Genomic DNA, 53,610 nt, shown 5'->3' with positions numbered 1-53,610 from the left:
GGCCTCCTGCAGACCGAGGACTACGTACGGGCCATCAACGTGGCCGCGGAGCCCACAGCGGACACGAAGGCGATCGATCATTTCGTGTCCTTCCGCATGGCCCGACAGATCATTCTCCAGCGTCCATACCCGACGTACCTTCACGTCGCGGTTGATGAAGCGGCCTTCAGGCGTGTGCTCGGCAGCCGGAGGGTCATGCGGGCGCAGTTGGTCAAGATCCTCAACGAGTGCGAGCGAGAGAACGTCACCGTCAACGTGCTCCCGTTGGATCGCGTGCCCAACCCGTTCTACGGCAGCGCTTTCCAGAACATCCAGGTCGGCAGGCCGCCGCTCTTCACGCTGACCATGATCGATCGTTTCTCGGATCGCTGGGTACTAGATGATGAAGTGCAGGTCACTCAGCATCAAGCACGCGTGGAGGGCGTCCAGAGGGCGGCTCTCTCCAAAACCGGCTCATGCGAACTGATCCGCAGAATACTCTCAGACCTATGAAGCGATCAGGTTCTCCGCCCAACGCTTGGCGCAAGAGCAGCCATAGCACGAGCGGCGCGCAGGATTGTGTCGAGGTGACCAACGATCGCGGCCTAGCGCGCATCCGCGACTCCAAGGACCCCCACGGCCCCACGCTCCCCCTCCCTCACCCCACCTGGGCCGCGTTCCTCGACAACCTGAAGGCCCAGTAGGCCGCGCCCGCCGTCTGGTATAAGAGCAGCCGTTCCGGCAACAGCGATGGGGAGTGCGTCGAAGTAGCGGAAGCCCGAGGGTCCGTGTCCGTGCGCGACTCCAAAGACCCCTACGGCCCCGCCCTCCCCCCGCCGCTCCACACCTGGGCCGCCCTTCTCCGCCACCTCAAAGCGAGCGGCCGGACCAACCCCAGCGAGTGACCACCTGGTCGCCACTCGTTGACTTGCGGCGTGTTGCGTCTTTGAAACGTTTCATTACGTCAACACGCCGCAAGTCAACGTCCAGCGACCAGGTGGTCATCAGTGACGGCGGGACGGACCGCCCCCGACGGGAGGGCCGCCGGGCAGAGCCGCTGCCACCGGGCGGCCTTGGGCAGAGCAGAGGTCGACAGAGACGGTCGCGGCAGGTGCCGTGGAGCGCCAGCGGTAGCGACCATCCGGTCATCGCTCGTTGACTTGCGGCGTGTTGCGTCTTTGAAACGTTTCATATCGTCAACCCGCCGCAAGTCAACATGTAGCGGCCGGGCGGTCATAGCCCGCCATGGGACGGACCGCCGAGGAGAGGACGGCCAGGTGGGGGCGGCTAGACGGCACGATCGCCGAGCGACCTTGAATGGAGGCCGACCGGGGCGTCCCATGACAAGGATCACGGAGCACCAGCGACAATGACCGCCTGGTCATCACTCGTTGACTTGCGGCGTGTTGGGCTCTTTGAAGATCGAAAGAGCCCAACACGCCGCATCTCAACCGTTGGCGACCAGGTGGTCATGGCGGACGGCGGGAGCCGTGGGCGAGATCCGCAGCCGGGAGGTCCGCCTGCCGGGGCGCGCCCGCCGTCGTGGCCGATCTTGACCGGGGGCGTTCCCTGAACCCTGCGGGGTGGTGCCGCGCCCCGTGACCAGCCGGTCGTCGCCGGTTGAGATGCGGCGTGTTGGGCTGTGCGGAGATCGAAAAAGCCCAACACGCCGCAAGTCGACGTGGGGCGACCGGGTGGTCATGGGTGGGGGTGTCGGCCGGTTTTGGGCGGGGCGGGGGGTGGCCGGGGGGCGGTCGTGGTGCTGTGGGTCTCGGGCGGCGGGTGGCCGCCCGGGACCCACAGCGGGGGTGGGGCGGGGCTAGCGGTTCATCAGGGCGAAGACGCCCCAGCCCAGGTACTCGCGCTGGTACCTGGCGTGGCGGGCGGGTTCGGTGGTGAGTTCCGCGCGCAATTCGTCGTGCAGCTCGTCGTCGGGGTTGGCGTCGAGCCAGCGGCGGATGTTGAGCCACTGGGCGGCCGCGTAGCGGTCCCAGCTGTCCTGGTCGGCCAGGACCATCTCCACCACGTCGCAGCCGAGCTCGCCGAAGTGCTCGATGAGCTCGGGCAGCGCCCGGAAGTCGTCCCGGGTGGCGGCCTGGCAGTTCTCCACGGTGGCCTGGTCCGGGGGTTCGCGGCGCCAGTACACCTCGCCGACCAGCATGATGCCGCCGGGCGCGAGGCTGCGCCGGAGGAGGTCGACCGTGCCGGCCGTGCCGCCGCCGATCCAGGTGGCGCCGACGCACGCGGCGACGCCGACCGGGCGGTCGGCGGTCCAGCCCGCCGCGTCGTCGTGCACGAAGGCGACGCGGTCCGCGACGCCCAGCTCTTCGGCGCGGGCGCGGGCCTGGTCGAGGAACACCGTGCTGATGTCCACGCCGGTGCCGCGCACGCCGTGGTCGCGCGCCCAGGTGCACAGCATCTCGCCGCTGCCGCAGGCGAGGTCGAGCACCTCGGTGCCCGGCGGCAGGTGCAGCGCCTCCCCAAGGACGGCCAGCTTCCCGGCGGTCAGCGGGTTGTGGATGCGGTGGCTGCTCTCGCGGATGGTGAAACTACGTGGAAGATCCACTTCTGGGAGTCCTTCGGTCCAGAGAAGTCATGAATGTCCGGGAACGCGACCGCCGGTCGCCGGTCGCGCGCGCCTGCACACTCATCCATGCACCTTCTCTGACCTGGGAACTCGTGGACGCGCCGAGGCTACGCGACCTGCCCCGGCGGCGTCGAACCCTTTTCGGGCGATCCGGGGCGTCCCGGTTCCGCCCGGCCGCGCCTATCGCGGGCGTATCGGGAAACGCATACGTTCCGGCAACGTGCCCGCGGCTTGAATGGGCGGCATGGATCAGAGCGCACCTCCCCCGGCCCGCCGGACGTACAAGATCGTGGTCGCCGTCCTGGCGGTCGCCGCCGTGGCGGCGGCGGTGCTCGGGCCGGGCCGCACGGCGCTGCGGATGGTGGCCATGCCGCTGCACCGGCCCGGCGACCCCTACGTCTGGTTCAACACCTTCAACGGCATCGCGCTCCTGACCTTGCTCGCGCTCCCCCTCGCGCTGCTGGCGGCGTGGGTGCTGGCGCGCCGCCGCCGGGCCGCCGGGGCCGCGTCGGCGTGGCGGGTGTCGCTGGCCGAGGTCGGCATCGTCTACGGCACGGTCCCCTGGGTGTGGATGATCATGCTGCCGGGGGACGAGGACCGCGCCGTGGTGAACCTGGTGCCGCTGCGGGACCTGGCGACGATGGACGCGGGCCAGGTCATCGGCAACCTGCTGGTGTTCGCGGCGCTGGGGTTCTTCACGCCGCTGCGGTTCGCGGCGCCGGCGTCGCTGCCGCGCGTCCTGGCGCTCGGCGCGGCCTGCTCGGCCCTGCTGGAGGTCGCGCAGTACGTCCTGCGGCTGGACCGGGTGTCGTCGGTGGACGACGTGCTGGTCAACGCCGCCGGCGCGGGGCTCGCGGCGCTGGTCTCGCGCCCCTGGTGGCGCACCGCGGACGGCTCCCCGCGCCCCGCTCCGGAACGGGAGTCGGAGGCGAAGGCGGCCCGCTGAGCCTCGGTTCAGTCCGCGGCCGGGACGTACGCCGCCGTCACCGGGCCGACCTCCCGCCAGCCGAGGTGCCGGTACAGGGCGCGGCCGTCGGCCGTGGCGACCAGGACGCCGGTGCGGGCGCCGCGGGCGGCGGCCGCGGCGGCGAGGGCCGACATGATCACGCCGCCGAGGCCCCGGCGCCGGTGCGACGGCTCGGTCGCGATCTGGTCGAAGACCGCGTGCCCGTCCGCGAGGCCCGCGCGCCCGGACGCGGCGGGCGCCCCCTCCGCCGTCCGGACGGCGGCCGCGAGGGCCGGGCCCGTCGCGTCCAGGTCCAGGGTGTAGCCGGCGGGGAGGGTACGGGGTGCGATCCTCCGCAGCTCGACGGCCATCAGGTACTCGGGCGCGTCCTGCACGGTCCAGCCGTCCCCCAGCAGGGACGCCGTCCGCTCGGCGTCCGCGCAGATCTTCAGCCAGGTCCCCGCCGCCCTCGCCCGCTCGGCCAGGTCGCGCACGGTCCGCCCGTCCGGGCGCGGGACGACGTAGCGCACGAGGTGGCCGGGCAGGCCCACGTCCACGCGGTGCACGCCGTCCCCGACCGCCACCGGCGGCGGCGTCCCCCGGCTGACGGTCCAGCCGCGGATCCAGGCGCGGGCGAGTTCCTCCACCATGATCGCCAGCTTATTGCAAGCAACCTGCAATAAGCCCCCGGCGGGAACGGCGTCAGCGCCGCACGGTGTAGTGCAGGTGCAGGACGCGGTCGCCCTGGACGACCTGGTCGGGGTCGCCGAGCAGGACGGTGCCGGTGTGGTCGCCGAAGAACCGCACGCCCTCCCCCAGCACGACCGGCGCGACGTCCATCGCGACCTCGTCGACGAGGCCCGCCGAGAACGCCTGCCCGCCGACGTCGCCCGCGCACACGCAGACCAGGCCGTCCCCGGCGCGCTCCTTGGCGAGCGCGATCGCGTCCTCGACGGAGCCGGCGGTGTGGAAGGGCGCGGCGGGGAACCGGGCACGCCACTCCTCCGGCAGCGGCCGGTGGGTGACGACGACGAGCTCGTCCCCGGCGGCGGGCACGCCCGACCAGCCGTCGGTGGTGTCGAACAGGTGGCGGCCGATCACCGTGACCTTGACCGCGTCCCAGAAGGGCCGGACGTAGTCCGCCGAGGCGCGTCCGACGTTGAACGCCCACGTGTCGTTGGCGCGGATCGTCACGTCGCCGTTGTCGTACCAGTCGAACAACGGCCCGACCGTGTCGTCGGGAAGGGCGATGTACCCGTCCACCGACACCACGGCCTGCATCACGACTCTCGCCATCTCACCGGCTCCTCTCCCGTCGGGCGTCTCCGGTGGTACCGACCCGGGGCGCGGCCGATTCTCATCGCGCCCCGCGTAGAGTGGCGGCGATGATCACCGAACGTCCCCCGATCCCGCTGGTCGCGGGCGAGCGCGAGCTGCTCCGCGCGCACCTGGAGTACCACCGCGCCACCCTGGCCTGGAAGTGCGACGGGCTGGACGACGCGCGGCTGCGCGCGCGGGCGTCCGCTCCCTCGGCGCTGTCGCTGCTCGGCCTCGTCCGGCACATGGCCGAGGTCGAGCGCACCTGGTTCCGCAAGTGCGTGAACGGCGAGCGCGACCTGCCCAACGTCTGGTCGCACGCGGGCGACTACCAGACCGCCTACGACGCGTCCGCCTCCACGCGGGCGGAGGGCTTCGCCGCCTGGCGGGCCGAGGTGGAGCACGCGCGCCGCATCGAGCGCGCGGCGCCGTCCCTCGACCTCGTCGTCCACCAGCCCCGGTGGGGCGAGGACGTGTCGCTCCGCTTCGTCATGCTGCACATGGTCCACGAGTACGCGCGCCACAACGGCCACGCCGACCTGATCCGCGAGGCCGTCGACGGCACCGTCGGCGCCTGACGCCGCCGCGCTCAGCCGGGGAGGGCAGCGGTGAGGTCGACCTCGACGAGCTGCCCCCGGAAGCCGAGCTGCGCCACGCCGAGCAGCGTGCTCGCGGTGCCGAAGGCCGCGCCGATGACCGAGGCGTTCAGCCTGTCCCAGGCGGCCGTCAGGTCGGCGTTGTCGTCGCTCCGCACGTAGATCACCGAGCGGACGACGTCGGCGGGCGCGGCGCCGGCGGCGGCCAGGGCCGCGAGCGCGTTGGCGGCGACCTGGTCGACCTGCGCGTCCAGCCCGCCCGCGGCGACGGCGCCGGAGGCGTCGAGCGGGCACTGTCCGGCCAGGTGGGCGGTGCGGCCGGCCTCGACGACGGTGACGTGGTGGTATCCGGGCGTCGGGTGCAGGGTCTCGGGGTTGATGCGGGTGATCCTGGGGTTCATGCGCACGAGTGTCGCCCATCGCCGATGAGTTCGCGGCGCCCCGGCGGTCGGTACAAGCGAGACGGGCCCGCCGTCGACCGAGCGAGAGGACCGACCAGCCGTGCACGCAGCGTTCGTGACCATCCGCATCGATCCGGAGCGGGCGCCGCAGGCCGCCGCCGCGCTGATGGACGACGTCCTGCCGCGCCTGAAGGCGGCGCCCGGCTTCGTCGGCGGGCACTGGATGGAGCCCCGCGACGGGGACGGGCTCGCCGTCCTGCTCTTCGCGACCGAGGACGACGCCGAGCGCGGCGCCCTCGCGGGCCTCGACGGGCCGGTCCCCGGCGTGACCGTGCGGGGCGTGGAGATCCGGCGCGTCGCGGTGTCGGTGCCGTGACCGGTGGAGGCTGTGGTGTGATGGCGCGGTGAGCCGCGCCGCCGAGGACACCAACCGCCGGATGCTGCGCGCCCGGGACGCCATGGACCGCGACTACGCGCGCCCGCTGGACGTCCCGGCCCTGGCGCGCATCGCGCACGTGTCGGAGACGCACTTCGCGCGCACCTTCCGGGCCACGTTCGGCGAGACGCCGCACCGCTACCTGCAGCGCCGCCGCGTCGAGCGGGCGATGGCGCTGCTGCGCGAGAGCGACCGCAGCGTCACCGACGTCTGCTTCGAGGTCGGCTTCTCCAGCCTCGGCACCTTCAGCCGCACGTTCCGCGGCATCGTCGGGACGTCGCCGCGCGAGTACCGGCGGCGGGCGGCGGCCGCGGACGTCCCGACGTGCTTCACCAAGGCGTGGACGCGCCCGGCGTCCTGACCCGCCGGCATGGTGGTTTCGGAGAAGTATCGCGGCGTCCCGGCTCAGTAGCGTGAGGGCCATGTTCAACGCCATCACGCACTCGCACATCTACGTCCTCGACCAGGACGAGGCCCTGGACTTCTACGTCGGCAAGCTCGGCTTGGAGGTGAACTCCGACGTCGACATGGGCTTCATGCGCTGGCTCACCGTCAACGTGCCCGGGCAGCCGGACCGGGAGATCCTGCTGGAGCGCCCCGGCGCCCCGGCGCTGTCGGACGAGACCGCCGCCCAGGTCCGCGACCTGGTCACCAAGGGCGCGATGGGCGTCGCCGCGATCTTCACCACCGACGACTGCCGCAAGACCTACGACGAGCTGCGGGCGCGCGGCGTGGAGTTCACCGAGGAGCCGACCGAGCGCCCCTACGGCATCGACTGCGCGCTGCGCGACCCGTTCGGCAACCACGTCCGCATCACCCAGCGCGCGGACTGACCGGCGGCCGCGTCCCGTCGGCGGCGGCCGGTTCAGCGACCCCGGCGATGAACCGCTCCTCGACCGTCCGGACGGTCGCCGACCAGCCGAGGGCTTCGAGGGCGGCGGTGAGGTCGCGCGGGTCGTGGAAGACCTTCACGACGCGGTAGCGGCTGCCGTCGCCCAGCCCGCGGCGCACCGCCGGGACGTCCTCGCCGGCGAGGACGTCCTCCGCGCCCGCCGCGGCGGGGCCGTCGTCCACGAACACCACCCGGCCGCCGGGCGCCAGCACGGCGGCGAGGAAGGCCCAGAAGGCGGGCAGCCGCGCGGGCGGCACGTGGGAGAGCCAGAAGCCGAAGAAAACGGTGTCGTAACGGCGCTCGGGCCGCCAGGCGAACACGTCGGCCTGCACGTACCGCACGTCGAGGGACGCGGTGCGCGCGCGGGCGATCGCGAGCGTCTCGGCGGAGGCGTCCACGGCCGTCAGCGTCCGGGCGCGCGCCGCGAGCAGCGGCGTCCACTGCCCGGTTCCGCAAGCCAGTTCCAGCACGTCGCCGCGAACGGGCAGGTCGTCCACCAGGGCGAGCAGGCGCCGCAGGTCGGCGCGCTCCCCGTAAGCCCGGTCGTACTCGTTGGCGCGGGCCCGGTAGTAGGCCCGCTGCTCCGCCAAGATGTCCGCGTCGTCGACGTCCATCCCCCGAAGGTAGCCACGCCCCGGCCGGGCGGGCAGGCCCACGTCCAGAGAACTGCACGCCTCGGCCAAAACCGTGCCGGGACCGCGTGTCCGGGGCCGCCCGGGCCGGGCCGGTCACGATCATGCGGTCATGAGGACCCGGGTCACGCCTGCGGCGGGCGCCGCCGTCATGGCCACCGGCATCGTGTCGGTCGGCCTGCACCTGGCCGGCGCGGACCGCCTGTCGGCGGCGCTGCTGCTGGTCGCGATCGTGCTGTGGGCGCTGCTCGGCGCGGTGTTCCTGGCGCGGCTCGCGGGCGACCGCCCCGAGTGGACGCGCGAGGCGGTGACGCCGCCCGCCCTCACCGGCGTCGCGGCGACCGGCGTCCTCGGCACCCGGATCGCGCTGGGGGGCGGGCACGCGCTCGCCGGGGCCGCGCTCGCCGTCGCGGCGGCGCTGTGGGCGGCGCTGATCGTCGGGGTGGTGCGGGGCCTGCGCGGGCGGCTGCCGGGCGCGGCCGAGCTCGTCACCGTCTCGACGCAGGCGCTGGCAGTGCTCGGCGGGACGCTGGCGGCCGTCGCGGGCGCCCGCTGGCTGCTCTGGCCGGCGTCGGTGCTGCTGGCCGTCGGGCTGGTGCTGTACGTGCGGGTGCTCGTCCGGTTCGACTACGGGCAGCTGCGCACCGGGCGCGGCGACCACTGGGTCATCGGCGGCGCCGTCGCGATCTCCGCGCTGGCCGCTTCCAAGCTTGCGGCCGCGACGGCCCCGGCCGGCGCCGTTCGCTGGGAGACGGGCGCGGACGGCCTCGCGCGGGGCGTGACGGCCGTGCTGCTGGCCGTCGCGCTCGGCTGGTACGCGGTGCTGGTGGTCTGCGAGATCCGCTGGCCGCGGCTGTCCTACGACGTGCGCCGCTGGTCCACCGTCTTCCCGCTCGGCATGACCGCCGCCGCGACGATCTCGGCGGGCACCGTCCTGAAGGCCGGCCGGCTCACCTCGCTCGGCGAGGTGCTGCTCTGGCCCGCCGTGGCCGTCTGGGCGGTCGTCGCCGTCGGCGCCCTCCGCCACCTGCCCGCCCTGCTGAAGCCCGGCGCCCCCTGACCCCGCCCCTTTACAGCCCGCCGCACTTCCTGATAGCAATTGTGTGATCTTCCCGCGTGTCGCGGGACCGTCTTCGCGAACAGGGCCCACATGACCTTCGACTTCGCGGCCCTGGCCGAGAGCGCGCAACGGCTGGCCGGCCGGTCGGACGAACTGCGCAGGCGGATCGACGAGCTCCACACGTCCGCCGCGACGGACGACGAACGTGTGACGGTGCGCTGGAACGGCTCGGGTCTTGCCGGTGTCGACCTCGATCCGCGGGCGATGCGCATGCCCGCGGCCGAGCTCGGGGCACTGATCACCGCGACGGCGGGACGTGCCCGGGAGGAGTTCGAGCGCGCCGTCAGGACCCTGCGGGAGGAGTTCGCGGACGCGGCGGGCGGTGGAGCGTCCGAGCCTCCCGGCGCCGAGGAGACCGCCGATTTCATCAACGACATGGGCTCGATCATGCAGAGCGCCGTCCAGGAGAGCACGGCCATCATCGATGGGATGCGGCGCGCCTTGCAGCAGCGCTGACCCGGGCGGAGCGGGCGCCGTACCTCAGCCGGCGAGCGTCCGCTCCGACCAGGAGCCCATACCGGTCCGCCGGACGAAGTCACGCAGCCTGGCCACTTCCCTTGGAGCCATCGACGCCGTCTCGCCGTACCCGGTGTCGACGGTCGTCAGGTTCAGACGTCCCGGCGTCGTCTCCAGGGGTCGCAGCATCGGTGGCAGCTCCGGGAGCTTCTCTCTCCGATAGCGCAGCGAGAGTTCGGCGGCCATGTCCTGACCGGGATCGAAAAGTTCAAAGCACTCGATCACTTCACCCGGGAGCACCTCCTCGTGGCCGCCGCGCGCCACCACCAGGCCGCGTCGGTCCACGTACAGCCGGCGAGCGGTTCCACGCGCGACCTGGACCGCGATCACCGTTCCCAGAGCCGCCGGCAGGACGGCGAACAGAACGAGCGGATACCGCCAGAACCCGTCGAGTGTGAGCGCCCCCCAGGTGCAGATCCCGGCGACGGCGGCGCAGAAGACGAGCGTCCCCGTCACGTTTCTGCCCAGATCGGAAAGGACGATCTCGCTGTCGTCCGGCGCGGCGTTCATTCGGAGTCCGCGACCGGGATCGGATTGGTGCGCTTGACGTAGTCGTCGCCGTAGTCCTCTTGACCGGTGGCCTTGGTGATCCCCTTGTTGCCCCAGGGCGCTCCGGGGTTGAGGATCCCGTCCGGCGCGTAGGGGACGCCCGTGTCCGCCGCCCCCTTCAGCCCCGCGATGGGCCGGACGCTGTTCCGGAACTGCTGCGGAATTCGGATCATGGGCGCCCGGAAACGGCCGTAGCCGGTACCGCCGAAGGCATGGCCGCGCATCAACTGCCCGGTGAGCTTCTGTTCGATGAGGGCGAGCCGGCCGAGCGCCACATCATCGGCGCTGCGCACGCTGGCCTCGAGGAAATCGGGCATCGCCCCGGTCTCACCGGTGATCATCTGGCCGAGGACGTCGGCTCCGGTGGCGGCGCCGATGACCGCCGCGCACGCCTTTCCCGCCGCCTCCAACCCCTTCTCGCCCATCCGCAGGATCTGCCGGACCGCCGATGCGGCGGCGGCTGCGGCACTGCGCGCCGCCGCGAGATCCAGCTCGCCGACGACGGGGACCGCGACGGTGGCCTGGGCCACCAGCACCCAGGCGGCGAAGAAGGCCAGGACCGTCGCGCAGATGACCATCGTCAGGATGAACAAGGCGATGAGCAGCGCCATCATCGTGAGCACCACGAACATGATCATGGCGTAGGCGAACGACACCATGAGCTGGTTCGCGTAGTCGTTCAGCTTCTTCTCGAAGGCATCGCGGTCCTTGCCGGCCCAGGTCGTCTCGGGCAGGCTCCGCAGTTCGTCGCCGATGCGGTCACGGGCGCTCTTGATCTTGTCTGCCGTCTTCTTCCAGTCCTCGGCGGCGTCCCAGAGCTGGGCCGGATCGGACTGCGCCATGTACATGACCGAGACCGACGGCCAGGCGTTCGGGATCACGCAGGCCGCGACGGTCGACACGTCCAGAGCGATCTTGGCCATCTCGGCGAGGTCGTCCATACCGCTCGGTGCCATGCGACGCCTCCACTCTGCGGGGGATGGGAAGGGCTACTGCTTCTTGACCGTGCTCGCCTCGGCGGCCGCCGCCATGACCGCGGCGGTGGTGGCGATCCCGTCGCCCGCCTCTTTCAACCGGCGCAGCTTGGTGACGAGGTCGACGTCGGCGTACTCGACGCCCTGCGTGTAGGCGTGGGCGAGAGCGGCGCAGAAGGTGGTGAACGACCCCGCCTCGACCTCGCGCGGTGCCGCATTCAGCGCCAGGCGCGCATGGCTGAGATCGTTGCCGAGCGTCGTGACGAGCTTGTCGCCGAACGCCTTGAGCGCCTCGTGGTCGAACTGCACCTCGCCGGTCCCGGTGGAGATCGGCATGTTCCCGAACGGCGACGTCGGTTGCGATGGCCGGATGTTCGGCGGGCGTCCTCCGGGAGGCGCCGCACCGCCCCCGTCCGTCCGCCCGGGTCCCGGGTCGTGCTGGATCCGGGTGCCGAGGGCCTGGTCGATCCTGTTCGGAGGGGTCACCGTGGTCTCCACTCGATGGGCGTCGGGGGGCCGGCATCGCTTCTCCTCCGGACAGGGTAGATCAACGGAACGCGCTGCCGCCCGGCGACCGGTCGTCAGCGCGGTGACGGAGCATCGGGCCACTCCCCCATTCCGTTCTCCTTGACGAAGGCGCGCAGCCGGTGCAGGTCCCCGTCCTCCATCGAAGCGCCTGATTCTCCGCCGTCGAGGATCGCCAGAGACAGGCGTCCGGGACTCATCTCCCGCTGCCGCAGCAGCTTCGGCAGCTCAGGCAGCGAGCCGCGGCGGTAGCGCAGGACGAGTCGGGCGAAGGAGGTGGGGCCGCCGTACACGAGCTCGAAGCGCTCGAACAGTTCACCCGGCAGCACGTCCTCACGACCGTTCTTGGCCGCGACCAAGCCGCGCGAGTCCACGTACAGCGTGTATCCGGCGTCCCGCCTCATCTGTACAAGGATCAGGACGACGACGGCCGCCAGGAGGACCGTGCATCCTCCGAGGGCGTACCTCCATGCGTTGCCGAGCACGACGGCGCTCCAGGCGCACAGGCCGGCGAGCACGGCGAGCACGAAGACTAAGCGACTGACGTTCTTGCGCGGATCACTGAGCACGACCCGCGATCCCGGCGCGCTCATGCGGCGCCTTCGGCCCGAAAGCGCCCGGTACGGCCGGGAGAAGTCAAGACGGTCTCCGCTCGGGGTGACACAGGGACTGATGTTGATGGGCTACGCGAGACAGATTAGGGCATAGTGGAACGGAGGTGCCGTCATGAGCGGACTGAAGGCGCGTGGCGCCGTCTACTGGGTCGCGACCCTGCTCGTGTGCGCGGAGCTGGTGGTGGGCGGGGCGTGGGACGTGGCGCGCGTCGATCGGGTGCGGGACGTCACCGAGCGGCTCGGGTACCCCTCGTACGCCCTGGTCGTCCTCGGGACGTGGAAGCTGCTCGGGGCGGCGGCGCTGCTGGCGCCGCGCCTGCCGCGGTTGAAGGAGTGGGCCTACGCGGGCGTGGTCCTCGCCGACACCACCGCCATCGCCTCGCACGTGTGGAAGGGCTTCGGGTGGGGCGAGGTCGCGGTGCTGGGCGCGCTGCTCGTGCTGACGGGGGCGTCGTGGGCGCTGCGGCCGGTCGCGCGGGGCGGGTTTCAGGGGCGGGCGGCGGCATAGAGGAGGGCGCGGACGCCGGGGTCGGCGTCGTCGCCCTCGCGCCAGACGAGGCGCAGGCTGAGGTCGGGCAGCGGGAGGGCGAGGCGGGCGAGGGCGCCGGACGCCAGGGCGTCGGCGACGGCGAACTCCGGGAGCAGCGCGATGCCGAGGCCGTGCTCGGCCCAGGACCGCATCACCGGGACGCCGCCCGCGCGCACCCGTTCGAGGCCGGGGCCGAGGACGCGGTCGGCGGCCATCCAGAACGAGCAGGCCGGGACGTTGGCGAGCAGCCGCTCGCCGCGCAGGTCGGCCGGGGTCAGGGCGGGGCGGCCGGCGAGCGGGTGGCCGGGGGCGGCGACCAGCGCGAGCGGGACCGGGTCCAGGTCGCAGAAGGCGAGCGGCCCGGCGGGCACCGGGAAGCCGAGGCCGCCGACGCCGTCGCCGGAGTCCAGCAGCAGGGCGGCGTCGAGGCGGCCGGCGAGGACGTCGGCGAACAGCCCGTCGCGGGCGCGGTCGGTGCCGACCTCGACGGCGACGCCGGGGCGGCGCTCGGCGAGGCGGGCGAGGACGCGCGGCACGTGCGAGCCCGCGATCGTCTCCAGCGCGCCGAGCCGCAGCCGCCGCGGCTCGTCCCGCACGTCGCGGGCGGCCTGCTCGGCCTGTTCCAGCAGGGTGCGCGCCCAGCCCTGCAGGCGCGTCCCCGCCGGGGTGAGCGCCATGCCCTTCGGGCCGCGCGCGAACAGGGGGACGCCGAGCGCGTCCTCCAGGGCGCGGATCTGCTGGGACACCGACGACGGCGCGAGGCCGAGGGCGACGGCGGCGTCGGTGACGGTCCGGTGGCGGACGACGGCCTCGAAGGTGCGCAACTGGCGTAGCTCCACGGCGGCACCAACCGCGGCGGGCGTTCGGGAATTCCGAACGCTCCCTGCGGCGGCGGCGGTGGAGGCCGCGACCTGCGCGAACGCAGACTCGGCCGCATGACCGTACTGACCCCTTCCGCGTCCGAGGTGGCGCCCGCCGGGCGCGCGCGCTATCTGGCGGGCATCTCGCTCGGCTATTTCATGGTGCTGCTGGACATGACCGTGCTGTCGGTCGCCGAACCGGATCTGGCGGCGTCGCTGCACGCCTCGATGGCCGGGCTGCAGTGGGCGACGACCGGCTACACCGTGACGTTCGCGGCGCTGCTCCTGTCGGCGGGCGCGGTCGCCGACCGGCACGGCGCCGAGCGGGTGTTCCGCGCCGGGATCGCGGTGTTCGCGCTGGCGTCGCTGCTGAGCGCGCTCGCGCCCGTGCTGTGGGTGCTGGTGGCGCTGCGCGCGGTGCTCGGGATCGCGGCGGCGGCGTGCGTCCCGGCGTCCATGGCGATGATCGCCCGGCTGTACCCGGCGCCGGCCGCGCGGGCCCGCGCGATCGCGGCGTGGGCGGCGATCAGCGGCGCGGCGGTCGCGGCGGGGCCCCTGGCGGGCGGCGCGCTGGTCGAGGCCTCCGGGTGGCGGGCGGTGTTCGTGGTGAACGTGCCGCTCGGCGTTCTCGTGCTCGCGCTGACTCTCGGACGCGCCGTCGCGTGCCCGCGCGGCGAGCGCCGCATCGACTGGTCCGCGCAGCTCGCCGCCGCCGCAGCGCTCGCGCTGTTCACTGACACCCTGATCGCGGCCGGTGCGTACGCCTGGGTCCACGCCGCGTGCGCGGCCGTGGGGACGGCGGCGGCGGGCGCGGGGTTCGTCCTGCTGGAGCGCCGCAGTGACGCGCCGGTGCTGAATCGGGCGCTGCTGGCGTCCGCGCGGGTGCGGGCGGGGCTGTTGGCGGGCGCGGCGGTGAACTTCGCGCTGACCGGCGCCCTGTTCGTGCTGCCGCTGCTGCTGCAGCGCGAGCGCGGATTCAGCCCGCTGGAGACGGGCCTGGCGTTCCTGCCGCTGACGGTGCCGTTCGTCGCCAATCCGCCCGTCACCGGCCGGATCGTGGCGCGGTACGGGCCGCGCGGGCCGATCCTGGCGGGCCTCGCGCTGCTGGCCGCCGGGGGCGCCGCGCTCGCCGCGGCGGCCTTCGCGGGGGCGGGCTACCCGTGGCTGGCGGCGGGCCTGCTGGCGTGCGGCTTCGGCGTCTCGTCGGCGCTGCCCGCGCTGGTGGCGGCGATCGTCGGCGCCGCTCCGGACGGGACGGCGGGCGCGGTCGGCGGGCTGCTGAACGCCGTCCGCCAGACCGGCGCGACCGTCGGCGTCGCGCTCATGGGCGCCGCCGCGACGGCCGGCGCCGGCTGGGCGATGCTGGTGTCGGCCGCGGCCTGCGCCGCCGCCGGCGCCGCGTTCGCGGCGGCCCGCTGACGCCCGCTCCCGGCGGCGGCCGCGACGTCCGTGGATGAGGTGCTCCAAGGAGGGGATGGGTCCGGGGGGACCGGTCCCGCGGAAGGGGACCGGACGGGCGCAGGACCGGAGGAGGACCGCGGATGCCGACCTGGAGCGAGCTCTGGAGGGACCTGACGTCCGCGCCGTGCCCGCCGCTGGCGGGGGCCTACACGGTGCGCTGCCCGCGCCGCGACGACGGCCGCGGGTGGCCGCCGCCCGACACGGTGACGACCGTCGAGCGGTTCGAGTTCGCGCCGCCGGGCCACTGGCGGCGCGAGCTCGACGGCCGCGTCATCGTCCGCGAGGAGGGCGAGCGCGTCAGCCTGATGTACGCCGAGGACGGGTTCCCGTGGGCGTTCGAACCCTCCCCCGAGCGCCTGGTCGCCCCCGGCTCGGGCGGCGCGCTCGCCGCCGCCCACCCCCTCGCCGACCCCGCCCCCGCCGGGCACGGCGGCCGCGCCGGGTGGGCGGTGCCGCTGGACGCCCCGTTCGCCGGGACGCTGCGGCTGGTCGTGGACGCCGAGCTGCCGCTCGTCCTGCTCGCCGAGACGCCCGGCGGCGCCTACCGCGAGGAGCTGACGGACCTGCGCGTGCTGGACGGCGTGCCCGCCCGCCGCTTCGACCCCGCCGACGCCTACGCCGCCGAGCACGCCTGGGAGCGGCGCTGGCAGGCGATGCGCAGCGCCTACCACGACCGCCCGCTCCCGTCCCCGGCGTACTGGCCGGCGCCGCTCGGCGAGCCGACTCTGATCGACGGCGACCCGGCGACCGGGCTGCTGGTGGTCATGCTGGACGTCCTGGACGCCCCGGGCCCCGCCGACGCGCGCCTCGCCCGCACCCCGGCGGGCGCCCCGCCCTACACCGGCGGGTCCTTCGGCGACCCGGAGGTCTACGTGCACCGCTGGCGCGCCGGCCGCTGGGACTGGTCGCTGGCGGTGGACGAGCCGCTGGCCCCCGGCGAGCTGGAGAAGGTCATCGCCTCGATGCCCGCCTCCTGACCCGCCGGCCGGTGAGGGCGGCGGCGCGGGCGCCGTCGAAGCGGTGGACGGTGCGGTCGCGGGTGTACAGCAGGTCGCCGCCGGCGCGGCCGCCCGGCACCGCCGGCTCGACGATCTCGGTGCGGTCGCTCTCGTCGTTGGGGTCGGACACCGCCGCGACCAGGGAGGCGCCGTCCGGGCGGAGGACGGCGCCGTCCACGGTGCGGGCGCCGGGCTCGGCGATCAGCGCCGCCGACAGCCAGGAGGCGTCGGTCCAGGTGCGCCGCTCGGCGGTCGCCGTGCCCGTCGCCGCCGACCGGACCGACGCCCGGCCGTAGGAGACCCCGATCAGGAAGCCGGCCGGGCGCCCGCGCCCCCGAGGACGGGCGTGCGGCCGCCGTCGCGCAGGTGGGCGAGCGGGACGAGCGCGTCCAGCACCGCCAGCACCGCGGCCACCGTCGCCATCTCGTGCTCGGCCGCGTCCCGCAGCCGCTCCATCGCGTTCATTCCCCTCCTCCGCGAGCAGCCTGCCGAGGACCGTGCGCCCCCGGGAGGCGTTGGACTTGACGGTGCCGGCGCTGACGCGCATGACCCGCGCGGCGTCGCGCTCGGACAGGCCGAGGAACGCCTCCTGGACCACGTCCTCGGCGGTCTCCGCGGGGGCGGCCCCCGGCAGCCTCATGGGTATCGTCACGGGAAGGAGACGCTCCCCCCGGGGGAAAGGGTGCACGGCCGCCCCGCCCGTTCAGTCGGTGAGCAGCCCGGCCTTCAGGGTGGCGACGGTGTCGTCGGACAGGCCGAGGCCGGTCCGCACGTAGGCGTCGAAGGACCCGTACTTGCGGTTCACCTCGTCGAACGCCGCGTCCAGCCAGTTCTGCCGGACGCTGTCGGCGCCGTAGTAGGTGTTGCTGGCCAGGAAGTCGGCGGTGACGGTCGCGCGGTCCACGCCGAGGAGCGTCAGCAGGACGGCCGCGCCCCAGCCGGTGCGGTCCTTGCCGGCGGTGCAGTGGAACACCGACGCCGGGCCGTTCTGCTTCAGCGTCGCGGCGACGCCGGTCAGCATGTCGCGGTAGGCGGCGCGGGCGCTCGGGGCGTTCACCATGAGGCGGTAGCCGAGCTGCTGCTGCGCGTCCTTGGAGGAGTCCAGCAGGGACGGCAGCGCGAGCAGCAGCGCGAGGCCGAGGTCGCCGCCGCTCGGCAGGCCCTTGGTGACGTCCAGCAGGTCGGCGACCTGGTAGGTGGCGCCGGCCGGGACCTTGTCGGGGTCCTCGGTGCGCTCCATGACGTTGCGCAGGTCGACCACGCGCGTCAGGCGGACCGCCGCGAGGGCGTCCAGGTCGCTCTGCACGAGCGAGTGCAGGTTGTTGGACCGGTAGACCAGGCCCATCCGCACCCAGTGCCCGTCGGCGGTGCGGTAGCCGCCGGCGTCGCGGAAGTTGCGGGCGTTCGCCAGGTGCAGGGAGCGGTCGGCGACGACGAGCGGCGTCCCCGACGCGGGCGTCAGCCGGAAGTACCAGCGGGCGGCCGCCGGCAGGCCCGACGCCGTCAGGGTGCCCGACGTCCCGCCGGCGCCGACGGCGGTCCCGGCGGCGGCCGGGTCGGTGGCGGCGGTCACCGCGACGGTGCCGGCGCCGGCCGCCTCCCAGTGCACGGTGTAGGAGCCGTCGGCGGCGCGGACGACGGTGGCGGCGGTGAACACCGACGGGGCGGCGGCGCGGGCGGGCGCCGCGACCAGCAGCGGCGCGGCGAGGGTGAGCGTCAGCAGCAGGGCGGGGCGGCGGGGCGCGGCGATCGTCATGGGCTCCGGCTTTCGTGACGGGGGCGGGTGCACGGGACAGCCTGCGGGATCGGAACGACCGTGAAGTGAACGCGAATCCAATTCACCTCGGCAGGATCCCCCCGATCGGGCGCGCGCGGAAGGCCCTATCCCGCCGGGCCTCCCGCGCCCCGGCGCGTCAACCCGCGCGCTCCGGGCAGGGGTCCGCGCATGGACCATTCCGTCGCACCCGTCCTGGACGCCCTGAACGCCTACCACCAACGCGGCTACGTGCCGTTCACCCCGCCCGGCCACAAGCAGGGCCGCGGAACCGACCCGCGCGTCCGCGACGCGCTCGGCGCGGACGTGTTCCGCTCCGACGTCCTCGCGATCGCCGGGCTGGACGACCGCACGTCCTCGGGCCGCGTGCTGGAGCGCGCCCAGGAGCTCATGGCCGACGCCGTGCACGCCGACCGCACGTTCTTCTCCACCTGCGGCAGCTCCCTGTCGGTCAAGAGCGCCATGCTGGCCGTCGCCGGGCCGCACGAGAAGCTCCTCGTCGGCCGCGACGCGCACAAGTCCGTCGTCGCCGGGCTCATCATCGCCGGGATCCGGCCCGTCTGGGTCGACCCGGACTTCGACGCCGACCTGCACCTGGCCCACCCGCCGTCCGCCGACGCCTTCCGCGCCGCCCTCGCCGCGCACCCCGACGCGCGCGGCGCCCTCGTCACCAGCCCGACGCCCTACGGCACCTGCGCCGACCTCGCCGCGATCGCCGACGCCTGCCACGAGCACGGCCGCCCCCTCATCGTCGACGAGGCGTGGGGCGCGCACCTGCCCTTCCACGACGCCCTGCCCGCCTGGGCGATGGACGCCGGCGCCGACGTCTGCGTCACCAGCGTCCACAAGATGGGCGGCGGCCTGGAACAGGGCTCGGTGTTCCACCAGCAGGGCGACCTCGTCGACCCGGCGGTGCTGGAGCAGCGCGCCGACCTGCTCGGCACCACCAGCCCGTCGGTCCTCATCTACGCGGGCCTCGACGGCTGGCGCCGCCAGATGGTGCAGGACGGCGCGCGCCTCCTCGGCGCCGCGCTCGACCTCGCGCACGCCACCCGCGCCGAGCTCGACGGCGTCGACGGCGTCACCGTCCACCACGACGCCTTCCTCGGCCCCGGCAAGGCCGCCGACCTGGACCCCCTCCAGATCATCATGGACGTGTCCGCCCTCGGGGTGTCGGGCTACCAGGCCGCCGACTGGCTGCGCGAGCACCACCGCGTCGACCTGCACGTCTCCGACCACCGGCGCACCAGCGCCCAGCTCACCTACGCCGACGACAAGGACACCGCCGCCGTCCTGGTCGAGGCGATCCGCGACCTCGCCCGCCGCGCCGGGGAACTGCCCGACCCGCCCGCGATCGACGTCCCCGCACCGCGCGACCTGCGCCTGGAGCAGGCCGTCCTGCCCCGCGACGCGTTCTTCGGCCGCGTCGAGCAGGTGCCGCTGGAGGAGGCCGCCGGCCGGATCAGCGCCGAGATGCTCACCCCCTACCCGCCCGGCATCCCGGCGGCGCTGCCGGGCGAGCGCCTCGACACCGCCGTCGTGGCCTACCTCGGCAGCGGCAAGAACGCCGGGATGGTCGTACCGGACGCCGCCGACCCCGACCTCGGCAGCGTCCGCGTGCTCATCGAGGAGTGAGGCACGGCCCCGCGCGTCAGGGGCGGCGCCCGACGCCGGTCAGCAGCTCCCGCAGCCGCGCCGGGCCGCTCGTGCGAGGCGACAGCGGGGGCGTGTCCGCCCCCGCTCCCTCGCGCAGGCCCGACAGGAAGTCCTCCAGCGCCTCGAACGCGCTGTGCCGGGGCGACCAGCCGAGCTCGCCGCGGGCGCGCGCCACGTCCATGACCGGCACGTGCAGCGCCAGGTCCAGCAGCCCCGGCGAGGCCGGCACCAGACGCAGCCGCCACGCCGCGCCGAGCGCGGCCCGCGCCGCCCGCGCGGGCACCGGCACCGGACGGGCGTCCAGCAGCCGCGCCAGCTCCGGCACGCCGATCACCGGATCGGCGCCGAGGTTGAACGCCCCGCGCACGTCCCGCGTCACCGCCAGCCGGAACGCCTCGCCCGCGTCCCGCGCGTGCAGCACCTGGAACCGCAGCCCGGGGATGTCGGGGACCACCGGCAGCAGCCCCGGCCGCACCAGCGGGTTCGGCAGCAGCGGCCCGGCGAACAGGCGCCGCTGCCCCGAGGCCGCCGACCGCTGGAACACGAACCCCGGCCGCATCCGCACCACCCGCCGGTCGGGGTGGTCGCGCTCGAAGACGTCCAGCAGCCGCTCGACGTACGCCTTCTCCCGGCCGTAAGCGGCGGTCGGGCGCGCGTGCGTCGGCCAGTCCTCGGTGACCGGCGCGCCCTTGTCCGCCGGCGGCACCGGCGAATAGGCGCCGACCGAGGACGAGTACACCAGCGCCGGCACCCCCGCGCGGGCGACGGCGTCGAAGACGCGCTCGCTGCCCAGCACGTTGTTGCGCCAGGTGACGACGGGGTCGTGCGTCGGCTGGAACAGCCACGCCAAATGCACCACGGCGTCCGCGCCGCGCAGCAGCGGGACGAGGTCGGTCTCCCTCACGTCCGCCGTCGCCCACTCGGCCTTGTCCACCGGCAGGCTCGCCGGCCGCCGCGCCAGCCCGAGGACGGACTCCACCCCCGGATCGGCGGCGAGTGCCCGCACCGTGCTCGTGCCGATGTTCCCCGTCGCCCCGATCACCACGACGCGCATGATGCCCCTCCTCGTACCGATGACCGCCGTACCCGTCCGGATCCGCCTACCCCGGCACCGGCCGCACAGTCATCCCCGCATGACCTCAGACGATATGAAGATCGATATCAGACCGCCGCCGATAGCGATATTGGACACCCCCGACAGGGATCTGCTCTGCTGGTCATCCCGATGATCAACCCCGGCCATCGGCACCCGACCGAGGAGCCCCCCATGCCGCGCACCGTCCGGCCGCGCCCCGCCGCGTTCGCCCTGACGGCCCTGCTCGCCGCCGCCTCCACCGCCTGCGGCGCCGCAACGCCCGCCCCCGCCCGGCCCGTCGCCGACCGGGCCGCCGTCGAGCGGACGCCCGCCGCGCCCCCCGTGAACGTCCGCAAGGAGATCCACGCCCTGGAGACCTCCCGCAAGACCCGCATCGGCGCGTTCGCCGTGGACACCGGCACCGGCCGCACCGCCGGCTACCACGACGGCGAGCGCTTCCCGTCCCTGTCCACCTTCAAGGCCATCGCCTGCGCCGCCGTCCTCGCCAAGGCCCGCCGCACCGACCCCGGCCTGCCGGCCCGCGTCGTCCACTGGACCGACACCGAGGAGGTGGACAACAGCCCCGTCACCAAAGGCCACGGCACCGCCGGCATGACCGTCGCCGACCTCTGCGAGGCCGCCATCACCCAGAGCGACAACACCGCCGGCAACATGATCCTCCGCCAGATCGGCGGCCCCGCCGGGCTGACCCGCTACTACCGCTCCCTCGGCGACCCGCTCTCCCGCCTCGACCGCTGGGAGACCGACCTCAACATCTGGCGCCCCGGGGAGCACCGCGACACCACCACCGCCGCCGCCATGGGCCGCGACCTGCGCGCCACCGCCACCGGCGGAGCGCTCACCGCCCCCGACCGCGCCACCCTCACCGGCTGGATGCGCGCCACCATCACCGGCGGCGCCCGCATCAAGTCCGCGCTGCCCCCCGGCTGGACCGCCGGGAACAAGACCGGCACCGGATCCACCTACGGCACCGCCAACGACATCGCCGTGGCCTGGCCGCCCACCGGCGCGCCCGTCGTCATCGCCGTCTTCAGCCGCCGCACCGACCCCGCCGGCACCGCCGACGAGGAGGCCATCGCCGGCACCGCCCGCGTCCTCCTCCGCGCCCTCGGCCGCTGACGGCCGCTACCCCGCGAACGGGCGCCCCGGCCCCTTGACGATCTGAGCGGTGATGAGCCGCGCGAACGCCTCCTGCCCCTTCACCGTCGGATGGAAGCTGCGCGGCTCGGCCGTCAGCCCCGCCAGGTTGAACGTCAGCCCGTTCATGTAGGGGTCGGCGCTGCCCGCCTCGTGCCCGGCGAACGCGCTGTAGGCGTCGACGAACTCCACGCTCCCCGCGCCGCCCGCCGCGACGACGCCCGCGTCGGCCTCCGCCGCCGCCCGCCGGATGGTCTCGTTCAGGTCCAGCGCACGGGCGTTCAACCAGCGCTGGTCCTCGATCGAGATGTTGTCGCCGCGCTCCCCCGCCACCTCCGAGAACACCCGCGGATAGCCGAGGATCACCACCCGGGCGCGCGGCGCCCGGGTAGTGATCTTGTCGAGCAGGCCGGGCAGCGCGCGGCGCAGGTCGGACAGCCGGCCCGCGATGTCGCCGCCCTGGTCCTCGCAGGCCCGGCTCCACGGCAGCTTCTTCACGCACGCCGCGACGATCCGCGCGAACCCGACGTCGTTGCCGCCGATGCTGATCGTCACCAGGCTCGTCCCGGCGGTGACCCGGTCGATCTGCGGCGGCTCGCCCGCCTGCCCGTGCAGCACGTTGGAGACCTTGGCGCCCGAGCAGGCGTAGAAGCCCCCGCCCTTGAACGCGAACGCCCCCGCCACCGCGTGGTAGTACGCCTTGGACGTGCGGTGGCAGCGGTCCAGGGGGTTCTGGTCGGCCAGGGTGGCCTCCGCGCCGACCCCCGCCGAGTAGGAGTCGCCGAGCGCGACGTAGCCCCCCCGCGCCGCGACCTCGGCCGGCGCGAGCACCGGCCGCCGCGCCACCGGCACCGCGTCGGCCCGCGCGGACCCGGCGGGCGGGCGCGCACAGCCCGTCCCGAACACCTCGCAGCGCACCGCCGGCATCGCCACGAGCGGCACCACCATGGCCGCCACGAGCGCGGCCAGCACGATCCCCGCGACGCCGCGCTCTCCGAGGCGCGCGCGCACCGCCGCCGCCCAGTGGCCGATTCGTCCCATTCGTCCCCGCCTCCCCCCAGCACAGACGGCCGATCGTGACACCGGGTTCCGACCTTTACGTTGTAGATCCGTTTTGTCGGGAAGGAACCTGTGCGGGCCCCGCGGCGTCCAAGGGGACACCACGATACTTGCGAGGGAATTCGACGATGTTCACGGCTCTGACGGGCCTCGGGCTGAGCGCCGCCGCCGGCCTCAACGCCTACATCCCCATGCTGCTGGTCGGGCTGCTCGCCCGCTACACCGACCTGGTGCGGCTGCCGGCCGAGTTCGGCTGGCTCTCCAACGGGTGGGTGCTGGCGGGGCTCGCGGCCCTGCTGGTGGTGGAGATGACCCTGGACAAGGTCCCGCTGGTCGACTCGGTGAACGACGCCGTCATGACCGTCGTCCGGCCCGCCGCGGGCGGCGCGGTGTTCGCCGCGACCGACGCCGCCGGGCGCCTCGACCACTCGACCTTCCTGCACGACCACGCCTGGATCGGCTGGATCGCGGGCATCGTCGTCGCGCTCTGCGTGCACTCCACCAAGGCCGCCGCGCGGCCGGTGGTGAACGCCGGCACGGCGGGCACCGGCGCGCCGGTGGTGAGCGTCCTGGAGGACGTCGCCGCCGTCGCCATGAGCGTGGTGGCGATCGTCGCGCCGGTGGTCGCGCTGGTGGTGCTCGTGCTGTGCGGGTACGCGGCGTTCCGCCTCATCCGCCGCCGCAGGCGCCGCCGGCGGGCCCCCGCGCCCGCCTGACCGGCGGGGTTGCCCGCGGGCCGCCCAGGAGTGGCATGATTCCCACCGGATCAGACGGGTACCGGCGATCCGCCGGGCCGCCGCAGGACGCGGCGCCGCGATCGGAAGGACGGCACCATGACACGACCGGAACGGTCGCGGGAGGCGGACGACGTCGTGTTCGACACGGCGGGCCTGTCGCGCGCCCAGCGCGCCGGGCGGGCCTGCGTGGTGTGCGGCAAGCGGTGGCCCGCCCCGCGGCTCCGCGTCGGCCGGACCGCCGACGGCGCCGCCCTGTTCTCCTGCTCCGACGACGCGCCGCTCATCGCGCGGCGTCCCCCGGCGCGGTCGGCCGCCACATGACCTGCCGGGCGCCGAGGCGGTCCAGCCCCTCGGCGGCCTCGGCGCCCCGGTAGCCGCGGAGGCCCGGCCCCCAGCGCTCGGCGGGCAGCACGGCGAAGCCGTGCGCGGCGTACCAGGGGCCGTTGAACGGCACGTCGCGGAAGGTCAGCAGGGACACGCCGGGCGCCCCGGCGGCCGCGGCCCGCGCGATGACGGCCCGCAGCAGCCGCCCGCCGATACCGCGCCGCACGAGGTCGGCGCGCACCGAGATCTGCTCCAGGTGCACGGCGCCGTCGACCGGCGAGGTCGCGGCGAACCCGACCGGCGGGCGGCCCGCGACCAGCACCTCGGCGCCGGTGCCGCGCAGCTTCTCGATGACGGTCGGACCGGGCCCGAAGACGATCCCGAGCTCGGCGAACAGGGGGTCGCCGCTGTTCTCGATCGCGGGCAGCCCGTCGAGGTCGCCGGGGCCGGCGAGACGCACGTCGGTGTCCATGCCGCGATCGTAGGCCGCCGTCCCGCCCCCGCCCCACCGCTTTACCGCCGCCGGGTCAGCTGACGCCGGCCTCCTTCATGTCGCGCAGCTCGCGCTTCAGCTCCTTGATCTCGTCGCGGAGGCGGGCCGCGAGCTCGAACTGCAGGTCGGTGGCGGCCTGGTGCATCTGCGCCGTCATCGACTCGATGAGGCCCTCCAGCTCGTCGCGGGGGCGCTCGCCGACGAGGTCGGCGGCGTGCCGGCCGGCCTCGCGGGTGCGGGAGGCCAGGCCCGGCACCGGCGCCTTGCCGCGGCTCTGCTGGCGGCCGGCGCCGCCGATCAGCGTCTCGGTGTCGGCGTCCTCGCGGACCAGGGAGTCCAGGATGTCGGCGATGCGCTTGCGCAGCGCGCGCGGCTCGATGCCGTGCTCGGTGTTGTACTCCTGCTGCTTGGCGCGGCGCCGGGCCGTCTCGTCGATCGCCCGCTCCATCGAGGGGGTGATCCGGTCGGCGTACATGTGGACCTGGCCGGACACGTTGCGGGCGGCGCGGCCGATCGTCTGGATGAGGGAGGTCTCCGAGCGGAGGAAGCCCTCCTTGTCGGCGTCCAGGATCGCCACCAGCGACACCTCGGGCAGGTCCAGGCCCTCGCGCAGCAGGTTGATGCCGACCAGCACGTCGAACTCGCCGCTCCGCAGCTCGCGCAGCAGCTCGATGCGGCGCAGCGTGTCGACCTCCGAGTGCAGGTAGCGGACCCGGATGCCGAGCTCCAGCAGGTAGTCGGTGAGGTCCTCGGACATCTTCTTGGTGAGGGTGGTGACGAGGACCCGCTCGTCGCGGTCGGTGCGCTCGCGGATCTCGTGGACCAGGTCGTCGATCTGCCCCTTGGTGGGCTTGACGACGATCTCGGGGTCGATGAGGCCGGTCGGGCGGATGACCTGCTCGACGACGTCGCCCTTCACCCGGTTCAGCTCGTAGGAGCCGGGCGTCGCCGACAGGTACACCGTCTGCCCGATGCGCTCCAGGAACTCCTCCCACTTCAGCGGCCGGTTGTCCATCGCCGAGGGGAGCCGGAAGCCGTGCTCGACGAGCATCCGCTTGCGGGAGGCGTCGCCCTCGTACATCGCGCCGATCTGCGGGACGGTCTGGTGGGACTCGTCGATGACGAGGAGGAAGTCCTCGGGGAAGAAGTCCAGCAGGGTGTTGGGGGCGGTGCCGGCGGCGCGGCCGTCGATGTGCCGGGAGTAGTTCTCGATGCCCGAGCAGGTGCCGACCTGGCGCATCATCTCGATGTCGTAGGTGGTGCGCATCCGCAGGCGCTGCGCCTCCAGCAGCTTGCCCTGGCGCTCCATGGCGGCGAGGGACTCGGCGAGCTCGGCCTCGATCGCGGTGATCGCGCGCTCCATGCGCTCGGTGCCGGCGACGTAGTGCGAGGCGGGGAAGACGTACATCTCCTGCTCCTCGGCGAGGACCTCGCCGGTGAGGGGGTGCAGGGTGGCGAGCTTCTCGATCTCGTCGCCGAACATCTCGATCCGGACGGCGAGCTCCTCGTACTGCGGGATGACCTCGATGGTGTCGCCGCGGACCCGGAAGGTGCCGCGGGTGAACGCCAGGTCGTTGCGCGAGTACTGCATGGAGACCAGGCGGCGGAGCAGGTCGTCGCGGTCGATCTCCTGCCCGACGCGGAGCGGGAGCATGTTGTCGACGTACTCCTGCGGGGTGCCGAGGCCGTAGATGCACGACACCGACGCGACGACGACGGTGTCGCGGCGGGTGAGCAGGGAGTTGGTGGCCGAGTGCCGCAGCCGGTCGACCTCGTCGTTGATCGACGAGTCCTTCTCGATGTAGGTGTCGGTCTGCGGGATGTAGGCCTCGGGCTGGTAGTAGTCGTAGTACGAGACGAAGTACTCGACGGCGTTGTTGGGCAGCATCTCGCGCAGCTCGTTGGCGAACTGGGCGGCGAGGGTCTTGTTCGGCTGCATGACAAGCAGGGGCCGCTGGAGCTTCTCGGCGAGCCAGGCGACGGTGGCGGTCTTGCCGGTGCCGGTGGCGCCGAGCAGCACCGCGTCCCGGTCGCCCCGCTCCATGCGCTCGGTGAGCTGGGCGATCGCCTGCGGCTGGTCGCCCGAGGGGGTCATCTCGGTGACGACCTCGATCGGCGCCACCTTGCGCTGCAGGTCGGTGATCGGCCGCATGCCCGCCCTTTCCCGTACCGGGGGCCCGGCGGGCCCCGCGTTGCCTCCACTGTATGCAGCAGGTACGACAATCCGGGGCGCCGGTATATTTCCGCAGGTCAGGCGGCAGGTAGCGGGAGGCGGGCGCGGACGGTGTAGCCGCCGCCGTCGCGGGGCCCGGCCTCCAGCCGGCCGCCGAGGGCGGTGACCCGCTCGCGGAGCCCGACCAGGCCGTTGCCGCCGCTCGGCAGGCCGTGCCGGGGCCCGGCGGCGGCCGCGGCGTTGGTGATGTCGACCTCGACGGCGCCGGGCAGCATCCCCACCTCGATGCGGGTGTCGGCGTCCCCGGCGTGCTTGTGCACGTTGGTGAGGGCCTCCTGGACGATGCGGTAGAGGGTGGTGCCGACGGCGGGCGGCATCGGGCCCTCCTCGCCGCGGACCTCGACCCGCACGCTGAGGCCGGCGCTGCGGGACTGGCCGGCCAGCGCGTGCACGTCGGCGAGGGTGGGGGCGGCGGCGAGGAGGCGCTCCTCGCCCTGCCGGAGCACCCCGATGACCTGCCGCAGCTCCTCCAGCGCCTGCCGGCCCATGTCGCCGATGACCGCGGCGGTCTCGGCGGCCCGGTCGGGGTCGCGGCGCACGACGGCGCGGAGGGCGCCGGCGTGCACGACCATGACGCTGATGCGGTTGGCGACGACGTCGTGCATCTCGCGGGCGATGCGGGTGCGCTCCTCGGCGCGGGCGCGCTCGGTGAGCAGCCCCTGCTCGCGCTCCAGGCGGGCCGCGCGCTCCTGCAAGGACGCGACGAGCTGCTTGCGGGCGCCCATGTAGAGGCCGAGGACGACGGGCAGGGCGGTGAAGGCGAGGCTGAACACCGCGCGGGCGAGGAAGGAGTCGTCGTGGCCCGTCGCGCCCGGCACGACGAGGGCGACGACGTACCCGGTGGCCGCCACGCCGATCGCGGCGCGCCGGGACGCGGCGTAGGCGCCGAGCGAGTACAGCACGACGAGGGCGGCGAACCCGCCGCCGCCGGTGGCGGTGGCGAACACCATCGCGAACAGCGCGAGCCCGACGGGGTGGCGGCGCCGCGCGACGAGGGTGAGCGCCGTCACCATGCCGCAGGCGGCGACGGCCTCGCGCGGCAGCCAGTAGTCCTGGTAGGCCAGGTAGAGGAAGGGTCCGTCCAGGGCCGCGAAGAAGGCGGCGAGGGCGACGTCGAGCAGCGCCGAGCGGCGCGACGGCCACCACGCCGTCCACCATCCCCCAGCGCCCATGCGGGCAGCCTATAGCCCGGCACCCCCTGCGGCGCGGGGGGTTCGCGGCGATATCAGCGGGTCGCCGCGAGGGCCGCGACGGCCGCGGCACAGGCGGTGACGGCGAGCAGCGCGCCGCCCGCGGCGAAGCGCGCGACGGGGACGCGCACGCCGTAGCGGCGGCACCACTCGAACCAGAGCAGCGTCGCGAGCGACCCCCACGGGGTGATCACGGCGCCGGCGTTGGTGCCGATGAGCAGGGCGAGCAGCCCGTCGGTGTCGCCGGCGGGGACGGCCCGCTCCCCCGCGACGTAGGCGGGCAGGTTGTTCAGCAGGTTAGCCAGGCCCGCGCCGGCGAACGCGGTGCGGAACAGCCCGCCGGCGCCCTCGCCGGCGCCCTCGCCGCCGCCGGCGAGGACCCGCGTCAGCGCGTCGAGGCCGAGGCGTTCCAGGGCGGGGACGACCAGGAACAGCCCGGTCACGAACACCATGAGCTGCCAGGGCAGCAGCCGCCAGGTGAGGGCCGGGCGGTCCCGGACGGCGAACGCGATCACCACGACTGCGGCGGCGCAGGCGGCGGCCGCGCCGAGCCGGTAGCCGGTGCTGATCCCCGCGAGGATCGCCGCGGCGAACAGCAGGCAGGCCGCGGTGCCCGCGCCGAACAGGACGCGGTCGCGGACGGGTTCGGGCGGCGGCGGGGTGTAGCGGTCCGCGCCGCGGGCGCCGCGCCGCCAGTGCAGCGCCCAGAGCAGCACGGCGGTGGCGAGCAGCGCGGCGAGCTGCGGCGCGGCCATGCGGGCGGCGAACTCCCCCGTCCCGAGGCCGACGCGGCCCGCGGCCAGCAGGTTGGTGAGGTTGGAGACCGGCAGCAGCAGGGAGGCGGTGTTGGCGAGCCAGACGGTGGTCATGGCGAGGGGCGGCGCGGCGATGTCGCTGCGGGCGGCGAGCGCGAGCATGACGGGGGTGAGCAGGACGGCGGTGGTGTCGAGGTTGAGGAAGGCGGTGGTGACCGAGGCGAACAGCAGGCAGAGCGCGAACAGGGCCGGGTAGCGGCCGCGGCCGGCGCGGGCGAGGCCCTGCGCGACGGCGTCGAACACCCCGGCGCGGCGGGTGAGCTCGGCGAGCACGACGACGGCGGCGAGGAACAGCAGCAGCGGCGCGATGCGGCCGAGGCCGGCGCGGGCCTCGGCGGCCGGCACGGCGCCGGTGGCGACGAGCAGCAGGCCGAGGGCGAGGACGCCGAGGCGGACGCGGTCGAGCGGGCCGAGGGCGCGCAGCCCGGACAGGGCGCGCCGCGGTGACGGGCGGTTCACGGAGCGGTTCTCGGTGGCCTTCTCGGAAGGGCGCGGCGCCGGCCGGTCAGCCGGCCTCGGCGGCGCGGGCGGTCAGGTCAGCCCACACGGCGTCGACGGCGGCGCGCAGCTCGTCCAGGGTGCCGGAGTTGTCGAGGAGGTGGTCGGCGACGGCGCGGCGCTCCTCGCGGGTGGCCTGCGCGTCGATGCGGGCCTGCGCGGCGTCCGCGGTCATGCCGCGCTTGGCGGTGAGGCGGTCCAGCTGGGCCTCCACGGGCGCGTCGACGACCACGACGACGTCGTAGAACCCGGCGAGGCGGTTCTCGACCAGCAGCGGCACGTCGTCGACGACGATGGCGTCGGCGGGCGCGGCGTCCATGAGCCGCTGCATCCGCTCCCCCACCAGGGGGTGCACGATGGCGTTGAGGGCCTTCAGCCGGTCGGGGTCGGCGAAGACGATGCCGCCGACCTTCTCGCGGTCCAGGCCGCCGCCGGGCAGCAGCACGCCGTCGCCGAACTCGGCGACGACGGCGGCGAGGCCGGGGGTGCCGGGCTCCACCACCTCGCGGGCGATCTTGTCGGCGTCGATGACCAGGGCGCCGAGGGCGCCGAGGCGCGCCGACACCTCGCTCTTGCCGGAGCCGATGCCGCCGGTCAGTCCCACTTTCAGCACGGGACCAACCTACTCAGGGGACGGCGGGCTGGGGAAGCAGCGGCTTGCGCATGTGGACGAGGGTGAGGTGGTCGGCGACGCGCTCGCGGTGGGTCTCGCTGTAGCCGAGCCGCCGGTAGAGGCGCAGGTTGCCGTCGCTGAGGTGCCCGGTGAACAGGGCGCAGCCGTCGGCGCGGCCGGCGGCGGCCGCCTCCAGGTCGCGCATGAGCCGCGACCCGATGCCGCGGCCGCGCGCGTCGGGGGCGACGACGAGCCGCCCGACCAGGCAGGTGCGGCCGCTGAACTGGGCGCGCACGGCCCCGACGATGCGGGGGCCGTGCAGCGCCTTCAGCACCAGCGCATCGCTCTCCAGCAGGCGCCGCATCTGGTCCAGCGACTCGACCAGCGGGGCGATGAACGGGTCGCCGTACAGCTGCGCCTCGGTGAGGTAGGCGGCGCGCTGCACGGTCAGGATCTCGCCGGCGTCGGCGGGCCCGGCGGTCTCGATCCTGGTCTCGGGTGCGTCCATGGGACCGCTCTTCCGCTGGTCGGGGCCGCCGGCCGCGTCACCCGGCCAGGCGGACGGTGACGGCGACCGGCGAGTGGTCGGAGGGGCTGCGCTCGGCGACATCGTAGTCGGAGAACAGGACGTCGCTCGTGCCGTAGACCCAGTCGACGCGGCGGCCGCCGGCGGTCGGGGCGATGTCGCCGAGGCCGGCCGAGCGGAGCCGGCCGTCGTCGGCGATCCGCTGCAGCTCGGGCGAGTCGCTCTCGGCGCCGAAGTCGCCGCCGATGACGGTGCGCGGGGCGCCGCCCCAGGCGCGCAGCAGCGCCTCGACCTCGCGGGCGCGGTCGGTGCCGTGGCCGGCGCCGGTGGACAGGTGGGTGGACCACACGTCCATGGTGGTGGCGCCGACCTGGAGCTGCGCCCACACGTAGCCGCGGATCTGCGACCAGTCGCCGCGCGGCATGCGGCCGGTGCCCGAGCCGCGGACGGGCAGCGTGGTGAGGATGGCGTTGCCGAACTGGCCGTCGCCGGCCGGTCCCCACAGCAGCTTCATGCCGAGGCGCCGCGACAGCCAGACGCCGACGTCGGCGGTGCCCGACAGCAGCGAGCCGCGGCCGGCCTCCTGCAGGAGGACGACCTGGGGCCTGCTCCTCTCGATGGTGGCGGCGACGGCCTCGGGGTCCAGGGTGCCGTCGCTGTCGACGGCGTCGTGGATGTTGTAGCTGAGGACGCGGACCTCGCCGCCGGCGGCGGTGGCGGCGGCGACGGCCTCGCCCTTCGGGGAGGCGACGGCGAACAGCGCGGTGCCGAGGAGCAGGACGAGCGCGGCGGCGCCCGCGGTGAGGGCGCGGAGCGGTGCGCGGGCGGGCAGCGGCCCGCCGCGGGCGGCGGCGATGGCGGCGAGGCCGCCGAGGGCGAGGCCGGCGGCGCCGGGCAGCAGGTTGCTGGGGAGGGCGATCGTGTCGACGACGCTGATCTGGTAGGTGATCAGGATGAGGCCGACGAGCAGGCCGCCGAGGGCGGCGCCGAGGTCGACGCGCCAGACCGGGCCGCCGGCGCCGGCGCGGCGGAGCGGGGCGCGGCTCGCGACGGCGAGGAGCCAGGCGGCGAGGACCTGCCCGACGATGACGATCGGCACGACCTCGATGCCCGACATCGCGAACGTCCCCGCGATCGTGCCCGCGCCGACGCCGAGCAGGGTGCCGCCGAGGACGCAGACGCCGCCGGGGACGGCGCGGACGGCGAGCCCGGACGCCAGGAAGGCCAGGGCGAGGCCTTGGCCGGCGACGAGGACGACGTGCGCGGTGCCGAGCGAGATCCAGCCGGCGGAGGCGACGAAGGCGGGGCTGGACAGCACCAGCACCTGCAGGGCGAGGAAGGGCCCGAACGCGGCGGCGCCGAGGGCGTCGCGCCAGGAGACGCCGGGCGCGGCGACGGGGCCGGAGGCGAGCTCGCGGTAGAGGGCGGCGGCGCCGAGCGCGACGAAGGCCAGGCAGGCGAGCCAGGACGCGGTGTCGGACCGCCAGACCGGGTCCCAGGTGCCGAACGCCATCCGCACCGCGGTGTCGGCGGCGAGGCCGGCGACGGTGGCGGTGGCGAACCCGACGCCGGACAGGCCGCGGGCGCCCTCGTAGAGCGCGGCGATCGCGATCATGCCGAGGGCGGTGCCGGCGAGGGCGAGCCAGACCTGCGGGGACAGGGCCTGGGCGACCAGGCGGACGGCGAGCAGGCCGCCGACGCCGGCGGCGAGCAGGCCGCGGGGGCCGGCGGCGCGGCGCAGCGGCGCGGCGAGGGCGCCGGCGAGGTAGACCGCGAGGGCGGCGCCCGCGGCGGCGGCCGACCCGGCGGTGTCGCGCAGGTGGGCGAGCTCGGGCAGGGAGAAGCGCAGGGTCTGCGCGAGCACCGCGACGGTGACGGCGATCAGCGCGAGCCGGGCCGGGCCCTGCGGGACGATGGACGGTCCGGCCGCCGGGCGGCCGGCGGTCGTGGTGCCTGCGTCAGTGCTGGCCAATGGACTACTGCTCCCGGAGCGTTCTGGGGGGCGGGGGGCGGAGGGTGCGGCGCGCGCCCCGGTGGGCGCGCGGCCGGGAAAAGGATCACGGCCGGAACGCGGCCCCGCGAGGGGCGCCTTCCGGCCGTGCTCAGCTAGCCGCCGTCCGCCGCGCGGCCGCCCGCGGGGGCGGCCGCGCGGCGGGCGCGGTCAGGCTCGTGCGAGGCGGTCACTGACCGCCGGAGAGCTTCTCCCGCAGCGCGGCGAGGGCCTCGTCGGTCGCCAGGGCGCCGCCGGTGGTCTCGCTCTCGCCGCCGCCCGAGTAGGAGGTCTCGGCGCCACCGGTGGTGGTGCCGCCGCCGGCCTCGGCCTCGGCCTCGGCCTTGCGGGCCTCCTCGATCTGCTTGCGGTGGGCGTCGAAGCGGCCGCGGGCCTCGGCGTACTGCCGCTCCCACGTCTCGCGCTGCTCGTCGAAGCCCTCGAGCCACTCGCCGGTCTCGGAGTCGAAGCCCTCGGGGTACTTGTAGTTGCCCTCGGCGTCGTACTCGGCCGGCATGCCGTACAGCGTGGGGTCGAAGTCCTCCTCCTCCACGCCGGCGGCCGACTCGTTGGCCTGCTTCAGCGACAGGCTGATGCGGCGGCGATCCAGGTCGATGTCGATGATCTTGACGAAGATCTCGTCGCCGACCTGCACGACCTGCTCGGGGATCTCCACGTGGCGCTCGGCCAGCTCGGAGATGTGCACCAGGCCCTCGATGCCCTCCTCGACGCGGACGAACGCGCCGAACGGCACCAGCTTGGTGACGCGGCCCGGCACGACCTGGCCGATCTGGTGGGTGCGGGCGAACTGCTGCCACGGGTCTTCCTGGGTCGCCTTCAGCGACAGGGAGACGCGCTCGCGCTCCATGTCGACGTCCAGCACCTCGACGGTGACCTCCTGGCCGACCTCGACCACCTCGGAGGGGTGGTCGATGTGCTTCCAGGACAGCTCGGAGACGTGCACCAGGCCGTCCACGCCGCCGAGGTCGACGAACGCGCCGAAGTTGACGATGGAGGACACGACGCCCTTGCGGACCTGGCCCTTCTGCAGGGTGTTGAGGAAGGTCTGGCGGACCTCGCTCTGGGTCTGCTCGAGCCAGGCGCGGCGGGACAGGACCACGTTGTTGCGGTTCTTGTCCAGCTCGATGATCTTGGCCTCGAGCTCGCGGCCGACGTAGGGCTGCAGGTCGCGGACGCGGCGCATCTCCACCAGGGAGGCGGGCAGGAAGCCGCGCAGGCCGATGTCGAGGATGAGACCGCCCTTGACGACCTCGATGACCGTGCCGGTGACGATGCCGTCCTCGTCCTTGATCTTCTCGATCGTGCCCCAGGCGCGCTCGTACTGGGCGCGCTTCTTGGACAGGATCAGCCGACCCTCCTTGTCCTCCTTCTGGAGGACCAGGGCCTCGACGTGGTCGCCCACGGCGACGACCTCGTTGGGGTCGACGTCGTGCTTGATGGACAGCTCGCGCGAGGGGATGACGCCCTCGGTCTTGTAGCCGATGTCGAGGAGGACCTCGTCCCGATCGACCTTGACGACGGTGCCTTCGACGATGTCGCCGTCATTGAAGTACTTGATGGTCTCATCGATCGCCGCGAGGAAGGCTTCCTCGGACCCGATGTCGTTGACCGCTACCTGCGGGGTGGTCGAGGTGGCCTCGGTGCTGCTCGTCATGTGTCGGCTGGCTCCGGATACGGACATAGTAGGTGTCATTGGCGCGCGGAGGGCCTGGTCCGCCCTGCCGAGGACCGGAGGAAGCGGCGCGGCAGCGGGGCCGCGCCAGGGAACCGAAAGTCGACGACCTGACCGAGCGCGAGCCTGCTCCGTCCGAAGCCGCGCAAGCCCACAGCGCAGCGATCAGGATATGGGACGAGCGCCCCGGGGTCAATCGGAGCGGCCGGGCGGGCGCCCGCTCAGTAGGTGCGGGCGGCGGCCCGGTAGGCCGGCGCGAGGCGGCCGAGCTCCTTCTTCGGGACGGTGACGGTCGCCGGGTCGCCGTCGGAGGTGTAGCGCTCCCCGGGGTGCTTCGCCAGCTCGTCGAGGTAGGCGGTGGAGCACATGGTCCGGCAGTCGTTCTCCTTGATCTTGCCCTCGGACCGGACGCGGGTGATCGCCCAGCGGTCGAAGCGCTCGTCGAAGGGCGACTCCGAGGGCTTCCAGCCGGCCAGGAAGACGCCCTGGAAGGAGTAGCGGCCGTCCTCGCGCTGCGCCCAGGCGCGCTTGCGCGGGACGGCGCCGAAGGGGTAGGCGAAGGTCGCGGTGTGCTGCCCGGTCAGCGCGACGATCCGGTCCTCCATGTCCGCGATCTCCTTGCGCACCCCGTCCTCGCCGAGGGTGGACAGGTCGGGGTGGTGGACGGTGTGGTTGGCGATCTCGAAGCCGTGGGCGGTCAGCCACTTCAGGCCCTCGGCGGCGCGCGGCCCGAGGCCGAACAGGTCGTCGTTGAGGTAGAAGGTGGCGGTCGGCCGGAAGCCGGGGTGGCGGCGGGCGACGTCCTCGATGATGCCGACGGCGGTGTCGGGCAGGACGTTGCCCCGGGCGTCCAGGCCGAAGTGGCCGGGGGTGCTGTCGTCGAAGGTGAGCACGACGGGGTGGCGGCCGGCCGGGACGTCGATGCGGCCGGCGGCGAACTCGGCGGCGGTGATCGGGACGTAGCCCTCGCGGGCGAGGCGCTCCAGCTCCTTGCGCAGCTCGGCGGTGGAGCGGTCGAGCGACAGCTCGGCCTTCGGCAGGATCCGGTGGTACATGAGCACGGGGACCTCGCCGAGCTCGTCGGCCCCGGCCGCGGCGGCGGCGGGCGCGGCGGCGGGGACCGGTGTCGCGCTCGCGCCGGGCGTCCCGCTGGGCGAGACGGTCGGCGGGGCGGGCGGGGCGCTGCTCGGCGGGGTGCTCGCGGGGGCGGCCTGCGGCACCGTCGCGGGGCGGCCCTCGGCCCGGGCGGCGCTCTCGGCGGCCCGCGCGGCGCGCACGCCCCGGTCCGGGCGGTGCGCGCCCGGCAGCAGGACGCCGAGGGCGACGGCGCAGAGCACGGCGATGACAGCGATCTTGTGCAGGACAGGCACGGGGCTCCCGTCGGATCTGGTGCACGGCCACCGGACAGCGTACGCCGCAGATCATCTCATGACGGACATACAACGGTTTTTGTCCCGACGGTGGGAAGAAGATGACCGGCGCGCTCCCCCGCCTGCGGATCACCGCAGGTCGCGGCGGGCAGGCCGGTTCCGCCAAGGCGTTCCCCGCGCACGCCCCGGAAGCGGAAGGGGGCCGGGCGTGCGGCGGCTGATCCTGCTCGGTACCGGCGGCGCCATCGCCGCCCGCTCGACGCCGCGCGGGCGCGCGGCCTGGAGCGGCAGTGGCGCGACCGGTCCGGCTGATCGGCCACTTCGGCGGGCACGACGGGGTGTGGTGGGGCACGTTCGAGGAGATCGCCGAGGACTTCGCGCGCCGCGATCCGCGCCGGCGTCCCGCCGCGCCCCGCGGGCGGGGCGCGGCGGTTCGCGGCGGTTCGCGGCGGGGCGTCAGTGGGCGGCGTCCTGCCAGGTGCGGCCGGTGCCCATGGAGACCTCCAGGGGGGCGCGCAGGTCGTAGGCGCCGCCCATCTCGGTGCGGAGCAGTTCGGCGAGGCGCTCGTGCTCGCCGTCGGCGACTTCGAGGACGAGCTCGTCGTGGACCTGCAGCAGCATCCGCGAGGACAGGCCGCCCTCGCGCAGGGCGCGGTCGACGTTGAGGCTGGCGACCTTGACGATGTCGGCGGCCGAGCCCTGGATGGGGGCGTTCAGCGCCATCCGCTCGGCCATCTCGCGGCGCTGGCGGTTGTCGGAGTTGAGGTCGGGCAGGTAGCGGCGGCGGCCGAGGATGGTCTCGGTGTAGCCGGTCTGCCGGGCCTCCTCGACGACCTTGCCCAGGTAGTCGCGGACGCCGCCGAACTGCTCGAAGTACTCCTCCATGAGGCCGCGCGCCTCGTCGGGGGTGATCCGCAGCTGCTGGGACAGCCCGTAGGCCGACAGGCCGTAGGCCAGGCCGTAGTTCATCGCCTTGATGCGGGCGCGCAGCTCGGGGTCGACCTGGTCGGGCGGCAGGTCGAAGACGCGCGAGGCGGTGATGGTGTGGAAGTCGGCGCCGGAGGAGAACGCCTCCAGCAGCGCCTCGTCGCCCGACAGGTGCGCCATGATCCGCAGTTCGATCTGGCTGTAGTCGGCGGTGAGCAGCTCGGCGTAGCCGTCGCCGACGACGAACGCCTCGCGGATCTGGCGGCCCTCGGCGGTGCGGATCGGGATGTTCTGCAGGTTGGGGTCGGTGGACGACAGCCGCCCGGTCGCGGCGATCATCTGGTTGAAGGTGGTGTGGATGCGGCCGGCGTCGTCGGCCATCGGGATGAGCGAGTCGACGATCGACTTCAGCTTGGCGACCTCGCGCCAGCGCAGGATGTGCTCCAGGACGGGGTGGCCGTCCTTGGCGAGCAGGGTGGTGAGGGCCTCGGAGTCGGTGGTGTAGCCGGTCTTGGTGCGCTTGGTCTTCGGCAGGTTGAGCTCGTCGAACAGCACCTGCTGGACCTGCTTGGGCGAGCCGAGGTTGAACTCGCGGCCGACGGCGTCGTGGGCCTGCTGCTCGACCTCCTTGACCTGGCCGCCGAGGGAGGCCGACAGGCCGGCGAGGTGGCCCGCGTCGACGGCGATGCCGGCGCGCTCCATGCCGGCGAGGACGTGCACGAGGGGCAGCTCGACATCGTGCAGGAGGCGGGTCGCGCCGCGCTTGTCGAGGTCGGCGTCCAGGACGCCGGCGAGCTCGGCGACGGCGCGGGCGCGCACCGCGAGGTCGCGGGCGGCCTCCTCCTCGCCGGAGCCGTCGAGGGTGAGCTGCCCGGAGCCCGCGGACTCGTCGCGCAGCTCGCGGTGCAGGTAGCGCAGGGCGAGGTCGCCGAGGTCGAAGGTGCGCTGGCCGGGCAGCGCCAGGTAGGCGGCGAGGGCGGTGTCGGTGGCCAGGCCGCGCAGGGTGAGGCCGCGGGCGGCGAGCGCCAGGATCGGGCCCTTGGCGTCGTGCAGGGCCTTCGGGCGGGTCTCGTCGGCGAGCCAGGCGGCGAGGGCGTTCTCGTCGCCCGCGATGAGCTCGGCCGGGTCCAGGAACACCGCGGGCCCGGCGGTGGCGGCGAGCGCGAGGCCGGTGATCTCGCCGGTGCCGCGGCCCCAGGTGCCGGTGACGGCGACGCCGGTGCGGGCGGCGCCGCCGGCGTTGGCCTCCAGCCAGGCGCCGAGCGCGCCGGGCTCCAGCTCGTGCAGGTCGACGTCGAAGCCCTCCTCGGCCTCGGGCTCGGCGGCGCTGACGGAGGCGTACAGGCGCTCGCGCAGCACCCGGAACTGCAGGGCGTCGAACAGGGTGTGGATCTCGTCGCGGTCCCACTGGCCCATGACGAGGTCGGGCGCGGCGGCCTCCAGGTCGACGTCGCAGTCCAGCTTGTTGAGCTGCTGGTTGCGCAGCACGCCGGCCAGGTGCTCGCGCAGGCTGTCGCCGGCCTTGCCCTTGATCTCGTCGACGTGCGCGACGAGGCCGTCGAGGCCGTCGTACTTGGCGAGCCACTTGGCGGCGGTCTTCGGGCCGACGCCGGGGACGCCGGGCAGGTTGTCGCTGCTCTCGCCGACCAGGGCGGCGAGCTCGCGGTAGCGCGCGGGCGGGACGCCGTACTTGGCCTCGACGGCGGCGGGGTCCATGCGGGCGAGCTCGGACACGCCGCGGATCGGGTAGAGGACGGTGACGCGGTCGTCGACGAGCTGGAAGGCGTCGCGGTCGCCGGTGACGATGAGGGTGTCCATGCCGGCGGCGGTGGCCTGCACCGACAGGGTGGCGATGACGTCGTCGGCCTCGAACCCGGCGACCGACAGGTGCGGGATGCGCAGCGCGTCCAGCACCTCGTGGATGAGGCTGACCTGGCTGCGGAACTCGTCGGGGGTCTTGGCGCGGCCGGCCTTGTACTCGTCGTAGGCCTGATGCCGGAACGTCGGCTCGGACCGGTCGAACGCCACCGCCACGTGCGTCGGCTGCTCGTCGCGCAGCACGTTGATCAGCATGGAGGTGAACCCGAACACCGCGTTGGTGGGCTGGCCGTCGGAGGTGTTGAAGTTCTCCACCGGGAGCGCGAAGAACGCCCGGTAGGCCAGGGAGTACCCGTCCAGGAGCAGGAGCCGGGGCTTGTCAGGGGTCGGTGCTTTCGTCGCCACACCGTGAGCCTAGTCTGCGCCTACGACAGTTTCAGGGAGGCTGAATGAACCGGGAGCAGCGGCTGCTCGCCGATCTGACCGACGGCGAGGCGCTCGGTGACCTGGGCACCGCGATGGGGATCGAGTACCTGGAGGCGTCGCCGGAGCGGGTCGTCGGCCGGATGCCGGTGAAGGGCAACACCCAGCCGTACGGGCTGCTGCACGGGGGCGCCTCCTGCGTGCTGGCCGAGTCGCTCGGGTCGGTCGGGTCGGCGCTGCACGCCGGGGAGGGCCGCATCGCGGTCGGCGTGGAGATCAACGCGACCCACCACCGGTCGGCGACCGAGGGGTTCGTCACCGGCGTCGCCACGCGGGTGCACGGGGGCCGCACCCTCGCCACCTACGAGATCGTCATCACCGACGGCCAGGACCGGCGGGTCTGCACCGCGCGCCTCACCTGCATGCTGCGCGACGCGCCGGGCGCCTGACCGGCCGGGCGGGGCGGGCGCGCCGCGGGCGCGCGCCCGCGGGCGGGCGCGGCCGCCGATCCGCCGGGCCCGCCGAGATCGTGGTGCCAGATCCTTTGCGGTATCGGCCTCCGGCTCGGTAGCGTAGATCGCAACGGCCCGGGTCCACCGAGTAGACAACGTGCGAACGCCTCGCGGCGCCGCGCGGCCCCAAAGGTGCACCCGGGCCTCGCGCTGTCCCGGGGCGCGAGCCGCCCCGGGACGGCGCCCCGGCGCCCGCGCGGCGCCCGCGGCCGCCACCGGCCAATCCCGTTCGCCGGTTACGGTTGGATTGCGAGCGCGCCGCGCCGATTCCCAAGCCGCCCGCCCCGTCCTACTTTCGGCTCATGCGGCTGACCCTCCCGGCGACCGTCCTCGCCCTCCTCGCGCTCGCCTGCGCCACCGGCTGCGGGTCCGGCGGGCCCGCCGCCTACCCCGAGCCCCGCCAGACGGTGCGCGAGCACGAGCGCGCCCTGCCCGGCAAGAACGTGCGGATCGGCGAGCTCACCTACACCGCGCTCGCCCTCACCACCGGCGTCATCGCGGTGGCCGGGTCGCACGCCGACGTCATGGCCAAGGGGCGCTACGTCCGCGTCCGCCTCCAGATCGTCAACACCGGCCGCGACCGCCACGACGTCGACCCCTACAAGCAGCGCCTCGTCACCACCGCCGGCGCCGTCGTCGCCCCGAGCTTCGACGCGATGAACACCACCCGCGCCCCGATCCCGCCGGTCACCCTCGCCCGCGACGAGGTCCGCGCGTTCGACCTGTGGTTCGACGCGCCCGCCGACGCGAAGGTGAAGGCGCTGCGCGTCCTCGGCGACGCCTCCTCCTCGCGGCTGTCGGAGCAGCTGAAGGCCGGCCGGACCGGGACCGCCGACCTGCCCCTCACCGGCTGACCCCGCCCTCCCCCGCCGACGGCGGCGGCCCCGGACCCCGCGCGGGGTCCGGGGCCGCCGGCCTCCTCGACGGACGTCAGCCGTCCTCGCGCCGCTCCTCGGAGTCGGCGGGGATGGCGGTCACCTCGTCCCCGGCCTCGACCGCCGGCGCCTTCGCCGGCGCCGCCGCGGCGCCGCCCGCCGCGCCGACGGCGTTGTCGCCGCCGTGCCCGAGGTAGGCGGCGCGCACCGCCGGGTCGTCCAGCAGCTCGGCCGCGGGCGCGGCCTTCACGATCCGGCCGGTCTCGATGACGTACGCGCGGTGCGCCACCTGCAGCGCCTGCCGGGCGTTCTGCTCGACCAGCAGCACCGTGGTGCCCCGCTCGTTGATCACCTTGATGATGTCGAAGATCTGCTGGATGAGCTTGGGCGCCAGGCCCATCGACGGCTCGTCCAGCAGCAGCACCCGCGGGTTGGTCATCAGCGCCCGGCCGATCGCGAGCATCTGCTGCTCGCCGCCCGACATGGTGCCGCCCGCCTGCGTGCGGCGCTCGGCGAGGCGCGGGAAGAGGCCGAACACCTCGTCCAGCTCCCGGCCCATGTCGCCCTTGCGGGCGTAGGCGCCCATCAGCAGGTTCTCGGTCACCGTCATGCCCGGGAAGATCCCGCGGCCCTCCGGCGACTGGCCGATGCCCATCAGCACCCGCTTGTGGCCCGGCACCCGGCTGATGTCGCGGCCCTCGAACACGATGGACCCGTGCGACAGCGGCCGCAGCCCCGAGATCGTCTTCAGCGTCGTCGTCTTGCCCGCGCCGTTGGCGCCGATCAGCGTGACGATCTCGCCCTCGTCCACCTGCACGGACACCCCGTGCAGCGCGGCGATCTTCCCGTAGTGGACATGGATGTCGTTGACTTCAAGAAGCATCGTCGGCCGCCCCCAGATACGCCTCGATGACCCGCGGGTCGTCCTGGATCTCGGCGGGCAGCCCGTCGGCGATCTTCTGGCCGAAGTCCAGCACCGCGATCCGGTCGCTGATCCCCATCACCAGGCTCATGTCGTGCTCGATCAGCAGCACCGTCCGCCCGCTGTCGCGGATCTTGCGGATGAGCTCCTGGAGCGCCTCCTTCTCCACCGGGTTCATCCCGGCGGCCGGCTCGTCCAGCAGCAGCAGCTTCGGATCGGTCGCGAGCGCGCGGGCGATCTCCAGCCGCCGCTGGTCGCCGTAGGGCAGGTTCTTGGCGGCCTCGTGCATGCGCCGCCGCCCCACCCCCACGAAGTCCAGCAGCTCGGCGGCCTTCTCCCGGCCCTCCCGCTCCTCGCGGCGGTGCCAGGGCAGCCCCAGCGAGGCGCCCGCGAGGCCCGTCCGGTGGTGCGCGTCCGCGCCCACCATCACGTTCTCCAGCACCGACATGTTGTGGAACAGCCGGATGTTCTGGAACGTGCGGGCCACGCCGAGCTTGGTCACCTTGAAGCGCTTCTGCCCGTCCAGCCGCCGGCCGGCGAACAGCACCTCGCCCTCGGTCGGCCGGTACACCCCGGTCGTGACGTTGAAGACGGTCGTCTTGCCCGCCCCGTTCGGCCCGATCAGCGCGAAGATCTCGCCGGTCCGGACCGTCAGGTCCACGCTGTTCACCGCCACCACGCCGCCGAACCGCATGGTCAGCTCGCGCAGCTCCAGCAGCGGCGCGCCGGCGCCGCCGTCCACGGCCGCCCCGCTCACCGTCGTCTCGCTCATCGCGCCGCCTCCGTCCCGCCGGCCGGGGCCGCGTCGTCCAGCTCCGCGGTGTCCTCCACCACGGTGGCCGTCGCGACCTCGGCGCCCATGCTGCCCATGCCGCCCGAGCCCTCGGCGAACTCCGCCTTGCGCTGCCGCGACGGCAGGATGCCCTCCGGCCGGAAGATCATCAGCAGCACCAGCACCGCGCCGAACACCAGCACCCGGTACTCGCCGAGGAACCGCACCCGCTCGGGGATCCACGCCACCAGGAACGCGCCGACCATGACGCCCGGGATGTTGCCCGAACCGCCCATGACCACCGCGGCCAGGATCGTCGCCGACAGGATGAACGGGAAGTTCGTCGGGATGATCGACACCGCCTGGGTGCCGTACACCACGCCCGTCGCCCCGCCGATCGCCGCGCCGATCGCGAACGCCGCCAGCTTGAACTTGAACGTCGGCACGCCCATCAGCTCGGCCGCGTCCTCGTCCTCGCGGATCGACGCCCACGCCCGGCCCACCCGGCTGCGCTCCAGCCGCTTCGCGAAGATGATCGTCACGATGATGAGCAGCAGCATCAGGTAGTAGTACGAGTGCGCGTCCAGCGACCCGTACACGAACGGCTGCACCCCGCCGAGCCCGAACGGGAACGACTCGGGGAACGCCCACGCGGTCAGCTGCGGCGGGTGCGGGATGCCGCTGATCCCGTTCGGCCCGCCGATGTAGTCGGTGTTGTTCGCGGTGATCCGGACGATCTCGCCGAAGCCGAGCGTCACGATCGCCAGGTAGTCGCCGCGCAGCCGCAGCGTCGGAGCGCCGAGCACGATGCCCGACAGCGCCGACAGCACGATCCCGACGAGCAGGATCTCCCAGAAGCTCCAGCCGTACTTGGTGCCGAACACCGCCATCGTGTAACCGCCGATGGCGAAGAACGCCACGTACCCGAGGTCCAGCAGGCCCGCCTGCCCGACCACCACGTTCAGCCCGATCGCCAGCAGGATGTACCCGCCCACCGGGAAGAACAGCAGCGTCGTCCAGTCGGTGTCGGGCGACATGATCGAGGCGACGCCCTCCGCCGGCAGCAGGATCGCGCCGATGATCAGCAGGACGTACACCGTCCACCGCGACCAGCCCGGCTGGCGCACCCACCAGTCGTGGAAGGCGTCCGTCACCACCCCGGCCGACTCGGTCACGAGCAGCAGCGCGAACAGCAGCTCGCGGAGGCCCGGCACGACGTTGGCCGAGCGGCGCCGCGCACGCTCCACCACCCCGGCCCACGCGCCGCCGCCGGCGGCGCTCTTCACTTGCGTCTGGTCAGTGCTCATGCGCGCGCCTGCTGGAGGGATTCACCAAGGATGCCGGTGGGACGGAACATCAGGACGAGGATCAGGATCGAGAACGCGATCACGTGCTGCCACTCCGTACCGAAGAGCGCCGAACCCCACATCTCGACCAGCCCGAGGACCAGGCCGCCGACCAGGGCCCCGCGCAGGTTGCCGATACCGCCGAGCACCGCCGCCGTGAACGCCTTGATGCCGAGCAGGAAGCCCACGTCGTACTTGGCCTCCTCGAACCGCAGCATGTACAGCGCCGCCGCGACGCCCGCCATCGCACCGCCGATCGCGAACGTCGCCGTCACGATCCGGTCGATGTTCACCCCCATCAGCACCGCCGTCTGCGGATCCTGGGCGGTCGCCCGGATCCCGCGGCCGAGCCGGGTGCGGTTCACGAACTGGTCCAGCACCACCATCATCAGGATCGCCCCGACGAAGATGATCAGCTTGTCGTTGCTCACCACGAAGTCCCCGATGGAGATCACATGGTTGCGCTGCACGAAGTGCCCCTGCACCGGCAGGGCGCCCTTCTCCTTCGGCAGGTCGAACGCCTGCGGAATGACCACGCGGGCGAACAGCTGCTGCAGGAACAGCGACGCGCCGATCGCCGAGATCAGCGCCGCCAGCCGCGACGCCCCCCGCCGCCGCAGCGGACGGTAGGCCACCAGCTCCAGCAGCACCGCGCTGCCGCCCGAGGCGACCCCCGCCACCACCGCCAGCCCGATCACGATCGCGATGAGGGTGAAACCGCCGTACAGCGACGTCACGTCGAACAGGTTCAGCACCCCGATGACCACCATGGTCCCGATCATGAAGATCTCGGAGTGCGCGAAGTTGATCAGCCGGAGCACGCCGTAGACCATCGTGTAGCCGAGCGCGACCAGCGCGTAGATCGAACCCAGCGCCAGGCCGTCCACCGTGGACGGCCAGAATTGATCGATAAAGTTGTGCACGTTGTGGGTCGCCTTCGTCGAAGGGGCGGGAGCGCTGTAGCGCTCCCGCCCCTGCGCCTGAACCGAGCGCCCGCCCAGCGGACGGGACCGCCGGTCGTTAACCGATCTTGGCCTCGGCAGCCTTGCCCAGCAGCGGCAGCGTGTCGCCCTTCACCTGGTAGATGTAGACGTCCGCCGCGGCCGGCTCACCCTGCGGGGTGAACTTGATCTGCTTGGACACGCCCGGCACGTCGATCTTCGACAGGTACTCGTTGATCTTCTCGGCGGTGTCGTTGCCCGCCTTGATCGCCTCGATGAACGCCGTCGCCGCGTCGTAGCCCTCGGCCGAGTAGATCGCCGTGTCGGTGTTGTACTTCGCCTTGTACTGCTCGGCGAACGTCTTCGACTTCGGGCTCGCCGTACCCGTCGGGTCGATCAGGCACGGGCAGCCGATCGCCGAACCGTCCGCCGTCGTCCCGCCCGCGCCCTTGGCCAGGCCCTTGTCCAGCGAACCGTCGCCCGACAGGAACCGGCCCTTCACGCCCGCCTCGCGCAGCTGCTTGATCAGCTTGCCGCCCGCCGCGTAGTACCCGCCGAAGAAGATCGCGTCGGCCTTCGCCGCCTTCGCCTTGTTCACCGCCGAGGAGAAGTCCGACCCGTTCGGGTCGATCGCGTCCTCGGTCACCGTCGCCCCGCCCTTGGTGACCGTCGCCTTCACCGTCTCGGCCAGCGGCTTGCCGTACTCCGACTGGTCGTTGATCACGAAGACCTTCTTGGCGCTCAGGCCGTTCAGGATGAACGTCCCGATCCCCTCGCCCTGCGCGTTGTCGTTACCGACGATGCGGTGCCAGAACTTCCAGCCCTTCGTGCCGAGGGCCGCGTTCGTCGCCGACGGCGACACGCTCGGGATCTTGCCCTCCTCCAGCACCGGACCGACCTGCGCCGACTCGCCCGAGAACGCCGGGCCGATCATCGCGACGACCTTGTCCTTGGTGATCGCCTGCTTGGCCAGCGGCACCGCCTGCTCGCCCTTGCCCTGGCTGTCGTACTTCTTGATCTTGATCTTGACCTTGGGGTTGGTCGCGTTGTACTGGTCCACCGCCAGCTGCGCGCCCTGGCTCGGCGGAATGACGATGCCCGAGTTCTCACCCGTCAGGTCGCCCATGAAGCCGATCGTCAGCTCGTCGCCCGAACCGCCCGACTTGTCGTCGCCGCCGCACGCCGCCGCACCGAGCACGAGCGCCGTGCTCACCACCACCGCACCGGTGACCCTCAACTTGTTGCGCCGCAAGGTGCCCAGCCTTTCCATCCGGATCCGGAACGGATCGGGGTACGAGTCGAACCCCGACGCCGCATCTCAGGAGGAGAAAACGGTCACTCGGGGACCAGCTATGTCGTACACCGAGCCGCACACCCAGAACAGCACCCCCGGATAGAAGGGTTATTCGTTCGTTACGCCCCCGTGCCCATCCGACCGCACGCACACGCAGGCGAAATCACCCAACGTCACCGAACCCGCGCACACCCCCACCCGCGCACCCGACCTCACTCCGACACCCCACCCGACCCCGACACGCCCTCCTGCGCACCGCCCGACGCCCCCGCCAGCACCGCCTCCGCCACCGCACGCATCGTCAACCGCCGATCCATCGACGTCTTCTGAATCCACCGGAACGCCTCCGGCTCGCTCATCCCGTTCACCGACTGCAAGATCCCCTTGGCCCGGTCCACGACCTTCCGCGTCTCCAACCGGTCCTGCAGACCCGCGACCTCCGCCTCCAGCGCCCGCATCTCGGTGTACCGGCTCACCGCCATCTCGATCGCCGGCGCCAGATCCGTCTTGCTGAACGGCTTCACCAGATACGCCATCGCACCCGCGTCCGTCGCCCGCCGCACCAGCTCCCGCTGCGAGAACGCCGTCAAGATCACCACCGGCGCCACCCGCTCCGCCGAGATCCGCTCCGCCGCCGAGATCCCGTCCAGCACCGGCATCTTCACGTCCAGGATCACCAGATCCGGCCGCAGCTCCGTCGCCAGCCGCACCGCCGTCTCACCGTCCCCGGCCTCCCCGACGACCTCGTAGCCGTCCTCCTGGAGCATCTCCTTCAGATCCAGCCGGATCAGGGCCTCATCTTCTGCGATCACAACTCGCCGAGCGCTCTCCGTCACGCGCACGAGACTACCGGGAGGCGCTACGCTGGACGGAGCCAGGTCTCCCCCGCCACCACGACCTGGAAATCACCACAAATGAATGTCCGTTTTATTAGGACAAAGGCCCCGATATCCCAATCGGTAGAGGACATGGCCTCAAAATCCATAAAGTGTGGGTTCGAATCCCACTCGGGGCACATATACCGATAAAGCCGCTCGCCGCTATTCGCGAGCGGCTTTTGTCGTAGGCATGGGCCACTCTTGCCATATGGGAACCCAACAACAGCGAGATCTCGCCCGTGCCCTGACCCGCCAAGGGCTCACCCTTGCGCAAATCGCCGATGCATGCGGAGTCAGCGTTTCCAGCGTTCGACGGTGGCGCGATACTGATCGTCGAGCGCTCGGCCCACCCGATCCCCTCCTGCCCGGCAACTGCCCCATCTGTCGTGGAGACGAGTTCGCAGGCGCTCCGTACTCCTACCTTCTGGGCATCTACCTGGGCGATGGCCACATCGTCCTTCACAGCCGGGACGTGTACCGTTTGGAGATCGCTTGCAGCGACACCTGGCCCGGCCTGCAGAACGAAGCAATGCAAGCGATATCGGCGGTCATGCCCCACCTGAAGGTGGGGCGTCGACGCAGTACCGGATGTACTTACATCGGCGCCTACTCCAAGCACTGGCCATGCCTGTTCCCGCAGCACGGGCCGGGGATGAAGCACACGAGAAAGATCGAGCTGGCCGGCTGGCAGCGGGGGATCGTCGACGAATTCACCGAGGAGTTCGTGCGGGGGCTGATCCATTCCGACGGGTGCCGGGCGCTGAACCGGGTGAACCGTCCGACGGCGGAAGGCGATCGCTGGTACGAGTATCCGCGGTATTTCTTCACCAACGCGTCGGACGACATCCGGGAGCTGTTCACCGGTGCGCTGGACCGGCTGGGCGTGGAGTGGCGGCAGTCCAGTCCCCGGAACATCTCGGTCGCGAAGCGGGGGGCGGTGGAGCGGTTGGACGGGTTCGTGGGGCCGAAGTTCTAGGCACGGTCGTGCAACGGATCGGCTGCTTCGCGCGATGTTCCGGTAGGGGTGGCGTATGCTCGCCCGAGCTGGCTAGCCCGGCTAAGCTTCCTGCGGCCGCGAGCGGGCATCGTCCCTGTTCAGGGGCCTTCTGGCCGCTCGCCCTCCATTAGCACGAGTGTCGTGCCGAGCGGTAGCCCTCGTGTTCACTTCGCGTCCGTCTTGAGACGGCCGGGTGACGCCGCCCGCCCTTCCCCTCGTTCACGCCGACGGCCCGGCCGCGCGCCCCTGTGCGGGGCGTGCGGCCGGGCCGTGGGACGTGCGGACGTGCGGGTGCGTGTGCGGGTGCGGGTGGTCAGCGGCGCAGGGCGTTGTCGTGGGCGATGGCGTCGCCGATGCGGTGGACGCGCAGGGCGTTGGTGGAGCCGGGGGTGCCGGGCGGGGAGCCGGCGACGACGACGACGCGGTCGCCCTTCTGGAGGCGGCCGCTCTCCAGGACGCCCTGCTCGACCTGGCGGACCATCTCGTCGGTGTGGTCGACCTGGGGGACGATGAAGGTCTCGACGCCCCAGACGTGGGCGAGGCGGCCGCGGACGGCGGGGACGGAGGTGAAGGCGAGCAGCGGGATGGGCGAGCGATAGCGGGAGAGGCGGCGGGCGGTCTCGCCGGACATGGTGAAGGCGCAGAGGGCCTCGGCGTCGACGATGGCGCCGACCTCGGCGGCGGCGCGGGCGATGGCGCCGCCGACGGTCTCGGGCATGCGGTCGAGGGTGTGGGTGGCGTGCAGGGACGCCTCCTCGGCGGTGGTGACGATGCGGCTCATCGTCTCGACGGAGAGGATGGGGTACTGGCCGACGCTGGTCTCGCCGGAGAGCATGACGGCGTCGGCGCCCTCGAAGACGGCGTTGGCGACGTCGCTGGTCTCGGCGCGGGTGGGCCGCGGCGCGGAGATCATGGATTCGAGCATCTGGGTGGCGACGATGACGGGGCGGGCCTTCTCGCGGCAGAGCGCGATGGCGCGCTTCTGCACGATGGGGACCTGTTCGAGGGGGAGCTCGACGCCGAGGTCGCCGCGGGCGACCATGATGCCGTCGAAGGCGGCGACGATCTCGGGGAGGTTGTCGACGGCCTGCGGCTTCTCGATCTTGCCGATGAGGGGGACGCGGACGCCCTCCTCCTCCATGATGCGGTAGACGGCGTCGGCGTCGGCGGCGGTGCGGACGAAGGACAGGGCGACGAGGTCGACGCCGAGGCGGAGGGCCCAGCGCAGGTCCGCCTCGTCCTTGTCGGTGAGGGCGGGGACGCTGACGGGGACGCCGGGCAGGTTGAGGCCCTTGTTGTCTGAGACCATGCCGCCGACGGTGACGCGGGTGCGGACGCGGTTCCCGTCGACCTCGATGACCTCCAGGGCGACGCGGCCGTCGTCGATGAGGACGGTGTCGCCGGGGCCGACGTCGCCGGGCAGGCCCTGGTAGGTGGTGGAGACCTCGCGGCGGGTGCCGGGGACGTCGTCGGTGGTGATGGTGAAGTCGTCGCCGAGGGTGAGGCGGACCGGGCCGTCGGGGAAGCGCCCGATGCGGATCTTGGGGCCCTGCAGGTCGGCCAGGATGCCGACGCCGCGGCCGGTGGCCTCGGCGGCGGCGCGCAGGAGGCGGTAGACCTCCTCGTGGGCGGCGTGGTCGCCGTGGCTCATGTTGAGGCGGGCGACGTCGACGCCGGCGTCCACGAGGGCGCGGATCTGCTCGGGGCTCGAGCAGGCGGGGCCGATGGTGCTGACGATCTTAGCTCGACGGTTCACGGGCTCAACGCTACTTAGTTACCTGCCGGTATGGATATTCGTGCAGGCCACGGTTGCTCAACGTTCACCCGGTGGTCCAGTCCAGAGGTCTAGACCACCGGGTGCGGAGCGGGTCGCGGGTCAGCGCGCGAACACCTCGGTGAAGGCCTGGCAGAAGGCCTTGAGGTCGTCGGGCTTGCGGCTGGTGACGAGCAGGCTCGGCGCGTGGTCGCAGATCTTGACCTCCTCGTCGACCCAGGTGGCCCCGGCGTTGCGCAGGTCCGTCCGCAGGCTCGGCCAGGACGTGAGGACGCGGCCGCGCACGACGTCGGCCTCGATGAGCGTCCAGGGGGCGTGGCAGATGGCGGCGACGGGCTTGCCGGCGTCGAAGAAGCCGCGGACGAACGCGACGGCGCCCTCGTCGGTGCGCAGGAAGTCGGGGTTGGCGACGCCGCCGGGCAGGACGAGGGCGTCGAACTCCCCGGGTCCGGAGACGTCGACGGTGGTGTCGACGGAGAAGGTGTCGGCCTTGTCCAGGTGGTCGAACGCCTGGGCGCGGCCGGACTGGGTGGAGACGAGCCGCGGGGTGCCGCCGGCCTGCTCGACGGCCTGCCACGGTTCGGTCAGCTCGATCTGCTCGACGCCCTCGGGGGCGATGAGGAAGGCGACGGTCTTGCCCTGGAGGCTGGCCATGGCGGGTGCTCCTGTCCGTGGGGTCGTGTCGGTCGCTGGTGACGGTCGTCGCCTTGCGGTGGGCCGTCACGGGTGCCCCTGCCCAGGTCCGGGAGTGATATGCAGGAGGGGTGAATCCGACCGGTTACCGGGAGGCGGCCGCGCCGGGCCTGGCCTGCGCGTGGCGGGCGGCGCTGCCCGCGGGCGCGGCGGGCCCGTTCGTGCAGGCGGTGGTGCCGGACGGGTGCGTGGACGTGGTCTGGTGGGAGCGCTCGGGGCTCGTCGAGGTGGCGGGGCCGGACACGGGCCCGGCGCCCGCGACGCTGCGGCCCGGCGACCGGCTGGCGGGCGTGCGGTTCCGGCCGGGTACGGCGGCGCGGGTCCTCGGAGTGCCACTGGACGCGCTGCGCGACGCCCGGACGCCGCTGGCGGACCTGTGGGGCGCCAGAGGCGACCGGCTCGCCGAGGCCCTCGCCGGGGCGGCGGATCCGGCGACGACGCTGGCGGAGGCGATGCGGCCCGGCAGCCCCGATCCCCTGCTGGCGCCCCTGCTCCGCGAGCTGAGATCGGGGTCGGTCCGGCGGGCCGCCGAGGAGCTGGGCTTCGGTGAGCGCCAGCTGCGCCGGCGGACTCTCGCGGCGTTCGGCTACGGCCCGAAGACGTTGCAGCGCGTCATGCGCTTCCAGTCGGCCCTGCGGCTGGCCCGCGCGGGAACCCCGTTCGCCGACGTCGCGCACGCCACGGGCTACGCCGACCAGGCCCACCTCGCCCACGAGGTCCGCGCGCTCGGCGGCGTCCCCCTCGGCGACCTGCTCTGATCAGTCGCGGCGCGCGGGGCGGGCCTTCTTCGGGAGGGTCGCGACGACGGTGTCGTAGGACTGCTCGACGAGGGCGAGGATCTCCTCGTCGGGCAGGACGCCGTCATAGCGGACGGTGACCCAGTGCCGCTTGTTGAGGTGGTAGCCGGGCAGGACGGTGCCGGGGTACTCGGCCTTGAGGGCCTCGACCTCGTCGGGCGGCAGCTTCAGGCTGACGCGGGCGGGCGGGGCGTCGTCGGCGAGCACCGCGAAGATCTTCCCGGCGACCTTGAACACGGCGGTGCGCTCACCGAAGGGGTACTCCTCGGCGGCGCCGGGCAGTCCGAGGCAGTGGTCGGCGGTGTCGGCTGGCGTCATGCGCCGAGTCTGCCGCAGGGGTCGGACAGTCCGGCGCGGGTCAGCGGACCTCGCGGTCGCAGCGGACGAGGCGGGTGCGGTGCTCGCAGGCGTACCGCTCGGCCTCGCACCGGCTGCCGAAGCCGCGCGCGTCCCCGTCGGCGAACACGCACGCGACGGGGTCGTAGACCATGGAGCAGGCACCGGAGCAGCCCGACCGCCCGACCGGATCGGGAGCGCCGCCCGGCCCGAGCATCGCGAGCCACAGCAGCGCCAGAACGATGGGAGCGAGAACCCACAGCATCCGCCGCACCGACACCCACCCCAGCCACCCGAAGCGACATTTCAACTACTTAAAGTAGTAATCCCAGCTAGCGGCGACTATGGCCGGCACGGCCGACTCCCCTACCGCGAAGGCTTCGATCACCCCACCCGCCCGCCGGCCGCACCCCGCACGCGAGTGCGCTACCTGCCCGGCGGGGGCGACGCCGCAGGCGAGCTCCCGCCGGGCAGATCGCGAAGCGATGTCGCACTCGCCCAAGGCGCGGTCGAAGTGCGAGCCGCCAGGCGAGTACTTCGGGCCGTGACTTCAATGAACACAGCCGCCAGGCGAGTACTTCGGGCCGTGACTCAATAAACAGGTACCGTCTCGGTGGTGGTGCTGATGTCGTGGACGCGGAGGCCGCGGGCCTGGTAGTTGGCGAGGGCGGCGGGGCCGTCGAGGGAGCAGGTGCGGACCCGGACGCGGCGGGTGGGTTCGCGGGCGGGCCAGCGGTCGGCCAGGTCCCAGGCGCGGCGGAGGGCGTGGGTGAGCAGGTGGCCGCCGAGGCCGCGGCCGTGGAAGGCGCGCAGCAGCCCGAAGTAGGCGATCTCGACCTCGCCGGCGGGGTGGGGGTCGAGTTCGGCGTAGCCGGCGGGGGTGCCGTGCAGGTAGGCGGTCCACAGTTCGGCGCCGGGGCGGGTGAGCCAGTTGTGCCACTGGTCGCGGGTCCAGGCGAGGCGGTCGGTCCAGTGCCAGTCGCCGCCGACGGCGGTGTAGAGGAAGCGGGCGAACTCGGGGGCGGCGGTCTCGGCGCGCTCGATGCGGACGGGGGCGTCCGGTTCGCGGGCGGGCCGCAGGTCGGCGGGGGAGTTCTGTTCCAGGTGCCAGGTGGTGACCTCGGCGCGTCTGGTCGGCATGCTGGTCCCCCGGGCTCCCCCATGGACGCGGCCCGCCGCGTCCCGGTGGTGTCCGGGGGCGCGGCGGGCCCGTCGTTCCCTGCGTTCTTCCGTGCGGTCGTGCGGTCGTGCGGTGCTGCGTACTTCGTCGGGTGCCGGGCGGCCGTCCGGTCAGGCGATCGGGCGGGCCGTCGGCGGGATCGGGTAGGGCAGCGCGGACTCGCCGGTCAGGTGGGCGTCGACGCCGCGGGCGGCCGAGCGGCCCTCGGCGATGGCCCAGACGATGAGCGACTGGCCGCGGCCCATGTCGCCGGCGACGTAGACCCCGTCGACGGAGGTCTTGTAGTCGGCGTCGCGGACGACGTTGCTCCGCTGGTCGAGCTCGACGCCGAGCTGCTCCAGCAGGCCCTCGCGCTGCGGGCCGAGGAAGCCCATGGCGAGGGTGACGAGCTGGGCGGGGATCTCGCGCTCGCTGCCCTCGACGGGCGCGAAGCCGGTGTCGGGGCCGCCGACCTCGACGAGCCTCAGGGCGCGGACGTTGCCGTCGTCGTCGCCGAGGAACGCGGTGGTGGAGACGGCGTAGACGCGGTCGCCGCCCATGTCGGCGAGCTCCTCGTGGGCGCTCTCCATCTTGAACAGCATGGGGTAGGTCGGCCAGGGCTGGTGGCCGGGCCGCGCGGCGGGCGGCTGCGGCATGATCTCCAGCTGGGTGACCGAGGCGGCGCCCTGGCGGATGGCGGTGCCGATGCAGTCGGCGCCGGTGTCGCCGCCGCCGATCACGACGACGTGCTTGCCGGCGGCGTCGATCGGGGAGGCGGGGAAGTCGCCCTCCTGCACGCGGTTGGCGGGCGGGAGGTACTCCATCGCCTGGTACACGCCCTTGAGGTCGCGGCCGGGGACGGGCAGGTCGCGGCGGACGGTGGCGCCGCCCGCGAGCAGCACCGCGTCGTACTCGGCGCGCAGCTCGTCGGCCGTGATGTCGACGCCGACGTCGACGGAGGTGCGGAACTCGGTGCCCTCGGCGCGCATCTGGGCGACGCGCCGGTCGACGTGGCGCTTCTCCATCTTGAACTCGGGGATGCCGTAGCGCAGCAGCCCGCCGACGCGGTCGGCCCGCTCGTACACGACGACGTCGTGGCCGGCGCGGGTGAGCTGCTGGGCGGCGGCGAGGCCCGCGGGGCCCGAGCCGACGACCGCGACCTTCTTGCCGGTCTTGACGGTGGGCGGCTGGGGGGTGACCCAGCCCTCGTCCCAGGCCCGGTCGATGATCTCGGCCTCGACGCGCTTGATCGTGACGGGTTCCTGGTTGATGCCGAGGACGCAGGCGGCCTCGCACGGCGCCGGGCAGAGCTTCCCGGTGAACTCGGGGAAGTTGTTGGTGGCGTGCAGGCGCTCGACGGCCTCGTGCCAGTCGGAGCGGTAGACCAGGTCGTTCCACTCGGGGATGAGGTTGCCGAGCGGGCAGCCCTGGTGGCAGAACGGGATGCCGCAGTCCATGCAGCGGCTCGCCTGCTTCTCCAGGCGGTCCTTGCCGAAGTCCTCGTAGACCTCCGACCAGGACCGGATGCGGACGTCGACCGGGCGGCGCTTCGGGAGCTCGCGCTGGACGGTCAGGAAACCCTTCGGGTCGGCCATGGTGCGTCCCCCTCTCAGCTCTGTGCCGCGGCCATGATGGCCTCGTCGACGTCGCGGCCCTCGGCGCGGGCGGTCTCGGCCGCCTCCAGCACCCGCCGGTAGTCCCTCGGCATGATCTTGGTGAAGCGGGTCCGGGCGGCGGCCCAGTCCTCCAGCAGGCGGGCGGCTGCCGCCGAGCCGGTCTCGGCGTGGTGGCGCTCGACGAGGCCGTGGACGTAGGCGGCGTCCTCGTCGGTGAGGCCCTCCAGGTCGACCATGTCGGGGTTGACGCGCTCGGGTACCAGGTCCAGGACGTAGGCGATGCCGCCGGACATGCCGGCCGCCAGGTTGCGGCCGGTGCGGCCGATGATGACGGCGCGGCCGCCGGTCATGTACTCCAGGGCGTGGTCGCCGACGCCCTCGACGACGGCGGTGG

Annotated in this window: 58 protein-coding genes, 1 tRNA gene and 1 pseudogene (2 of these 60 only partly in view); 22 read left to right on the top strand and 38 right to left on the bottom strand. The window is 73.5% G+C overall.

Annotation, left to right across the window (positions count from 1 at the left end):
- From K1Y72_RS02095 to K1Y72_RS02085, 3 genes and pseudogenes are all read left to right on the top strand, one after another.
- Positions 1 to 492 carry the 3' portion of a helix-turn-helix domain-containing protein gene (locus tag K1Y72_RS02095; protein ID WP_258571746.1) on the top strand. Its footprint begins 360 nt before the window's first position, so 492 of the gene's 852 nt are visible here — the last part of the coding sequence; its start codon lies beyond the left edge, outside the window; its stop codon occupies positions 490 to 492.
- Positions 456 to 683 carry a DUF397 domain-containing protein gene (locus K1Y72_RS02090; protein WP_308286838.1) on the top strand — a complete coding sequence of 76 codons (228 nt, stop codon included), beginning with the start codon at positions 456 to 458 and terminating at the stop codon, positions 681 to 683. The genes K1Y72_RS02095 and K1Y72_RS02090 overlap by 37 nt, the downstream gene beginning before the upstream one ends.
- 21 nt (positions 684 to 704) lie before the next feature.
- A pseudogene (locus K1Y72_RS02085) lies at positions 705 to 884 on the top strand (DUF397 domain-containing protein); the annotation flags it as partial.
- 914 nt (positions 885 to 1,798) lie between these two features.
- On the opposite strand, the gene K1Y72_RS02080 reads toward K1Y72_RS02085, so the two are convergent.
- The gene (locus tag K1Y72_RS02080) at positions 1,799 to 2,545 is read right to left on the bottom strand and encodes an SAM-dependent methyltransferase (RefSeq protein WP_220162616.1); all 747 of its coding nucleotides are present in this window, start codon (positions 2,543 to 2,545) and stop codon (positions 1,799 to 1,801) included.
- A 265-nt stretch (positions 2,546 to 2,810) separates the two neighbouring features.
- Here K1Y72_RS02080 and K1Y72_RS02075 point away from each other — a divergent pair, with 265 nt between their 5' ends.
- Entirely contained in the window at positions 2,811 to 3,512 is a 702-nt protein-coding gene (locus K1Y72_RS02075; protein WP_220162614.1) for a VanZ family protein, read from the top strand.
- Positions 3,513 to 3,520: 8 nt separating this feature from the next.
- Here K1Y72_RS02075 and K1Y72_RS02070 read toward each other — a convergent pair whose 3' ends face one another.
- Together K1Y72_RS02070 and K1Y72_RS02065 are read right to left on the bottom strand one after the other, a co-directional pair.
- Positions 3,521 to 4,162, bottom strand: a complete 642-nt coding sequence (locus K1Y72_RS02070; protein ID WP_220162612.1) for a GNAT family N-acetyltransferase — start codon at positions 4,160 to 4,162, stop codon at positions 3,521 to 3,523.
- Positions 4,163 to 4,214: 52 nt separating this feature from the next.
- Positions 4,215 to 4,808, bottom strand: a complete 594-nt coding sequence (locus K1Y72_RS02065) for a dihydrofolate reductase family protein (protein ID WP_220162610.1) — start codon at positions 4,806 to 4,808, stop codon at positions 4,215 to 4,217.
- Positions 4,809 to 4,897: 89 nt separating this feature from the next.
- On the opposite strand from K1Y72_RS02065, the gene K1Y72_RS02060 reads away from it, so the two are divergent.
- Positions 4,898 to 5,407 (top strand): DinB family protein, encoded by a 510-nt coding sequence (locus tag K1Y72_RS02060; RefSeq protein WP_220162608.1) that lies wholly within the window; start codon positions 4,898 to 4,900, stop codon positions 5,405 to 5,407.
- An 11-nt stretch (positions 5,408 to 5,418) separates the two neighbouring features.
- Here K1Y72_RS02060 and K1Y72_RS02055 read toward each other — a convergent pair whose 3' ends face one another.
- A complete protein-coding gene (locus K1Y72_RS02055) occupies positions 5,419 to 5,826 on the bottom strand; it encodes a RidA family protein (protein WP_220162606.1) in 408 nt (135 codons plus the stop codon).
- Positions 5,827 to 5,926: 100 nt separating this feature from the next.
- Between K1Y72_RS02055 and K1Y72_RS02050 the strand changes: the two genes are divergently transcribed.
- The 3 genes from K1Y72_RS02050 (at position 5,927) to K1Y72_RS02040 (ending at position 7,095) form a co-directional block, all read left to right on the top strand.
- Positions 5,927 to 6,202 (top strand): hypothetical protein, encoded by a 276-nt coding sequence (locus K1Y72_RS02050; protein WP_220162604.1) that lies wholly within the window; start codon positions 5,927 to 5,929, stop codon positions 6,200 to 6,202.
- Positions 6,203 to 6,263: 61 nt separating this feature from the next.
- Positions 6,264 to 6,623, top strand: coding sequence for a helix-turn-helix domain-containing protein (locus K1Y72_RS02045; protein ID WP_220162895.1), 360 nt, complete (start codon positions 6,264 to 6,266; stop codon positions 6,621 to 6,623).
- Positions 6,624 to 6,684: 61 nt separating this feature from the next.
- Positions 6,685 to 7,095 (top strand): VOC family protein, encoded by a 411-nt coding sequence (locus tag K1Y72_RS02040; protein WP_220162602.1) that lies wholly within the window; start codon positions 6,685 to 6,687, stop codon positions 7,093 to 7,095.
- Here the strand turns inward: K1Y72_RS02040 and K1Y72_RS02035 are convergent.
- A complete protein-coding gene (locus K1Y72_RS02035; RefSeq protein WP_220162600.1) occupies positions 7,076 to 7,768 on the bottom strand; it encodes a class I SAM-dependent methyltransferase in 693 nt (230 codons plus the stop codon). The two genes, K1Y72_RS02040 and K1Y72_RS02035, sit on opposite strands and share 20 nt — an antisense overlap.
- Positions 7,769 to 7,898: 130 nt before the next feature.
- Between K1Y72_RS02035 and K1Y72_RS02030 the strand changes: the two genes are divergently transcribed.
- Positions 7,899 to 8,846 (top strand): tellurite resistance/C4-dicarboxylate transporter family protein, encoded by a 948-nt coding sequence (locus K1Y72_RS02030; protein WP_220162598.1) that lies wholly within the window; start codon positions 7,899 to 7,901, stop codon positions 8,844 to 8,846.
- A 90-nt stretch (positions 8,847 to 8,936) separates the two neighbouring features.
- A complete protein-coding gene (locus K1Y72_RS02025; RefSeq protein ID WP_220162596.1) occupies positions 8,937 to 9,362 on the top strand; it encodes a YbaB/EbfC family nucleoid-associated protein in 426 nt (141 codons plus the stop codon).
- Between the two features lie 24 nt (positions 9,363 to 9,386).
- Here K1Y72_RS02025 and K1Y72_RS02020 read toward each other — a convergent pair whose 3' ends face one another.
- The 4 genes from K1Y72_RS02020 to K1Y72_RS02005 all read right to left on the bottom strand — a co-directional run bounded on the left by K1Y72_RS02020 (position 9,387) and on the right by K1Y72_RS02005 (position 12,063).
- Positions 9,387 to 9,932 carry a hypothetical protein gene (locus tag K1Y72_RS02020; RefSeq protein WP_220162594.1) on the bottom strand — a complete coding sequence of 182 codons (546 nt, stop codon included), beginning with the start codon at positions 9,930 to 9,932 and terminating at the stop codon, positions 9,387 to 9,389.
- Positions 9,929 to 10,912, bottom strand: coding sequence for a hypothetical protein (locus K1Y72_RS02015; RefSeq protein WP_220162592.1), 984 nt, complete (start codon positions 10,910 to 10,912; stop codon positions 9,929 to 9,931). Before K1Y72_RS02015 ends, K1Y72_RS02020 begins: the two co-directional genes overlap by 4 nt.
- Positions 10,913 to 10,960: 48 nt before the next feature.
- Positions 10,961 to 11,281: a hypothetical protein gene (locus K1Y72_RS02010; RefSeq protein ID WP_220162590.1), complete on the bottom strand. Its 321-nt coding sequence runs from the start codon at positions 11,279 to 11,281 to the stop codon at positions 10,961 to 10,963.
- A gap of 245 nt (positions 11,282 to 11,526) precedes the next feature.
- Positions 11,527 to 12,063 (bottom strand): hypothetical protein, encoded by a 537-nt coding sequence (locus tag K1Y72_RS02005; RefSeq protein WP_220162588.1) that lies wholly within the window; start codon positions 12,061 to 12,063, stop codon positions 11,527 to 11,529.
- A 133-nt stretch (positions 12,064 to 12,196) separates the two neighbouring features.
- Here K1Y72_RS02005 and K1Y72_RS02000 point away from each other — a divergent pair, with 133 nt between their 5' ends.
- Entirely contained in the window at positions 12,197 to 12,592 is a 396-nt protein-coding gene (locus K1Y72_RS02000; protein WP_220162586.1) for a DoxX family protein, read from the top strand.
- On the opposite strand, the gene K1Y72_RS01995 is transcribed toward K1Y72_RS02000, so the two are convergent.
- Positions 12,571 to 13,452: a LysR family transcriptional regulator gene (locus K1Y72_RS01995; RefSeq protein ID WP_220162584.1), complete on the bottom strand. Its 882-nt coding sequence runs from the start codon at positions 13,450 to 13,452 to the stop codon at positions 12,571 to 12,573. The two genes, K1Y72_RS02000 and K1Y72_RS01995, sit on opposite strands and share 22 nt — an antisense overlap.
- Positions 13,453 to 13,548: 96 nt before the next feature.
- Here K1Y72_RS01995 and K1Y72_RS01990 point away from each other — a divergent pair, with 96 nt between their 5' ends.
- On the top strand, positions 13,549 to 14,892 hold the full coding sequence (locus K1Y72_RS01990) for an MFS transporter (RefSeq protein ID WP_220162582.1): 1,344 nt from the start codon (positions 13,549 to 13,551) through the stop codon (positions 14,890 to 14,892).
- A 122-nt stretch (positions 14,893 to 15,014) separates the two neighbouring features.
- Positions 15,015 to 15,911 carry a hypothetical protein gene (locus K1Y72_RS01985; RefSeq protein ID WP_220162580.1) on the top strand — a complete coding sequence of 299 codons (897 nt, stop codon included), beginning with the start codon at positions 15,015 to 15,017 and terminating at the stop codon, positions 15,909 to 15,911.
- Here K1Y72_RS01985 and K1Y72_RS01980 read toward each other — a convergent pair.
- The 3 genes from K1Y72_RS01980 to K1Y72_RS01970 form a co-directional block, all read right to left on the bottom strand.
- Positions 15,886 to 16,110 carry a hypothetical protein gene (locus K1Y72_RS01980; RefSeq protein ID WP_220162578.1) on the bottom strand — a complete coding sequence of 75 codons (225 nt, stop codon included), beginning with the start codon at positions 16,108 to 16,110 and terminating at the stop codon, positions 15,886 to 15,888. The genes K1Y72_RS01985 and K1Y72_RS01980 overlap by 26 nt on opposite strands.
- Before the next feature lie 128 nt (positions 16,111 to 16,238).
- A complete protein-coding gene (locus tag K1Y72_RS01975) occupies positions 16,239 to 16,397 on the bottom strand; it encodes a hypothetical protein (RefSeq protein ID WP_220162576.1) in 159 nt (52 codons plus the stop codon).
- 238 nt (positions 16,398 to 16,635) lie between these two features.
- Positions 16,636 to 17,688 (bottom strand): tyrosine-protein phosphatase, encoded by a 1,053-nt coding sequence (locus tag K1Y72_RS01970; RefSeq protein ID WP_258571745.1) that lies wholly within the window; start codon positions 17,686 to 17,688, stop codon positions 16,636 to 16,638.
- Between the two features lie 189 nt (positions 17,689 to 17,877).
- On the opposite strand from K1Y72_RS01970, the gene K1Y72_RS36945 reads away from it, so the two are divergent.
- A complete protein-coding gene (locus K1Y72_RS36945; protein WP_220162574.1) occupies positions 17,878 to 19,341 on the top strand; it encodes an aminotransferase class I/II-fold pyridoxal phosphate-dependent enzyme in 1,464 nt (487 codons plus the stop codon).
- A 16-nt stretch (positions 19,342 to 19,357) separates the two neighbouring features.
- On the opposite strand, the gene K1Y72_RS01960 is transcribed toward K1Y72_RS36945, so the two are convergent.
- Complete coding sequence (locus tag K1Y72_RS01960) at positions 19,358 to 20,416, bottom strand: NAD-dependent epimerase/dehydratase family protein (protein ID WP_220162572.1); 1,059 nt, start codon at positions 20,414 to 20,416, stop codon at positions 19,358 to 19,360.
- A 213-nt stretch (positions 20,417 to 20,629) separates the two neighbouring features.
- Between K1Y72_RS01960 and bla the strand changes: the two genes are divergently transcribed.
- Entirely contained in the window at positions 20,630 to 21,577 is a 948-nt protein-coding gene (bla, locus tag K1Y72_RS01955) for a class A beta-lactamase (RefSeq protein ID WP_258571744.1), read from the top strand.
- A 6-nt stretch (positions 21,578 to 21,583) separates the two neighbouring features.
- On the opposite strand, the gene K1Y72_RS01950 is transcribed toward bla, so the two are convergent.
- The gene (locus K1Y72_RS01950) at positions 21,584 to 22,636 is read right to left on the bottom strand and encodes an SGNH/GDSL hydrolase family protein (RefSeq protein ID WP_220162570.1); all 1,053 of its coding nucleotides are present in this window, start codon (positions 22,634 to 22,636) and stop codon (positions 21,584 to 21,586) included.
- Between the two features lie 146 nt (positions 22,637 to 22,782).
- On the opposite strand from K1Y72_RS01950, the gene K1Y72_RS01945 reads away from it, so the two are divergent.
- Entirely contained in the window at positions 22,783 to 23,370 is a 588-nt protein-coding gene (locus K1Y72_RS01945) for a DUF4126 domain-containing protein (RefSeq protein ID WP_220162567.1), read from the top strand.
- 117 nt (positions 23,371 to 23,487) lie between these two features.
- A complete protein-coding gene (locus K1Y72_RS01940; protein WP_220162566.1) occupies positions 23,488 to 23,712 on the top strand; it encodes a hypothetical protein in 225 nt (74 codons plus the stop codon).
- Here the strand turns inward: K1Y72_RS01940 and K1Y72_RS01935 are convergent.
- The 10 genes from K1Y72_RS01935 to polA all read right to left on the bottom strand — a co-directional run bounded on the left by K1Y72_RS01935 (position 23,672) and on the right by polA (position 38,286).
- On the bottom strand, positions 23,672 to 24,187 hold the full coding sequence (locus K1Y72_RS01935; RefSeq protein ID WP_220162564.1) for a GNAT family N-acetyltransferase: 516 nt from the start codon (positions 24,185 to 24,187) through the stop codon (positions 23,672 to 23,674). The genes K1Y72_RS01940 and K1Y72_RS01935 overlap by 41 nt on opposite strands.
- Before the next feature lie 55 nt (positions 24,188 to 24,242).
- On the bottom strand, positions 24,243 to 26,360 hold the full coding sequence (gene uvrB, locus K1Y72_RS01930) for an excinuclease ABC subunit UvrB (protein ID WP_220162562.1): 2,118 nt from the start codon (positions 26,358 to 26,360) through the stop codon (positions 24,243 to 24,245).
- Between the two features lie 98 nt (positions 26,361 to 26,458).
- Positions 26,459 to 27,613 carry a sensor histidine kinase gene (locus K1Y72_RS01925; protein ID WP_220162560.1) on the bottom strand — a complete coding sequence of 385 codons (1,155 nt, stop codon included), beginning with the start codon at positions 27,611 to 27,613 and terminating at the stop codon, positions 26,459 to 26,461.
- A 53-nt stretch (positions 27,614 to 27,666) separates the two neighbouring features.
- Positions 27,667 to 28,905 (bottom strand): ArsB/NhaD family transporter, encoded by a 1,239-nt coding sequence (locus K1Y72_RS01920; RefSeq protein ID WP_220162558.1) that lies wholly within the window; start codon positions 28,903 to 28,905, stop codon positions 27,667 to 27,669.
- A 46-nt stretch (positions 28,906 to 28,951) separates the two neighbouring features.
- Positions 28,952 to 29,557 carry a dephospho-CoA kinase gene (gene coaE / locus K1Y72_RS01915; RefSeq protein ID WP_220162556.1) on the bottom strand — a complete coding sequence of 202 codons (606 nt, stop codon included), beginning with the start codon at positions 29,555 to 29,557 and terminating at the stop codon, positions 28,952 to 28,954.
- 13 nt (positions 29,558 to 29,570) lie between these two features.
- A complete protein-coding gene (locus K1Y72_RS01910) occupies positions 29,571 to 30,065 on the bottom strand; it encodes a GNAT family N-acetyltransferase (RefSeq protein WP_220162554.1) in 495 nt (164 codons plus the stop codon).
- Positions 30,066 to 30,102: 37 nt separating this feature from the next.
- Positions 30,103 to 32,055: an endonuclease/exonuclease/phosphatase family protein gene (locus K1Y72_RS01905; RefSeq protein ID WP_220162552.1), complete on the bottom strand. Its 1,953-nt coding sequence runs from the start codon at positions 32,053 to 32,055 to the stop codon at positions 30,103 to 30,105.
- A 208-nt stretch (positions 32,056 to 32,263) separates the two neighbouring features.
- On the bottom strand, positions 32,264 to 33,748 hold the full coding sequence (gene rpsA / locus K1Y72_RS01900) for a 30S ribosomal protein S1 (protein WP_220162550.1): 1,485 nt from the start codon (positions 33,746 to 33,748) through the stop codon (positions 32,264 to 32,266).
- Between the two features lie 239 nt (positions 33,749 to 33,987).
- Positions 33,988 to 35,136: a polysaccharide deacetylase family protein gene (locus K1Y72_RS01895; RefSeq protein ID WP_220162548.1), complete on the bottom strand. Its 1,149-nt coding sequence runs from the start codon at positions 35,134 to 35,136 to the stop codon at positions 33,988 to 33,990.
- Positions 35,137 to 35,592: 456 nt separating this feature from the next.
- Positions 35,593 to 38,286, bottom strand: coding sequence for a DNA polymerase I (gene polA / locus K1Y72_RS01890; protein WP_220162546.1), 2,694 nt, complete (start codon positions 38,284 to 38,286; stop codon positions 35,593 to 35,595).
- Between the two features lie 44 nt (positions 38,287 to 38,330).
- Between polA and K1Y72_RS01885 the strand changes: the two genes are divergently transcribed.
- Entirely contained in the window at positions 38,331 to 38,753 is a 423-nt protein-coding gene (locus K1Y72_RS01885; RefSeq protein ID WP_220162544.1) for a PaaI family thioesterase, read from the top strand.
- Positions 38,754 to 39,118: 365 nt separating this feature from the next.
- The gene (locus tag K1Y72_RS01880; protein WP_220162542.1) at positions 39,119 to 39,670 is read left to right on the top strand and encodes a DUF4352 domain-containing protein; all 552 of its coding nucleotides are present in this window, start codon (positions 39,119 to 39,121) and stop codon (positions 39,668 to 39,670) included.
- A gap of 76 nt (positions 39,671 to 39,746) precedes the next feature.
- On the opposite strand, the gene K1Y72_RS01875 is transcribed toward K1Y72_RS01880, so the two are convergent.
- From K1Y72_RS01875 to K1Y72_RS01850, 6 genes are all read right to left on the bottom strand, one after another.
- Positions 39,747 to 40,574, bottom strand: a complete 828-nt coding sequence (locus tag K1Y72_RS01875; RefSeq protein ID WP_220162540.1) for an ABC transporter ATP-binding protein — start codon at positions 40,572 to 40,574, stop codon at positions 39,747 to 39,749.
- Positions 40,564 to 41,385, bottom strand: coding sequence for an ABC transporter ATP-binding protein (locus K1Y72_RS01870; RefSeq protein ID WP_220162538.1), 822 nt, complete (start codon positions 41,383 to 41,385; stop codon positions 40,564 to 40,566). Before K1Y72_RS01870 ends, K1Y72_RS01875 begins: the two co-directional genes overlap by 11 nt.
- A complete protein-coding gene (locus K1Y72_RS01865) occupies positions 41,382 to 42,692 on the bottom strand; it encodes a branched-chain amino acid ABC transporter permease (RefSeq protein ID WP_220162536.1) in 1,311 nt (436 codons plus the stop codon). Before K1Y72_RS01865 ends, K1Y72_RS01870 begins: the two co-directional genes overlap by 4 nt.
- Positions 42,689 to 43,654, bottom strand: coding sequence for a branched-chain amino acid ABC transporter permease (locus K1Y72_RS01860; RefSeq protein WP_308286837.1), 966 nt, complete (start codon positions 43,652 to 43,654; stop codon positions 42,689 to 42,691). The genes K1Y72_RS01865 and K1Y72_RS01860 overlap by 4 nt, the downstream gene beginning before the upstream one ends.
- A 97-nt stretch (positions 43,655 to 43,751) precedes the next feature.
- A complete protein-coding gene (locus K1Y72_RS01855; RefSeq protein ID WP_220162534.1) occupies positions 43,752 to 44,924 on the bottom strand; it encodes a branched-chain amino acid ABC transporter substrate-binding protein in 1,173 nt (390 codons plus the stop codon).
- Between the two features lie 254 nt (positions 44,925 to 45,178).
- Positions 45,179 to 45,808 carry an ANTAR domain-containing response regulator gene (locus K1Y72_RS01850; protein WP_220162532.1) on the bottom strand — a complete coding sequence of 210 codons (630 nt, stop codon included), beginning with the start codon at positions 45,806 to 45,808 and terminating at the stop codon, positions 45,179 to 45,181.
- Positions 45,809 to 45,907: 99 nt separating this feature from the next.
- Between K1Y72_RS01850 and K1Y72_RS01845 the strand changes: the two genes are divergently transcribed.
- Both K1Y72_RS01845 and K1Y72_RS01840 read left to right on the top strand, forming a co-directional pair.
- Positions 45,908 to 45,981 (top strand) — tRNA-Leu (locus K1Y72_RS01845).
- A 71-nt stretch (positions 45,982 to 46,052) separates the two neighbouring features.
- Positions 46,053 to 46,820, top strand: coding sequence for a helix-turn-helix domain-containing protein (locus K1Y72_RS01840; protein ID WP_220162530.1), 768 nt, complete (start codon positions 46,053 to 46,055; stop codon positions 46,818 to 46,820).
- Positions 46,821 to 47,154: 334 nt separating this feature from the next.
- On the opposite strand, the gene pyk is transcribed toward K1Y72_RS01840, so the two are convergent.
- Together pyk and K1Y72_RS01830 are read right to left on the bottom strand one after the other, a co-directional pair.
- Positions 47,155 to 48,597 (bottom strand): pyruvate kinase, encoded by a 1,443-nt coding sequence (gene pyk / locus K1Y72_RS01835; RefSeq protein ID WP_220162528.1) that lies wholly within the window; start codon positions 48,595 to 48,597, stop codon positions 47,155 to 47,157.
- Between the two features lie 120 nt (positions 48,598 to 48,717).
- On the bottom strand, positions 48,718 to 49,269 hold the full coding sequence (locus K1Y72_RS01830) for a type 1 glutamine amidotransferase domain-containing protein (protein ID WP_220162526.1): 552 nt from the start codon (positions 49,267 to 49,269) through the stop codon (positions 48,718 to 48,720).
- Between the two features lie 110 nt (positions 49,270 to 49,379).
- Here K1Y72_RS01830 and K1Y72_RS01825 point away from each other — a divergent pair, with 110 nt between their 5' ends.
- Positions 49,380 to 50,066: a helix-turn-helix domain-containing protein gene (locus K1Y72_RS01825; RefSeq protein WP_220162524.1), complete on the top strand. Its 687-nt coding sequence runs from the start codon at positions 49,380 to 49,382 to the stop codon at positions 50,064 to 50,066.
- Here K1Y72_RS01825 and K1Y72_RS01820 read toward each other — a convergent pair whose 3' ends face one another.
- The 5 genes from K1Y72_RS01820 to gltB all read right to left on the bottom strand — a co-directional run.
- On the bottom strand, positions 50,067 to 50,423 hold the full coding sequence (locus tag K1Y72_RS01820) for an MmcQ/YjbR family DNA-binding protein (protein ID WP_220162522.1): 357 nt from the start codon (positions 50,421 to 50,423) through the stop codon (positions 50,067 to 50,069).
- A gap of 40 nt (positions 50,424 to 50,463) precedes the next feature.
- On the bottom strand, positions 50,464 to 50,706 hold the full coding sequence (locus tag K1Y72_RS01815; protein WP_220162520.1) for a hypothetical protein: 243 nt from the start codon (positions 50,704 to 50,706) through the stop codon (positions 50,464 to 50,466).
- A 326-nt stretch (positions 50,707 to 51,032) separates the two neighbouring features.
- The gene (locus K1Y72_RS01810; protein ID WP_220162518.1) at positions 51,033 to 51,581 is read right to left on the bottom strand and encodes a GNAT family N-acetyltransferase; all 549 of its coding nucleotides are present in this window, start codon (positions 51,579 to 51,581) and stop codon (positions 51,033 to 51,035) included.
- A gap of 150 nt (positions 51,582 to 51,731) precedes the next feature.
- Positions 51,732 to 53,195 (bottom strand): glutamate synthase subunit beta, encoded by a 1,464-nt coding sequence (locus K1Y72_RS01805; RefSeq protein ID WP_220162516.1) that lies wholly within the window; start codon positions 53,193 to 53,195, stop codon positions 51,732 to 51,734.
- Positions 53,196 to 53,209: 14 nt separating this feature from the next.
- On the bottom strand, positions 53,210 to 53,610 hold the end of the coding sequence (gene gltB, locus K1Y72_RS01800; RefSeq protein WP_220162514.1) for a glutamate synthase large subunit. The gene runs 4,156 nt beyond the window's last position; 401 of the gene's 4,557 nt are visible here — the last part of the coding sequence; the start codon falls outside the window, past its right edge — the gene reads right to left on this strand; it ends in the stop codon at positions 53,210 to 53,212.

The sequence above is a fragment of the Actinomadura parmotrematis genome (assembly GCF_019458805.1).
GTDB classification, from domain to species: domain Bacteria; phylum Actinomycetota; class Actinomycetes; order Streptosporangiales; family Streptosporangiaceae; genus Spirillospora; species Spirillospora parmotrematis.
This window is presented reverse-complemented; position numbering and strand designations above follow the sequence as displayed.

Excerpts from the sequence above, each read along its gene's own strand:
- K1Y72_RS02060 (WP_220162608.1), top strand. The coding sequence starts at position 4,898 with ATGATCACCGAACGTCCCCCGATCCCGCTGGTCGCGGGCGAGCGCGAG.
- K1Y72_RS01840 (WP_220162530.1), top strand. The coding sequence starts at position 46,053 with ATGGGAACCCAACAACAGCGAGATCTCGCCCGTGCCCTGACCCGCCAA.
- K1Y72_RS02055 (WP_220162606.1), bottom strand. The coding sequence starts at position 5,826 with ATGAACCCCAGGATCACCCGCATCAACCCCGAGACCCTGCACCCGACG.
- K1Y72_RS01865 (WP_220162536.1), bottom strand. The coding sequence starts at position 42,692 with ATGAGCACTGACCAGACGCAAGTGAAGAGCGCCGCCGGCGGCGGCGCG.
- K1Y72_RS01960 (WP_220162572.1), bottom strand. The coding sequence starts at position 20,416 with ATGCGCGTCGTGGTGATCGGGGCGACGGGGAACATCGGCACGAGCACG.
- K1Y72_RS02075 (WP_220162614.1), top strand. The coding sequence starts at position 2,811 with ATGGATCAGAGCGCACCTCCCCCGGCCCGCCGGACGTACAAGATCGTG.
- K1Y72_RS01805 (WP_220162516.1), bottom strand. The coding sequence starts at position 53,195 with ATGGCCGACCCGAAGGGTTTCCTGACCGTCCAGCGCGAGCTCCCGAAG.
- K1Y72_RS01975 (WP_220162576.1), bottom strand. The coding sequence starts at position 16,397 with ATGAACGCGATGGAGCGGCTGCGGGACGCGGCCGAGCACGAGATGGCG.
- K1Y72_RS01925 (WP_220162560.1), bottom strand. The coding sequence starts at position 27,613 with ATGGGCGCTGGGGGATGGTGGACGGCGTGGTGGCCGTCGCGCCGCTCG.
- K1Y72_RS01970 (WP_258571745.1), bottom strand. The coding sequence starts at position 17,688 with ATGACGATCGCCGCGCCCCGCCGCCCCGCCCTGCTGCTGACGCTCACC.
- K1Y72_RS02035 (WP_220162600.1), bottom strand. The coding sequence starts at position 7,768 with ATGGACGTCGACGACGCGGACATCTTGGCGGAGCAGCGGGCCTACTAC.
- K1Y72_RS01945 (WP_220162567.1), top strand. The coding sequence starts at position 22,783 with ATGTTCACGGCTCTGACGGGCCTCGGGCTGAGCGCCGCCGCCGGCCTC.
- bla (WP_258571744.1), top strand. The coding sequence starts at position 20,630 with ATGCCGCGCACCGTCCGGCCGCGCCCCGCCGCGTTCGCCCTGACGGCC.
- K1Y72_RS01910 (WP_220162554.1), bottom strand. The coding sequence starts at position 30,065 with ATGGACGCACCCGAGACCAGGATCGAGACCGCCGGGCCCGCCGACGCC.
- K1Y72_RS02065 (WP_220162610.1), bottom strand. The coding sequence starts at position 4,808 with ATGGCGAGAGTCGTGATGCAGGCCGTGGTGTCGGTGGACGGGTACATC.
- uvrB (WP_220162562.1), bottom strand. The coding sequence starts at position 26,360 with ATGCGGCCGATCACCGACCTGCAGCGCAAGGTGGCGCCGATCGAGGTC.
- K1Y72_RS02025 (WP_220162596.1), top strand. The coding sequence starts at position 8,937 with ATGACCTTCGACTTCGCGGCCCTGGCCGAGAGCGCGCAACGGCTGGCC.
- K1Y72_RS01875 (WP_220162540.1), bottom strand. The coding sequence starts at position 40,574 with ATGCTTCTTGAAGTCAACGACATCCATGTCCACTACGGGAAGATCGCC.
- K1Y72_RS01815 (WP_220162520.1), bottom strand. The coding sequence starts at position 50,706 with ATGCTGTGGGTTCTCGCTCCCATCGTTCTGGCGCTGCTGTGGCTCGCG.
- rpsA (WP_220162550.1), bottom strand. The coding sequence starts at position 33,748 with ATGACGAGCAGCACCGAGGCCACCTCGACCACCCCGCAGGTAGCGGTC.
- K1Y72_RS02015 (WP_220162592.1), bottom strand. The coding sequence starts at position 10,912 with ATGGACGACCTCGCCGAGATGGCCAAGATCGCTCTGGACGTGTCGACC.
- K1Y72_RS01820 (WP_220162522.1), bottom strand. The coding sequence starts at position 50,423 with ATGACGCCAGCCGACACCGCCGACCACTGCCTCGGACTGCCCGGCGCC.
- K1Y72_RS02010 (WP_220162590.1), bottom strand. The coding sequence starts at position 11,281 with ATGCCGATCTCCACCGGGACCGGCGAGGTGCAGTTCGACCACGAGGCG.
- K1Y72_RS01810 (WP_220162518.1), bottom strand. The coding sequence starts at position 51,581 with ATGCCGACCAGACGCGCCGAGGTCACCACCTGGCACCTGGAACAGAAC.
- K1Y72_RS01880 (WP_220162542.1), top strand. The coding sequence starts at position 39,119 with ATGCGGCTGACCCTCCCGGCGACCGTCCTCGCCCTCCTCGCGCTCGCC.
- K1Y72_RS01885 (WP_220162544.1), top strand. The coding sequence starts at position 38,331 with ATGAACCGGGAGCAGCGGCTGCTCGCCGATCTGACCGACGGCGAGGCG.
- K1Y72_RS02020 (WP_220162594.1), bottom strand. The coding sequence starts at position 9,932 with ATGAACGCCGCGCCGGACGACAGCGAGATCGTCCTTTCCGATCTGGGC.
- K1Y72_RS01940 (WP_220162566.1), top strand. The coding sequence starts at position 23,488 with ATGACACGACCGGAACGGTCGCGGGAGGCGGACGACGTCGTGTTCGAC.
- K1Y72_RS36945 (WP_220162574.1), top strand. The coding sequence starts at position 17,878 with ATGGACCATTCCGTCGCACCCGTCCTGGACGCCCTGAACGCCTACCAC.
- K1Y72_RS01830 (WP_220162526.1), bottom strand. The coding sequence starts at position 49,269 with ATGGCCAGCCTCCAGGGCAAGACCGTCGCCTTCCTCATCGCCCCCGAG.
- K1Y72_RS01870 (WP_220162538.1), bottom strand. The coding sequence starts at position 41,385 with ATGAGCGAGACGACGGTGAGCGGGGCGGCCGTGGACGGCGGCGCCGGC.
- K1Y72_RS02005 (WP_220162588.1), bottom strand. The coding sequence starts at position 12,063 with ATGAGCGCGCCGGGATCGCGGGTCGTGCTCAGTGATCCGCGCAAGAAC.
- K1Y72_RS01950 (WP_220162570.1), bottom strand. The coding sequence starts at position 22,636 with ATGGGACGAATCGGCCACTGGGCGGCGGCGGTGCGCGCGCGCCTCGGA.
- K1Y72_RS01985 (WP_220162580.1), top strand. The coding sequence starts at position 15,015 with ATGCCGACCTGGAGCGAGCTCTGGAGGGACCTGACGTCCGCGCCGTGC.
- K1Y72_RS02040 (WP_220162602.1), top strand. The coding sequence starts at position 6,685 with ATGTTCAACGCCATCACGCACTCGCACATCTACGTCCTCGACCAGGAC.
- K1Y72_RS02045 (WP_220162895.1), top strand. The coding sequence starts at position 6,264 with ATGCTGCGCGCCCGGGACGCCATGGACCGCGACTACGCGCGCCCGCTG.
- K1Y72_RS02000 (WP_220162586.1), top strand. The coding sequence starts at position 12,197 with ATGAGCGGACTGAAGGCGCGTGGCGCCGTCTACTGGGTCGCGACCCTG.
- K1Y72_RS02070 (WP_220162612.1), bottom strand. The coding sequence starts at position 4,162 with ATGGTGGAGGAACTCGCCCGCGCCTGGATCCGCGGCTGGACCGTCAGC.
- K1Y72_RS02090 (WP_308286838.1), top strand. The coding sequence starts at position 456 with ATGCGAACTGATCCGCAGAATACTCTCAGACCTATGAAGCGATCAGGT.
- K1Y72_RS01935 (WP_220162564.1), bottom strand. The coding sequence starts at position 24,187 with ATGGACACCGACGTGCGTCTCGCCGGCCCCGGCGACCTCGACGGGCTG.
- K1Y72_RS02030 (WP_220162598.1), top strand. The coding sequence starts at position 7,899 with ATGAGGACCCGGGTCACGCCTGCGGCGGGCGCCGCCGTCATGGCCACC.
- K1Y72_RS01990 (WP_220162582.1), top strand. The coding sequence starts at position 13,549 with ATGACCGTACTGACCCCTTCCGCGTCCGAGGTGGCGCCCGCCGGGCGC.